44 protein-coding genes and 4 pseudogenes (1 of these 48 running past the window's edge) are annotated in these 57671 nt (G+C 69.9%); 17 read left to right on the top strand and 31 right to left on the bottom strand.

The window, feature by feature from the left end; all coding sequences use genetic code 11:
* Window positions 1–117: 117 nt before the first annotated feature.
* The 5 genes from AB0D53_RS20130 to AB0D53_RS20150 all read right to left on the bottom strand — a co-directional run bounded on the left by AB0D53_RS20130 (window position 118) and on the right by AB0D53_RS20150 (window position 6242).
* A complete protein-coding gene (locus tag AB0D53_RS20130) occupies window positions 118–1131 on the bottom strand; it encodes a LacI family DNA-binding transcriptional regulator (protein ID WP_362448276.1) in 1014 nt (337 codons plus the stop codon).
* A 49-nt stretch (window positions 1132–1180) separates the two neighbouring features.
* Entirely contained in the window at window positions 1181–2794 is a 1614-nt protein-coding gene (locus AB0D53_RS20135; protein ID WP_362448279.1) for a glycoside hydrolase family 13 protein, read from the bottom strand.
* 107 nt (window positions 2795–2901) lie between these two features.
* On the bottom strand, window positions 2902–3882 hold the full coding sequence (locus AB0D53_RS20140) for a carbohydrate ABC transporter permease (RefSeq protein WP_362448282.1): 981 nt from the start codon (window positions 3880–3882) through the stop codon (window positions 2902–2904).
* Between the two features lie 4 nt (window positions 3883–3886).
* On the bottom strand, window positions 3887–4810 hold the full coding sequence (locus tag AB0D53_RS20145; RefSeq protein WP_362448769.1) for a sugar ABC transporter permease: 924 nt from the start codon (window positions 4808–4810) through the stop codon (window positions 3887–3889).
* A gap of 100 nt (window positions 4811–4910) precedes the next feature.
* Entirely contained in the window at window positions 4911–6242 is a 1332-nt protein-coding gene (locus AB0D53_RS20150; RefSeq protein ID WP_362448285.1) for an extracellular solute-binding protein, read from the bottom strand.
* A gap of 323 nt (window positions 6243–6565) precedes the next feature.
* Between AB0D53_RS20150 and AB0D53_RS20155 the strand changes: the two genes are divergently transcribed.
* The gene (locus AB0D53_RS20155; RefSeq protein ID WP_362448289.1) at window positions 6566–8800 is read left to right on the top strand and encodes a discoidin domain-containing protein; all 2235 of its coding nucleotides are present in this window, start codon (window positions 6566–6568) and stop codon (window positions 8798–8800) included.
* Window positions 8801–8837: 37 nt separating this feature from the next.
* Window positions 8838–11825, top strand: coding sequence for a CARDB domain-containing protein (locus tag AB0D53_RS20160; protein WP_362448292.1), 2988 nt, complete (start codon window positions 8838–8840; stop codon window positions 11823–11825).
* A 155-nt stretch (window positions 11826–11980) separates the two neighbouring features.
* Here the strand turns inward: AB0D53_RS20160 and AB0D53_RS20165 are convergent, their stop codons facing one another.
* Both AB0D53_RS20165 and AB0D53_RS20170 read right to left on the bottom strand, forming a co-directional pair.
* Entirely contained in the window at window positions 11981–12601 is a 621-nt protein-coding gene (locus AB0D53_RS20165; protein ID WP_362448295.1) for a class I SAM-dependent methyltransferase, read from the bottom strand.
* Between the two features lie 293 nt (window positions 12602–12894).
* Window positions 12895–13551 carry a helix-turn-helix domain-containing protein gene (locus AB0D53_RS20170; protein ID WP_362448298.1) on the bottom strand — a complete coding sequence of 219 codons (657 nt, stop codon included), beginning with the start codon at window positions 13549–13551 and terminating at the stop codon, window positions 12895–12897.
* A gap of 100 nt (window positions 13552–13651) precedes the next feature.
* On the opposite strand from AB0D53_RS20170, the gene AB0D53_RS20175 reads away from it, so the two are divergent.
* From AB0D53_RS20175 to AB0D53_RS20190, 4 genes are all read left to right on the top strand, one after another.
* The gene (locus tag AB0D53_RS20175) at window positions 13652–14677 is read left to right on the top strand and encodes a hypothetical protein (protein ID WP_362448301.1); all 1026 of its coding nucleotides are present in this window, start codon (window positions 13652–13654) and stop codon (window positions 14675–14677) included.
* A 341-nt stretch (window positions 14678–15018) separates the two neighbouring features.
* Window positions 15019–15483, top strand: a complete 465-nt coding sequence (locus AB0D53_RS20180; protein ID WP_362448304.1) for a nuclear transport factor 2 family protein — start codon at window positions 15019–15021, stop codon at window positions 15481–15483.
* A 110-nt stretch (window positions 15484–15593) separates the two neighbouring features.
* Window positions 15594–17636, top strand: a complete 2043-nt coding sequence (locus AB0D53_RS20185) for a hydantoinase/oxoprolinase family protein (protein WP_362448307.1) — start codon at window positions 15594–15596, stop codon at window positions 17634–17636.
* A complete protein-coding gene (locus tag AB0D53_RS20190) occupies window positions 17633–19330 on the top strand; it encodes a hydantoinase B/oxoprolinase family protein (protein WP_362448310.1) in 1698 nt (565 codons plus the stop codon). The genes AB0D53_RS20185 and AB0D53_RS20190 overlap by 4 nt, the downstream gene beginning before the upstream one ends.
* Window positions 19331–19440: 110 nt before the next feature.
* On the opposite strand, the gene AB0D53_RS20195 is transcribed toward AB0D53_RS20190, so the two are convergent.
* From AB0D53_RS20195 to AB0D53_RS20220, 6 genes are all read right to left on the bottom strand, one after another.
* Window positions 19441–21009 (bottom strand): helix-turn-helix domain-containing protein, encoded by a 1569-nt coding sequence (locus AB0D53_RS20195; RefSeq protein WP_362448313.1) that lies wholly within the window; start codon window positions 21007–21009, stop codon window positions 19441–19443.
* Window positions 21003–22133 carry a DUF917 domain-containing protein gene (locus AB0D53_RS20200; protein ID WP_362448316.1) on the bottom strand — a complete coding sequence of 377 codons (1131 nt, stop codon included), beginning with the start codon at window positions 22131–22133 and terminating at the stop codon, window positions 21003–21005. The genes AB0D53_RS20195 and AB0D53_RS20200 overlap by 7 nt, the downstream gene beginning before the upstream one ends.
* The gene (locus AB0D53_RS20205; RefSeq protein WP_362448319.1) at window positions 22130–23566 is read right to left on the bottom strand and encodes a hypothetical protein; all 1437 of its coding nucleotides are present in this window, start codon (window positions 23564–23566) and stop codon (window positions 22130–22132) included. Before AB0D53_RS20205 ends, AB0D53_RS20200 begins: the two co-directional genes overlap by 4 nt.
* Window positions 23553–24917: an MFS transporter gene (locus AB0D53_RS20210; protein WP_362448322.1), complete on the bottom strand. Its 1365-nt coding sequence runs from the start codon at window positions 24915–24917 to the stop codon at window positions 23553–23555. Before AB0D53_RS20210 ends, AB0D53_RS20205 begins: the two co-directional genes overlap by 14 nt.
* A 661-nt stretch (window positions 24918–25578) precedes the next feature.
* The gene (locus AB0D53_RS20215; protein ID WP_362448325.1) at window positions 25579–26403 is read right to left on the bottom strand and encodes a lipase family protein; all 825 of its coding nucleotides are present in this window, start codon (window positions 26401–26403) and stop codon (window positions 25579–25581) included.
* Between the two features lie 606 nt (window positions 26404–27009).
* A complete protein-coding gene (locus AB0D53_RS20220; RefSeq protein WP_362448328.1) occupies window positions 27010–28209 on the bottom strand; it encodes a glutamate--cysteine ligase in 1200 nt (399 codons plus the stop codon).
* A gap of 191 nt (window positions 28210–28400) precedes the next feature.
* Here AB0D53_RS20220 and argF point away from each other — a divergent pair, with 191 nt between their 5' ends.
* Window positions 28401–29393: an ornithine carbamoyltransferase gene (gene argF / locus AB0D53_RS20225; RefSeq protein ID WP_362448331.1), complete on the top strand. Its 993-nt coding sequence runs from the start codon at window positions 28401–28403 to the stop codon at window positions 29391–29393.
* 335 nt (window positions 29394–29728) lie between these two features.
* Here the strand turns inward: argF and AB0D53_RS20230 are convergent, their stop codons facing one another.
* Window positions 29729–31162, bottom strand: a complete 1434-nt coding sequence (locus AB0D53_RS20230) for a bifunctional folylpolyglutamate synthase/dihydrofolate synthase (protein WP_362448334.1) — start codon at window positions 31160–31162, stop codon at window positions 29729–29731.
* A gap of 1149 nt (window positions 31163–32311) precedes the next feature.
* Between AB0D53_RS20230 and AB0D53_RS20235 the strand changes: the two genes are divergently transcribed.
* From AB0D53_RS20235 to AB0D53_RS20260, 6 genes are all read left to right on the top strand, one after another.
* A complete protein-coding gene (locus AB0D53_RS20235) occupies window positions 32312–33301 on the top strand; it encodes a polyphosphate kinase 2 family protein (RefSeq protein ID WP_362448337.1) in 990 nt (329 codons plus the stop codon).
* A gap of 75 nt (window positions 33302–33376) precedes the next feature.
* Entirely contained in the window at window positions 33377–36097 is a 2721-nt protein-coding gene (locus AB0D53_RS20240) for an HAD-IC family P-type ATPase (protein ID WP_362448340.1), read from the top strand.
* Between the two features lie 557 nt (window positions 36098–36654).
* A complete protein-coding gene (locus AB0D53_RS20245; protein WP_362448343.1) occupies window positions 36655–38019 on the top strand; it encodes a diacylglycerol kinase family protein in 1365 nt (454 codons plus the stop codon).
* On the top strand, window positions 38006–38611 hold the full coding sequence (locus tag AB0D53_RS20250; protein WP_362448346.1) for a phosphatase PAP2 family protein: 606 nt from the start codon (window positions 38006–38008) through the stop codon (window positions 38609–38611). The genes AB0D53_RS20245 and AB0D53_RS20250 overlap by 14 nt, the downstream gene beginning before the upstream one ends.
* A gap of 76 nt (window positions 38612–38687) precedes the next feature.
* Window positions 38688–38885 (top strand): hypothetical protein, encoded by a 198-nt coding sequence (locus tag AB0D53_RS20255; RefSeq protein ID WP_362448349.1) that lies wholly within the window; start codon window positions 38688–38690, stop codon window positions 38883–38885.
* Window positions 38886–39227: 342 nt separating this feature from the next.
* Window positions 39228–40967, top strand: coding sequence for a bifunctional metallophosphatase/5'-nucleotidase (locus tag AB0D53_RS20260; RefSeq protein ID WP_362448352.1), 1740 nt, complete (start codon window positions 39228–39230; stop codon window positions 40965–40967).
* A 193-nt stretch (window positions 40968–41160) separates the two neighbouring features.
* Here AB0D53_RS20260 and AB0D53_RS20265 read toward each other — a convergent pair whose 3' ends face one another.
* The 11 genes and pseudogenes from AB0D53_RS20265 to AB0D53_RS20315 all read right to left on the bottom strand — a co-directional run.
* On the bottom strand, window positions 41161–42123 hold the full coding sequence (locus AB0D53_RS20265; RefSeq protein ID WP_362448355.1) for a terpene synthase family protein: 963 nt from the start codon (window positions 42121–42123) through the stop codon (window positions 41161–41163).
* Window positions 42120–43499: a cytochrome P450 gene (locus AB0D53_RS20270; protein WP_362448358.1), complete on the bottom strand. Its 1380-nt coding sequence runs from the start codon at window positions 43497–43499 to the stop codon at window positions 42120–42122. The genes AB0D53_RS20265 and AB0D53_RS20270 overlap by 4 nt, the downstream gene beginning before the upstream one ends.
* A complete protein-coding gene (locus AB0D53_RS20275; protein WP_362448361.1) occupies window positions 43496–45094 on the bottom strand; it encodes a prenyltransferase/squalene oxidase repeat-containing protein in 1599 nt (532 codons plus the stop codon). Before AB0D53_RS20275 ends, AB0D53_RS20270 begins: the two co-directional genes overlap by 4 nt.
* A gap of 47 nt (window positions 45095–45141) precedes the next feature.
* Complete coding sequence (locus tag AB0D53_RS20280) at window positions 45142–46287, bottom strand: polyprenyl synthetase family protein (RefSeq protein ID WP_362448364.1); 1146 nt, start codon at window positions 46285–46287, stop codon at window positions 45142–45144.
* A 144-nt stretch (window positions 46288–46431) separates the two neighbouring features.
* Entirely contained in the window at window positions 46432–47679 is a 1248-nt protein-coding gene (locus tag AB0D53_RS20285; RefSeq protein ID WP_362448367.1) for a cytochrome P450, read from the bottom strand.
* Entirely contained in the window at window positions 47676–48227 is a 552-nt protein-coding gene (locus AB0D53_RS20290) for an ATP/GTP-binding protein (RefSeq protein ID WP_362448772.1), read from the bottom strand. The genes AB0D53_RS20285 and AB0D53_RS20290 overlap by 4 nt, the downstream gene beginning before the upstream one ends.
* Before the next feature lie 40 nt (window positions 48228–48267).
* Window positions 48268–48651 carry a DUF742 domain-containing protein gene (locus tag AB0D53_RS20295; protein ID WP_329815333.1) on the bottom strand — a complete coding sequence of 128 codons (384 nt, stop codon included), beginning with the start codon at window positions 48649–48651 and terminating at the stop codon, window positions 48268–48270.
* Complete coding sequence (locus AB0D53_RS20300) at window positions 48648–49079, bottom strand: roadblock/LC7 domain-containing protein (RefSeq protein WP_362448371.1); 432 nt, start codon at window positions 49077–49079, stop codon at window positions 48648–48650. Before AB0D53_RS20300 ends, AB0D53_RS20295 begins: the two co-directional genes overlap by 4 nt.
* An 11-nt stretch (window positions 49080–49090) precedes the next feature.
* Window positions 49091–50497 (bottom strand): sensor histidine kinase, encoded by a 1407-nt coding sequence (locus tag AB0D53_RS20305; RefSeq protein WP_362448374.1) that lies wholly within the window; start codon window positions 50495–50497, stop codon window positions 49091–49093.
* A 1105-nt stretch (window positions 50498–51602) separates the two neighbouring features.
* Window positions 51603–51929 carry a hypothetical protein gene (locus AB0D53_RS20310; RefSeq protein ID WP_362448377.1) on the bottom strand — a complete coding sequence of 109 codons (327 nt, stop codon included), beginning with the start codon at window positions 51927–51929 and terminating at the stop codon, window positions 51603–51605.
* A 26-nt stretch (window positions 51930–51955) separates the two neighbouring features.
* Window positions 51956–52042, bottom strand: a pseudogene (locus AB0D53_RS20315) (alpha/beta hydrolase); the annotation flags it as partial.
* Between the two features lie 476 nt (window positions 52043–52518).
* Here AB0D53_RS20315 and AB0D53_RS20320 point away from each other — a divergent pair.
* A complete protein-coding gene (locus AB0D53_RS20320) occupies window positions 52519–53211 on the top strand; it encodes an SDR family oxidoreductase (protein WP_362448380.1) in 693 nt (230 codons plus the stop codon).
* A 13-nt stretch (window positions 53212–53224) separates the two neighbouring features.
* Here the strand turns inward: AB0D53_RS20320 and AB0D53_RS20325 are convergent, their stop codons facing one another.
* The 3 genes from AB0D53_RS20325 to AB0D53_RS20335 all read right to left on the bottom strand — a co-directional run bounded on the left by AB0D53_RS20325 (window position 53225) and on the right by AB0D53_RS20335 (window position 55516).
* The gene (locus AB0D53_RS20325; protein ID WP_362448383.1) at window positions 53225–54070 is read right to left on the bottom strand and encodes an alpha/beta hydrolase; all 846 of its coding nucleotides are present in this window, start codon (window positions 54068–54070) and stop codon (window positions 53225–53227) included.
* Window positions 54071–54365: 295 nt separating this feature from the next.
* Window positions 54366–54758: a hypothetical protein gene (locus AB0D53_RS20330; RefSeq protein WP_362448386.1), complete on the bottom strand. Its 393-nt coding sequence runs from the start codon at window positions 54756–54758 to the stop codon at window positions 54366–54368.
* A gap of 41 nt (window positions 54759–54799) precedes the next feature.
* The gene (locus AB0D53_RS20335) at window positions 54800–55516 is read right to left on the bottom strand and encodes an SDR family oxidoreductase (protein WP_362448389.1); all 717 of its coding nucleotides are present in this window, start codon (window positions 55514–55516) and stop codon (window positions 54800–54802) included.
* Window positions 55517–55619: 103 nt separating this feature from the next.
* Between AB0D53_RS20335 and AB0D53_RS20340 the strand changes: the two are divergent.
* Window positions 55620–55766: pseudogene (locus tag AB0D53_RS20340) on the top strand (muconolactone Delta-isomerase family protein); the annotation flags it as partial.
* 503 nt (window positions 55767–56269) lie between these two features.
* Here the strand turns inward: AB0D53_RS20340 and AB0D53_RS20345 are convergent.
* Both AB0D53_RS20345 and AB0D53_RS20350 read right to left on the bottom strand, forming a co-directional pair.
* Window positions 56270–56545 carry a hypothetical protein gene (locus AB0D53_RS20345; protein ID WP_362448775.1) on the bottom strand — a complete coding sequence of 92 codons (276 nt, stop codon included), beginning with the start codon at window positions 56543–56545 and terminating at the stop codon, window positions 56270–56272.
* Between the two features lie 153 nt (window positions 56546–56698).
* Entirely contained in the window at window positions 56699–57013 is a 315-nt protein-coding gene (locus tag AB0D53_RS20350; protein WP_362448392.1) for a DUF3703 domain-containing protein, read from the bottom strand.
* A gap of 48 nt (window positions 57014–57061) precedes the next feature.
* Here AB0D53_RS20350 and AB0D53_RS20355 point away from each other — a divergent pair.
* Window positions 57062–57329 (top strand): annotated as a pseudogene (locus tag AB0D53_RS20355) (transcriptional regulator); the annotation flags it as partial.
* Window positions 57316–57490, top strand: a pseudogene (locus AB0D53_RS20360) (cation transporter); the annotation flags it as partial. The pseudogenes AB0D53_RS20355 and AB0D53_RS20360, both read left to right, overlap by 14 nt.
* Window positions 57491–57597: 107 nt before the next feature.
* On the opposite strand, the gene AB0D53_RS20365 reads toward AB0D53_RS20360, so the two are convergent.
* Window positions 57598–57671 carry the final stretch of a hypothetical protein gene (locus AB0D53_RS20365; RefSeq protein WP_362448395.1) on the bottom strand. The gene runs 505 nt beyond the window's last position, so 74 of the gene's 579 nt are visible here — the last part of the coding sequence; its start codon lies beyond the right edge, outside the window; it ends in the stop codon at window positions 57598–57600.

A 57671-nucleotide genomic window follows, 5' to 3' on the forward strand; every position in this document is an offset into this window, starting at 1 on the left:
TTTTTTTTTCCTCCGCCCCCCCCACCACCACACCACCTCGCCTGCCCCCGGGGGGGGGGGGGCCCCCCCCCCCCCCCCCCCACCGCTGTGTGCCCGAGCGAGACGCTCCCAGCCGCGTCAGCTGCCCGCCGGCTGCGCGGTCGAGCCGCGCACGACGAGTTCCGGTTCGAAGAGGAGCTCGCCCGGGTGGTTCTGGACGCCGCCCTGGATCTGGGCGCACAGCAGGTCGACTGCCGCGCGCCCCATCGCTTCGATGGGCTGCCGTACCGTCGACAGGGGCGGATCCGTGCAGTTCATGAACAAGGAGTCGTCGAAGCCCACGACCGACAGGTCGCGGGGGACATCGAGCCCGCGCCGGCGCGCAGCCCGGATCACACCGAGGGCGAGCGGGTCGCTGCCGCACACGATGCCGGTGACCCCGCGCTCCAGCAGACGCGTGCCGGCTGCCTGGCCGCCCTCCAGCGAGAAGATCGATCGCTCGACGAACTCGTCGGTCAGGTCCGTGCCCGCAGCTCGCGCCACCGCCCGGGCCGCGTCCAGCTTGCGGCGCGACGGCGCGTGGTCGCGCGGACCGAGCACGAGACCGATGCGCCGGTGTCCGAGCGAGGCGAGATGGCGCCACGCCTGCTCGACGGCGACGATGTCGTCGCACGCGACGCACGGGAAGTCCAGGCCTTCAGCCATCGCATTGATGAGGACGACCGGGATCTTCCGTTCGGCCAGCAGCCGGTAGTGGCCGTGTGGTGCGTCTCCCTGCGCGAAGAATCCGCCTGCGAAGACCACCCCGGAGACCTGCTGCTGGAGCAGGAGGTCCACGTAGTCCGCCTCGGCGGCGCCGCCCTTGGTCTGTGTGCACAGCACGGGCGTGAGCCCGCGCTGTGCCAGTGCACCCCCGATCACCTCCGCGAACGCGGGGAAGATCGGGTTCTGCAGCTCGGGTATGACGAGGCCGACGAGCCGGGCGCGCTCGCCGCGCAGCTGCGTCGGCCGCTCGTACCCGAGGACGTCCAGCGCGGTGAGGACGGACTGCCGTGTTGCCTCGGAGACGCCGGGCCTCCCGTTGAGGACACGGCTGACGGTCGCCTCGCTGACCCCCACCTTCTTGGCAACTTGAGCAAGTCGTCGTGTCATGAACGCAAGAATAGCGCAAATATTGTACGTAATTTGCGTCCGGTCATGCCTATGTCTGCAACCACGCCGCGGTGTCGCCCGGCAGCCGCCCCTGCCCGTCGAGCGGCCCGCTGGCCAGGATCAGCCGTTCGTGGCGCGGGAGATCCGTGGGCCGGTCGGCGAGGTTCACCACGCAGACCAGACCATTCGTGCGCGCGAAGGCCAGCACCCCGTCCGGCGACGGCAGCCAGGTCATCGGGCCGTCGCCGAAGCCCGCAGTGATCCGGCGCAGCAGCAGCGCCGTGCGGTAGAGGGTGAGCATCGAATCCGGGTCGTTCTCCTGGCGGTCGACGGCGTACCGCGCCCAGTCGGCGGGCTGCGGCAGCCAGGGCTCACCGCGCGAGCCGAAGCCGTACGCGGGGTCGTTCGCGGCCCACGGCAGCGGTACCCGGCACCCGTCGCGGCCGGGGTCGGTGCCGCCGGAGCGGAAGTGCATCGGGTCCTGGACGCGGTCCAGCGGTATCTCCGCCTCGGGCAGACCGAGTTCCTCGCCCTGGTAGAGGTAGGCCGAGCCGGGCAGGGCGAGGGTGAGCAGGGCGGCAGCGCGGGCCCGCCGGGTGCCGAGGGCGAGGTCGGTGGGGGTGCCGTAGGTCTTGGCCGCGAAGTCGAAACCGGTGTCGGCGCGGCCGTATCGGGTGACCGTGCGGGTCACGTCGTGGTTGCACAGTACCCAGGTGGCCGGGGCGCCCACCGGGGCGTGCTCGGCAAGGGTGTCGTCGATGGTGCGGCGCAGCCGGCCGGCGTCCCAGGGGCAGGCCAGGAAGTTGAAGTTGAAAGCGGTATGCAGCTCGTCGGGGCGCAGATAGCGGGCGAAGCGCTCGGCGTCGGGGAGCCACACCTCACCGACGAACACACCGCCGTACTCGTCGGCGATCGCACGCCAGGAGCGGTAGATGTCGTGGAGCTCGTCCTGGTCGATGTACGGGTGCGGATCGATGCCCTCGGCGAAGTCGGGCAGGTCCGGATGTTTGGCGAGCAGCGCCGCGGAGTCGATGCGCACCCCGGCCACGCCGCGCTCGAACCAGAACCGCAGGACCTCCTCGTGCTCACGGTGGACGGCGGGGTGGGCCCAGTTGAGGTCGGGCTGCTCCGGGGTGAACAGGTGGAGGTACCACTCGCCGTCCGGGACCCGGGTCCAGGTGACCCCGGCGAACTGTGACGGCCAGGTGTTCGGCGGGACTTCGCCGTGCTCGCCGAGGCCGGGCCGGAAGTGGAAGAGCTCCCGCTCGGGGCTGCCGGGTCCGGCCGCCAGCGCGGCCTGGAACCAGGCGTGCCGGTCGGAGACATGGTTCGGGACGATGTCGACGATGGTCCGGATGCCGAGGTCGGCGGCCTCCGAGATCAGCTTCTCGGCTTCCTCGATGGCGCCGAAGGCCGGATCGATGGTGCGGTAGTCGGCCACGTCATAGCCGCCGTCCACCAGCGGGGAGAGGTACCAGGGGGTGAACCACACGGCGTCGACGCCGAGTTCGGCGAGGTACGGCAGACGGGCGCGGATGCCCGCCAGGTCCCCGGCACCGTCTCCGTCCCCGTCCGCGAAGCTACGGGGGTACACCTGGTAGATGACGGCGTCGCGCCACCAGTCGTCGGTACGGAACGAGGGAGACGAGGGAACAGCTGCCACGGGGCGGTCCTTTCGGGCAGGTGGGACTCCGCCGCCGGACAGCGCGGGGGCATGGAAAGGCGGACCGGTGACGGAGTGCTTCGTGGTGATGGCGGGTGCGGGCTCGGTCAGCCCTTGAGACTTCCGGCGGTCAGGCCCGCCATGATGCTGCGCTGGAAGAAGAAGAACACGATGATCATCGGGACGCTCGCGATCACGAGCCCGGCCATGATCTGGTTCTGCGTCACCGCTCCCGCGGTCTGGGACAGGCCCACGCTGATGGTCATCTTCCCGCTGTCGGGAAGGACGAGCAGCGGCCAGACGAAGTCCTTGAAGACCGCGACGACGGTGAAGATGGAAACCACCCCGAGGATGGGCCGGGAGATCGGCAGGATGACCGACACGAGGACGCGCCACGGCGGTACGCCGTCGATCTCCGCTGCTTCCAGGAGTTCGTTCGGGATCGAGTCGAAGAAGCGCTTCAGCAGGAAGACGTTGAAGCCGTTGGCGGCCACCGGGAACCAGATCGCCCAGGGCGAGTTGAGCAGATGCCAGCCGAAGATCGGCACGTCGGTCACGGTGATGTACGCCGGGATCATCACGACGATCGGCGGGATCATCAGCGTGGCCAACATCCCCGCCAGGATCACGTTGCCGAACATCGGCCGCAGCTTGGACAGCGCGTAGGCGGCCGAGACATCCACCGCGAGCGCGAACAGCCAGGCGCCTACGGCGTAGAACAGTGTGTTCTTCAGCAGCGTCCCGATGTCGAAGAGCTCCCAGGCGTCGGCGAAAACGGAGAAGTCGGGCGATTCGGGGAAGAGGCCGGGCGGCATCCGGGCGATTTCCTCGCCCGTCTTCATCGCCCCGGTGACCATCCAGTACAAGGGGAAGACGAATGCCAGGGTGAACACGACCACGACGGTCGTGAGCAGCCCCCAGTAGATCTTCCGGCCCCAGCGGGACTTCAGCTCCAGTGGTGAGACGATGGTCCGGGCATGTCCGTCGGCCCAGGAGCCCCGGCGCTTCTCCGGCTTCTCGCGTCGCAGGTCCGGTACCGGCTTCGGGGTCTTCGTCGCCTTCTCGGGGCGGGCGGTGGCGTTCAGCATGGGACTACTTCTCCTCTCGGGTCAGACGGAGCTGAACCGCGGCGACCGCCAGCAGGACGATCATGAGCATCAGGCCGAGCGCGCTGCCGGCCCCGTAGTTGCCGCCATAGACGAAGGCGTACTGGTACATGAGGTAGACGACGGTGACCGTCGCGTTCTCCGGGCCGCCGCCGGTGAGCATGTACGGCTCGATGAACACCTGCATGGTGGCGACGAGTTGCAGCATCAGCATCAGCAACAGGATCAGCCGCGTCTGCGGGATCGTGACATGCCGGATCCGTTTGAGGACGCCGGCGCCGTCGAGCTCCGCGGCCTCGTAGAGGTCACCAGGGATGTTCTGCAGCGCTGCCAGGTAGATCAGCACGCCGGAACCGAGGTTCATCCAGGTGGAAACGATCACCAGGGAGATCAGTGCGGTGCTGGTGGAGTCCAGCCACGACAGGGCCGGCAGCCCCACGAAGTCCAGGGCCTGGTTGAACAGGCCCGGCCCCGGATCGTAGAACCAGCGGAACAGCAGCACCGAAACGATCGGCGGCAGCATCACGGGCAGATAGACCACGAACCGCAGGTACGCACGTGCGTGTCGCAGCTCGTTCAGGACGATCGCGACGGCGAACGGCACCACGTAGCCGCACACCAGGGCCAGCAACGTGAACACGAGGGTGTTGCGCCATGCCTGGCCGAACGCCGGATCGTCCACGACCGTGCGGAAGTTCTCCAGGCCCACCCACGACGGTTCGTCGACGAGATTGGTCTGCTGGAAGCTCAGCAGGACTTCCCGGATGATCGGCCACCACGCGAACATCGCGAAGCAGAACAGCGCGGCGCACAGGAATCCGTACGCCGTCAGGTTCCGCCGTGTCGCTCGGCGCCGCTTCGACGGTGGCCTGCCGTGCCGCGGCGCCAGTCGTTGCTGCTTCGGCTCCATGGTGAGTGTTTCCATCGTGATCTCCCGTTCCCGGCCCGGGGCGTTGACGCGGGGCCGACGCGGGGTGCCGTGACGTCGCGGCACCCCGGGTCCGTTACCGTCAGCTCCTGGCCAGAATCGAGTTCGCCTTGGACTCGGCATCCGCGAGCAACTTGTCGACGTCGGCGTTCTCCCGGGTCAGCACCGCGGACATGGCCACGTCCAGCACCGCGTACAGTTCCTGGGCCTTGACCGGCTCCAGCCTGGGCGCGATGCTCACGGCCCCGGTGACGTAGGGCTCGTAGTTCGCGACCGGGAGGACGGCGTTCGCCTTGCGCTGCTCGGCGAGGGCCTTGCCGGTCGCGGAATCGCCCATGTAGTCGTTGTTGGGCACACCGACGGCCTCGCCATTGGCCTTGCCGCGGGCGAAATCGAAGCGGCCCTTGCCCGGGGTGTTGAACTCGAAGTCGATCCACTGCAGCGCCGCCTTGGTCTGTGCCGCGCTCGCCTTCGGGTTGACCATGTAGGCCTCACCGCCGGTCAGTGACGCCTTGCCGTCGGGTATGCCGGTGATGCCGTAGTACTCGGCCTTGCCCTGGAACTTCTGGATCACGTCGGACACGACGTCCGGCGCGCCGAGCATCATGCCCGTCTTGCCCGCCGCCATCTGCTGCATCAGCGACTCCCAGCCGATCAGCACCTTGCTGCCCGTGCTGTGGTCCTCCCAGCGCATGTCGTGCAGGGTCTGCAGCACGGCCTTGCCCTCGGCACTGTTGAACGCGGCCTTGCCGTCCCGGACCATCTCTCCGCCGCGGCTGAACAGGGCCTGCGCGAAGTGCCAGCCGCCGGTGTTGCCACCGCCGTACTCGCCGTACCCGACGTAGCCGTCGCCCAGACCGGCGATCTTCTTCGCGGCGGAGCGGACCTCGTCCCAGGTCCGGGGCGGGGAGTCGGGGTCGAGACCGGCCTCGGCGAACAGGGCGCGGTTGTAGACGAGGCCGACGGTGTAGCTGACGTTGGGGATGCCGTAGACCTTGCCGTCCTCGGTAACCATGTCCCGGACGTCCTGCTTGACGTCCTGGTAGTTCTTCACCAGGCCGGTCGAGCTCGTGATGTCCTTCGCCTGCTTCTTGGCGATCACGTCGGCGTAGTTGGTCACCGGCACCACGAAGACCGTCTCCATCTGCCCACCGGCCAGCTTCGCGGCGAAGGTCTTGGGGTCGAAGCAGGGCTGCTGATCGGTGCTCCTGACCTTCACGCCCGGGTGCGCCTTCTCGAACGTGGCGATGTCGTCGTTCCAGGCCTTGCGCAGCTTCGGCGCGGTCTTCGCCGGCTGGCACGCCACGGTGATCGTGGTGTCGCCTCCGGCATCGGAGCCCGCGTCACTGCCGCAGGCCGTAGCGGTGAATGCGAGACCTGTCGTCAGAAGGATCGCGAGGTTACGGGGCTTCATTACGGCTCCTCTGGGGTGACGCCCAAGCGCAGCTCTGATGGGTGCCGTCACGATAGGGCGACGGACAGATGTGCGCAATATTCCGATGCGAATTTGCAAGATTGCGACTGTTGAACGACAGTTCGGCGATGGGGAAATGCCGAGATCCTCCTGATTCCAGAGCAAAGTCTTGCGCTGGATCGCGGGTTGGTCGGTTGCTGCGCAAGGTTGTCAATTATTTGCAATACATGCTCGACATCTTGTGCTCATATGGCGGCAATGCTTGAGTGAGCGCCGCTCCTGCCACCCCCGACCCGACCCCCCATCAGGAAGGTGCACCGGAGATGCATGTGAATGTCATGTACGCGCCAGGTCATACCCCGGGGCGCGGAACAGTGCGCCGCTCGTCCGTCCTCGCGGTAGCGGTCGCGCTCGTGGGCAGCGCGCTGGGCGCCACCGGCCCGGCCTTCGCCCAGCGCGAACCCGCGCCCAGGGCGGCCGTCGTCGGTGCCACGCTCCCCTTCACCTCGGCCGAGGCGGAATCCGCTCCTACCACGGGCCAGAAGATCGGCCCCGATTACGCCCAGGGCACCCTCGCCTCCGAGGCTTCGGGCCGGCAGGCCGTCCGCCTGAACGCGGGCCAGAGTGTCGAGTTCACCCTGACCACGGCGGCCAATGCCGTGAATGTCTCCTACAACGTGCCCGACGGTCAGTCCGGTTCGCTCGCCGTCTACGTCAACGGCACGAAGCTCGCCGCGTCCCTGGCGCTCACCTCCAAGTACAGCTACGTCGACACCCCCTGGATCGCCGGCGCCAAGACGCACCACTTCTTCGACAACGCCCGTCTGCTGCTCGGCCGTGATCTGCGGGCCGGTGACAAGGTGAGACTGGAAGCCGCCTCGTCCCAGGTCACCGTCGACGTCGCCGACTTCGAGCAGGTCGGGGCCTTTGCCACCGCCCCGTCCGGCGCCATCTCCGTCGTCGACAAAGGCGCCGACCCCACCGGAGTGCAGGACTCCACGCAGGCATTCCGCGACGCCATCGCCGCCGCGAAGTCGAGCGCCGGCACGGTGTGGATCCCGCCGGGCGAATTCAAGCTGGGCTCCGAGCTGAGCGGCGTGGAGAACGTGACGATCCAGGGCGCGGGCAGCTGGTACTCGGTGGTGCGCTCCTCGCGGTTCATCAACCAGACGAACTCAGCGGGCAAGGTGCACCTCAAGGACTTCGCGGTCATCGGCGAGGTCACCGAACGCGTCGACAGCAACCCGGACAACTTCGTCAACGGCTCGCTGGGCCCCGAATCCAGCGTCTCGGGGATGTGGATCCAGCACCTCAAGGTCGGCCTGTGGCTGACCGGAAACAACGACAACCTCGTCGTCGAGGACAACCGCATTCTCGACACCACCGCCGACGGCCTCAACCTCAACGGCACCGCCAAGGGCGTCACCGTACGCAACAACTTCCTGCGCAACCAGGGCGATGACTCGCTCGCCATGTGGTCGCTCAACACCACCAACAGCAACGACACCTTCGAGAACAACACGATCTCGCAGCCCAACCTGGCCAACGGCATCGCGATCTACGGCGGCCGCGACATCACCGTCAAGGACAACCTGGTCCAGGACACCAACGCGCTGGGCAGCGGCATCGCCATCTCCAACCAGAAGTTCCTCGATCCCTTCCTGCCCCTCGCCGGCACCATCACGGTCTCCGGGAACACACTGGTGCGCACCGGCGCCATGAACCCCAACTGGGGCCACCCGATGGGTGCGCTTCGTGTGGACGCGTACGACAGCGCCATCGAGGCGAATGTCCGGATCACCGGTTCCACCATCAGGGACAGTCCTTACAGCGCCTACGAGTTCGTCTCCGGCGGCGGCACCGGCAAGGCCGTCGAGAACGTCACCGTCGACGGCTCGACCGTCGAAAGGACCGGTACGGTCGTCGTCCAGGCCGAGACACCCGGCGCCGTCACGATGGCGAATGTCACGGCCACCGGCGTCGGCGCGGCCGGCGTCTACAACTGCCCCTACCCGGCAGGTTCCGGCACCTTCGCGGTCACCGACGGCGGTGGCAACTCCGGCTGGGACAGCACCTGGGGCGACTGCTCCACCTGGCCCCAGCCGGGCGGCGGCAACCCGGATCCCGACCCGGACCGCAACCTCGCCAGGGGCCGGACCGCCACCGCGACCGGCTCCACCGACGTGTACACCCCCGGCAAGGCGGTCGACGGGGACGAGAGCACGTACTGGGAATCCGCCAACAATGCCTTCCCCCAGTCGATCACCGTGGACCTGGGCTCGGCACAGACCGTCCGGCGCGTCGTCCTGAAGCTGCCGCCGCCCGCCGCATGGGAGGCCAGGACCCAGACCCTGTCGCTCCAGGGCAGCACCGACGGCTCCACCTTCGGCACACTCGCCACCTCGAAGGACTACCGATTCGACCCGGCGACCGGCAACACGGTGACCATCGGCCTGCCCGCGTCGGCCGCCGCCACGCGCTACCTGCGGGTCCACGTGACCGCGAACACGGGCTGGCCCGCAGCCCAGCTCAGCGAGCTGGAGGCGTACCTGAACTGAGCCGACCGTCCCCCACCCCCACACCGAGAGGACCACAGTGAGACTCGGACAACGGAGCCTGCGGCACCTCGCCGTCTGGCTGGGCGCCGCGCTGACCACCTTCGGGCTGGTGCCCGTCGCCGCCCAGGCGGCACCGGCAACGGCCGAAGCGGCCGCCAACCTGGCATTGAACAAACCGGTCGAGGCGTCCTCGACAACGCAGAACTACGTGGCGGCGAACGCCAACGACGGCAACACCAGCACCTACTGGGAGTCGAGCACCACCCCGGCGACGCTCACCGTCGAGCTCGGCGCCGACGCCGACCTCGACTCCGTCGTACTCAAGCTCAACCCCGACCCGGCCTGGGCGCAGCGCACACAGAGCATCGAAGTGCTCGGGCGTGCACAGGCGGCCGACGGCTTCAGCACGGTGAATGCACGTACCGACTACACCTTCGCTCCGGGCGGCAACCAGAACATCGTGACGATCCCGGTGTCCGGTCGCTACGCCGACATCCAGCTGAAGATCCACTCCAACAGCTCCGGGTACGGCGCCCAGATAGCCGAGTTCCAGGTCAACGGCACCGCCGCCCCCAACCCCGACCTGACCGTATCCGCCCTGGCATGGGAGCCCGCGCAGCCCAGCGAGCGCGACGCCGTCACTGTCCACACCACGGTGCGCAACACCGGGTCGGCGGCCTCGGCCGCCACCACCGTCGACGTCAGCGTGGGCGGCTCGGTCTCGGGCAGCGCCGAGGTGGGCGCGCTGGACGCCGGAGCATCGGCCACGGTCCCGGTCTCCATCGGCAAACGGGCGCAGGGAAGCTACACCGTGTCCGCGGTGGTGGACCCGCGCGACACCGTCGTCGAGCTGGACGACGACAACAACAGCCGCACCGCCGACAGCAAGCTGACGGTCGGCCAGAGCCCCGGCCCCGACCTGGAGGTCACCGGCATCACCTCGAACCCGCCGAGCCCCGCGGTCGGCTCCGCCGTCACGTTCTCGGTGCAGGTCCACAATCGTGGCACCAGCGCGGTCGCCGCCGGCTCGGTGACCCGCCTGACCGTGGGCGGCACGACACTGAACGGCACCACGCCCGCCCTCGACGCGGGGGAGAGCGCCACCGTTGCCATCGGCGGCAGCTGGTCCGCCACCAGCGGCGGCGCCACGCTCACCGCTACCGCCGACGCCACCGGCGCCGTCGACGAGACGAACGAGGACAACAACGTCTTCGCGCGGTCCATCGTGGTCGGCCGGGGCGCGGCGCTGCCGTACGTCGAGTACGAGGCGGAGGACGGGAGGTACGACGGCACGCTCCTGGAGAGCGATGCGGAGCGCACCTTCGGACACACCGACTTCGCCACCGAGTCCTCGGGCCGTAAGTCGGTGCGTCTCGACTCGACCGGCCAGTACGTGGAGTTCACCTCGACGAGTGCGGCCAACTCGATCGTCGTGCGCAACTCCATCCCCGACGCGCCGGGCGGCGGAGGCCAGGAGAAGACACTGAGCCTGTACGCCGACGGGAAGTTCGTGCAGAAGCTGACGCTGTCCTCCAAGCACAGCTGGCTGTACGGGAACACGGACCAGCCCGAGGGCCTGACCAACACCCCCGGCGGGGACGCGCGGCGGCTGTTCGACGAGTCGCACGCACTGCTCGCGCAGACCTATCCGCAGGGCACCACGTTCCGGCTGCAGCGCGACGCCGGTGACGACGCCGCGTACTACATGGTCGACCTGATGGACCTGGAGCAGGTGGCCCCGGCGGCGAGCAAGCCCGCCGACTGCACCTCGATCACCGAGTACGGCGCGGTCCCCGGCGACGGGATCGACGACGCGGACGCGATCCAGCGGGCCGTGACCGCCGATCAGAACGGCGACATCGACTGCGTGTGGATCCCGGCCGGGCAGTGGCGCCAGGAGAAGAAGATCCTCACCGACGACCCGCAGGACCGGGGCGAGTACAACCAGGTCGGCATCCGTGACGTGACCGTCCGCGGCGCCGGCATGTGGCACTCCCAGCTGTACTCCCTCATCCCGCCGCAGAACGCCGGCGGCATCAACCACCCGCACGAGGGCAACTTCGGCTTCGACATCGACGACAACACCAAGATCTCCGACATCGCCATCTTCGGCTCGGGTACCATCCGCGGCGGCGACGGCAACGCGGAGGGCGGCGTCGGTCTCAACGGCCGCTTCGGCAAGAACACCAAGATCACCAACGTGTGGATCGAGCACGCCAACGTCGCCGCCTGGGTCGGCCGCGACTACAGCAACATCCCCGAGCTGTGGGGACCGGGCGACGGCCTGGAGTTCAGCGGCATGCGCATGCGTAACACCTACGCCGACGGCGTCAACTTCACCAACGGCACCCGCAACTCCACCGTCTTCAACTCCTCGTTCCGTAACACCGGCGACGACGCGATGGCGGTGTGGGCCAACAAATACGTCAAGGACCAGTCCGCCGACATCGGCCACGACAACGTGTTCCGCAACAACACGGTGCAGCTGCCCTGGCGAGCCAACGGCATCGCCGTGTACGGAGGTTACGGAAACAAGATCGAGAACAACCTGGTCTACGACACCATGAACTACCCGGGCATCATGCTCGCGACCGACCACGACCCGCTGCCCTTCTCCGGGCAGACCCTGATCGCGAACAACGGGCTCTACCGCACCGGCGGGGCGTTCTGGAACGAGGACCAGGAGTTCGGCGCGATCACCCTGTTCGCGCAGGGTCCTGACATCCCGGGCGTCACGATCCGCGACACCGACATCCAGGACTCGACCTACGACGGCATCCAGTTCAAGACGGGCGGCGGCGCCATCCCGGACGTGAAGATCAGCAATGTGACGATCTCCAAGTCCAACAACGGCTCCGGCATCCTCGCGATGGGCGGCGCACGCGGCAGCGCGACGCTCAGCAACGTGAAGATCACCGACTCGCGCGATGGGGACGTGCTGGTCGAGCCCGGCTCGCAGTTCGTGATCAACAGCGCGGCCGCGCAGGCGGATCCCGCCGTATCGGGCACCCGGCAAGGGCTGTGACCGACCGGCACCCGGCACCGGCGGCGGCCCGTTCGCTGCCGGTGCCGGGTGCCACGACGCTCGGCGTGGAGCCCCCACTCCCGCGCGGCGGGGGCTCCACATGATCCGGGGGACCAGGCCGGGCGAGACGGATGCGGCGACGGCCGGGGAGGGCATCAGCGGCGTCGGGCCCAGAACAGGGCGTGCCCGCTCTCACCTTCGGGCACGAATTCCTCCTGCTCGACCGTCAGCCCTGCCTGAGTGATCCAGCTCCGGTTGGTGGCGGCGTCCGCATGACTCCACCACATGGCGGCCCCGCCGCCCAGCCAGTCCTCATCAACACCCGTCCAGGCCCGATGACCGGTGGTGCCCAGGAACCAACCGCCGGGTCGCAGCCATCCGGCGACCTTCCGCAGCAACGGAAGCTGTTCGCCGAGCGGGATATGGATCAGAGCGTAGAAGGAGACGACCGCGTCGAAGGAGGCCGGCGCGAAGTCCACGGCCGTGGCATCGGCGCGGATGAAATCGGCCTGCGGTACGAGCTCCCGGGCCCTGCGGATCTGCACTTCACTGATGTCGACGCCAGTGACGCGGTGACCTGCGGCCGTCAACGTGCGAGCGACGGGAACCCCGCTTCCACACCCGAGATCCAGCACCGTGCCTCCGGCCGGGACGCGAGCAGAGAGTTCGCTCATCCACGGCTGGTACTTCGTCTCGGCGCCGTACGCCTGGTCATAGCGGAGGGAGAGTGCGTCGTAACCCCGCCGGACCAGTTCTTTGGGATCCTCGATGTTCACGCCGGTGCACGGTAGCCGCTCACGACGAGTGGCTGCGAACGATTTTCCCCAGCCCCCAGCAGGGTGGCGAGACCGCCGTCCCGCGCGAAGTCGCCGGCCCCGGACAGGACATGACGCCGGGCGTGGTCGGTTGCGGTTTCGGGTGGCGTGGCGGCCGGGGTGCTGATGGTTGATCGAGAACACGGGTGGGTGGGTTCCGGGGGCGTGGGACGGGAGCCGACGGGCTGACCTGTGATGGTGCATCCGCATTCCGGGCCACTGTTCGTCCAGCGGATGCCCCGGGCGGGTCGACTTCACGGCCGGGTGCGTTGCTCGGCGGCGTCGAGCGCGGGCGCGAGCGGGGACAGCGCCGCGCGCAGCTGGTCGGGCAGTGAGCCGGAGGGTACGACCAGTACTCCGGCACCGAGGCTCCCGGCGGCCTCTGCGCTGCCGGCCGGCCGGAGCCAGCCCTCCAGTGCGATGCGCACCGCCGCGGCCACGCTCGCCGCGAGAACGCGGGCGGTGTGCGCTCCGGCGTCACCCATGCGTTCGGCGATCACCGCTGTGAGAGGGGGCTCGATGCCGGCGGTGGAATCGAGGAACGCGTCCCGCAGCGCGGTCCGGGTGGTGATCAGCAGCAGCGCCTCGTGTTCGCGCTCACCGGTGCTCGTGTACTGCTCGACCACTGCTTCGGTGACAGCGTCGGCCAGGCGCACTCCGGCGGGCCGGGCCGCGACCGCCGCCGCGATGCGCGCCTCCCGGTCCGCGGTGACGGCGGAGACGATCGCCTGTTCGCGACTGGCGAAGTAGTTGTTGTAGGTGCGTGGCGAGACCCCGGCGGCCTCGGCGATGTCCTCGACCCGTACCTGGTCCGGTCCGCGCTCCACGGCCAGGCGCAGGGCCGCCGTGCGGAGCGCCTCGCGTGTGGCCTGCTTCTTCCGCTCTCGCAGTCCTGATGGTGGTGTCGTCACGGCGTCAGCGTTCCATACATGGCTGCGTGCACGCAAACTTGCGTGCGCGCACTTTTCTTGTCAGTCTCGACCCGCCGATACCGACAGAGAGGACGTCAGCATGCGAGCAAGAGGAATGACCTACGACACCGGATTCGTCGTGCACGGCCACATATCCCGCGATCGGCTCGACCCTGCGGTGGTCCGGCGGGAACTCGCCATCATCCGCGACGACCTGCACTGCAATGCCGTCCAGATCATCGGCGGCGACCCGGACCGACTGGAGCTGGCCGCCGGTGCCGCCGCCGAACTCGGCCTGGAGGTCTGGTTCTCGCCCTATCCGCTGGAGCTGGACCCGGAGCAGATCCTCACGCTCTTCCGCGACTGCGCCGAGCGAGCGGAACGGATTCGGCAGCAGGGAGCCGCGGTCGTGTTCGTCGCAGGGGTCGAACTGAGCGTGATGAACCGCGGGTTCCTGCCCGGAGGGAGCCCTGAGGAGCGGGTCGAGCAGCTGATGGGCCGACCCGAGCGGCGTGCCGAGGCGATGCGTGGACTCGGCGCGCGCATCAACGCATTCCTCCGCGACGCCGCGGCCGCGGTCCGCGAGCGCTTCCAGGGCAAACTCACCTACGCGGCCATCCAGTTCGAGCAGGTCGACTGGAATCCCTTCGACATGGTGACGTTCGAGCTGATCCGCTCCGCCGAGGTCGCCGACCGGTTCCGGGACGCGGTACGCACCCTGGCCCAGGGTCCGAAGCCGCTCGCCATCACGGGGTTCGGCACCGCGGCCTACCGCGGCGCGGGAGACCGCGGTGGGCGGGTGCTGGAAGTGGTCGAGCACGACCCGGGGACCAAGGCCCCGGTACGGTTGAACGGCATGTACGACCGTGACGAGGCCGGCCAGGCCGCGTACCTGAGCGAGCTGCTGGAGATCTTCGACACCGAGGGCGTGGACAGCGCGTTCGTGTTCCTGTTCGCTTTGCCCGGCTACCCGCACCGCCCGGACGGCGACCCCCGGGACGACTTGGACCGGGCCGGCCTGGGCATCGTCAAACTCCTCGAAGGGCGCCGGGGGCAGACCTATCCCGACATGGAATGGGAACCCAAGGCCGCCTTTGCGGCAGTGGCGCAGCGGTACCGGAGGTGACAGACCCCGTACACGGTCACCACGACCCGGGGCGCGGCCGGTGCCCACCACCTGTCCCTGAAGTCCGGGTCCCGGCCCGGCTCCCGACGTGACGATCCGGGCCGGCGCCCGGCCGGAGCGACCTTCGTCCCGTGCACTCCGAACGCACTCATCAACACCATGCAGGCGACGGCGAACGGGCCACATGGACCCGGTCGTCCCGGAGGCGGAGCAGGGAGCGGAGATCCTGGCCGAGGCCCTCCGCCGGACGGAATGAGCGACGGGGGTGCGGGCGGCGGCCCGGCCGGCGGCTGTGTAGCTTGGCCGCCGTCGCACCCCCGAATCCGCTCAGGAGCACCACCATGACCGAGAACCCCCCGCCTCTCCCGTCCACCGCCCGGCCGGGTGCGTCGGCGGCCGACGCCGAAGCGGTATGGGCCGTCCTCACCGCGATGTACGCGGCGTACGACGCGGGCGACCGTGCAGGGATCGACCGGGCACTCGATCCCGGAGCGACCGTCTGGGACTCCGCCGCCGACCCGCTCCTGCTCGGCAAGGCAGACCTCGACCGGATCCGCGACGCCCGCCCGGCGGCCGGTGAGGGGCCGCAGGAGACCGGCCTCACCGCGTACGACCGCACCATCGACGTCTTCGGCGACATCGCCGTCCTGCGCTTCTGGCTCCGGGTGGACTTCGCCCCCGCGCCGGACGGCGCCCCGCACCGTCCCGAACTCATCCGGAACACCGTGATCCTGCACCGGGCCGGAACGTCCTGGCGGATCGTCCACCTCCACGAGGACGTGCGGCAGCCGGGCCCCGTCGGCTGACCCCGGGCGCTGCGCACGGCCGGACCCCGTGCACCGTGCGCAGCGCACAGCCGGTCGCCGTGCCTTGCCGATAGCGTCACGCCATTCCCCTGAGAATGCCGGGAGGCGACATGACTTACCGGGTGGCCATGGACATCGGTGGCACATTCACCGATGTCGTCGCGTACGACGAGACGCGCGGCACCTTCGAAGCGGCGAAGACCCCCACCACGCCGGGAGACCTCGCCGAGGGCGTCTTCTCCTCGCTGGGCCGGGCGGTCGACGACCCCGCCGACATCTCCTTCTTCGTCCACGGCACCACCCAGGGCCTCAACGCCCTGCTGGAACGCAAGGGCGCCCGTGTCCTGCTGCTCGCTTCGGCCGGGCTGCGCGACGTCTACCAGATCGCCCGCGGCAACCGGGACCGCATGTTCGACCTGCACTACCGTAAGCCCGTGCCGCTCGTGGACCGGTACGCCACCGCCGAGGCGGGCGGCCGCTTCGACTCGCGCGGCACCGAGCTGGCCCCGCTCGACGAGGCCGCCGTACGGGCAACTGCCCGCCGCGCCCGCGACGAGGGCTTCGACGCCGTCGCCGTCGCGCTGCTGTTCTCCTACGTGAACCCCGCCCACGAACTGCGGGCCGGCGAGATCCTCGCCGGGGAGCTCGGCGATGACGTGATGATCGTGCTCTCCCACCAGGTGGCCCGTGAATGGCGCGAATACGAGCGCACCTCGTCCGCCGTCCTGGAGGCGTACACCGGCCCGGTCGTGCGCCGCTACCTCGGCCGGATCGAGGACCGCTTCGCCGCGCATGGGCTGACCGTTCCCGTCCAGGTCATGCAGTCCTCGGGCGGGGTCGTCAACGCCTCCTTCGCCCGTCGCCACCCCCTCCAGACCCTGCTGTCCGGGCCGGTCGGCGGCACCATGGGCGGAGTCGCGGCCACCGCGCTGCTCGGCCGGCCCAACGCCATCTGCGTCGACATGGGCGGCACCTCGTTCGACGTGTCACTCGTGCTCGGCGGCCGCCCCGACATCTCCAACGAGGGCGCCGCCGACGGCTTCCCGGTCCTGATGCCGCTCGTCGACCTGCACACCATCGGAGCGGGCGGCGGCTCGCTCGCCTACGCAGAGGGGGGCGGGCTGCGGGTCGGCCCCGAATCGGCCGGTGCCGTACCCGGGCCCGCCTGCTACGGACGCGGCGGCACCCGGGCCACCGTCACCGACGCCAATGCCGTCCTCGGCCGTGTCGACCCCGACTGGTTCGCCGGCGGGCACATGACCCTCGACACCGAGGCGGCCCACGGGGCCGTCGCGGAACTCGCCGGAACCCTCGGCCTCGACCCCGTCGAACTGGCCGGTGGCATCTGCGACGTCGCCAACGCCAAGATGGCCCAGGCGATCCGGACTCTCACTGTCGAACACGGCCTGGAACCACGCGAGTTCGTACTGCTCGCCTTCGGTGGAGCAGGTCCCATGCATGCCGTCGAGATCGCCCGCGAGCTGGGTATCGAGGAGGTCGTCGTACCGCGCTTCCCCGGCGCGTTCTCCGCCTGGGGCATGCTCGGCACCGAAGTCCGCCGCGACCTCACGCTCCAGTTCTTCACCCCTGGCGCCGGCCTCGACGGCACGGCGATGGCCGAAGCCCTCGCCGGCCTGGCGGCCGAGAGCGCCGAAGCCCTGGCCGAGCAGGGCGTACCGGTCGAGCGGCACCGTATCGAGCACGCCGTCGACATGCGGTACGAGGGCCAGGACTACACCCTGACCGTGCCGCTCGCCGGTCCCGCCGAGCCCGCCGCCGACGGCTTCCTCGCATCGGTCGCCGCGCGCTTCGCCCAGCTCCATGAGCGCCGATACGGCCATGCGACACCCGAGGCCCCCGTCGAGTTCGTCACCCTGCGCACCACCGCGCTCGGCGGGCTCCCCGAATTCGCCGCCGTCCCGTACGCGGCCGCGCCCGGCGAAGCGCCCGAAGCCCCCGTCAAACCGGTCGTCTTCGGGGGCGCCGCGCACGACACCGCCGTACTGCGCCGCGAACACCTCGCCCCCGGGCAGTACATCCCCGGTCCCGCCGTCATCGTCGAGGCCACCGCCACCACCGTCGTCCCACCGGACGCCACCGTCACCGTGGACGACAACGGATTCCTCGTCATCAAGCTCGGAGGCGTCTCATGACCACCGGCACCAACGCCAAGGACGGCTCGGACACGGCCGCCATCGACCCGATCACCACGGAGATCATCCGCTGCGCGCTGCTCCAGGCCGCCGAGGACATGAACACCACTCTGATCCGGTCCTCCTACACCCCGACCATCTACGAGGCCAAGGACTGCGCCGTCGCGCTCCTGGACCGTGACCACCATGTCCTGGGCCAGTCCTCCGGCCTGCCGATCTTCCTCGGCAACCTGGAGGAGTGCACGCGCGCCACGGAGCGGATGTACGGCGCCGACGTCTGGCGGCCCGGCGACGTATGGGTGCTGAACGACTCGTACATCGGTGGCACGCATCTCAACGACGTCACCGTCTACGGCCCGATCTTCGTGGAGGAGGAACTGGTCGGCTTCGCGGCCTCCCGGGCGCACTGGATCGACATGGGCTCCAAGGACCCGGGAGGCTCCATGGACTCCACGTCGATCCATCAGGAGGGCCTGCGCATGGGCCCGTTGAAGATCTACGAGAACGGCGAACCCTGCGTACTCATCCACGATCTGATCGCCCGTCAGGTCAGGTTCCCGCACCCCACCCTCGGCGACATGCGCGCTCAGGTGGCCTGCGCCCGGACCGGAGCCCGCAGGCTCGCGGAGATCGTCGGACGATGGGGCCTCAAGACCGTGCTCGCCGCCCGCGACGCGATCTTCGCCCAGACCGAGCGGCTGGAGCGCCGGGAGATCGCCGCGATCCCCGATGGTGTGTACGAGGCCACGGGGCATCTCGACGACGACGGCATCGACCTCGGCACACCCCTGCACGTCACCGTCCGGGTCACCGTCGACGGCGACCGCATGACGATGGACGTCACCGACTGCGCCGACCAGGCCACCGGGCCCGTCAACTGCGGTGCGGCACAGACCGTCGCGGCCTGCCGGGTCGGCTACAAACTGCTCGTCAGCGGTGAAGTCCCGCTCAACGGAGGGTCGTTCAAGCCGCTCGACGTACTGACCCGGCCCGGCAGCATGCTCGCCGCCGTCGAACCGGCCGCCTGCCAGTACTACTACTCTCACCTCGGCCTCGTCATCGACCTGGTCGTCAAGGCGCTCGCCCCGGCCGTCCCGGACCGTGCCGCCGCGGCCAGCTACGGCGACTCGATGATCGTCCAGTTCACCGGAACCGACCCGCGCAGCGGAAAGCTCTTCGTCTCGCAGGAGGCGACGGTCGGCGGCTGGGGCGCCTGGGAGGCCTCCGACGGCGAGTCCTGCCTGATCAACAACGTCAACGGCTCGCTGCGCGACATGCCCGTGGAGGTGCTGGAGACCCTTTTCCCGGTACGCGTCGAGGAGTACGCGATCCGCCCCGACTCCGCGGGCGCCGGCCGTACCCGCGGCGGCAACGGAGTGGTGCGCCAGTACCGGTTCGCCGCCGACCAGCAGCTCTCACTCTGGTGGGAGCGGTCGGTCACCCCCGCCTGGGGTGTCTTCGGGGGCACCGCGGGGGCGGCGCCGCGGGTGACTCTCAACCCGGGCCGCGACGACCGGCGTTCACTGCTGAAGGCCAACGCGCTGCGTGTGCGCGAGGGCGATGTGCTGCGCTGCGAGAGCGGTGGCGGCGGCGGCTTCGGCCCGGCGGGGGAGCGGGCGGCCGAAGCAGTCGCCGAGGACGTCCGCCAGGGCCTGCTGACGGCCGGACACGCGGAAGCCGTGTACGGCGCCTGACGGACCGGCCGGGACGGTGGCGGAAGAACCCGGCGGGTTCTTCCGCCACCGCCGCGTCCCGGCTCCCCGTGTTCAGGCCGACGGCGGACGGAGCCGCGAAGGAACGGCCCTCAGGACACCGCGCCCCTGTCGCGCAGCAGGACCCGGCACGCCAGGTGCAGTGCCAGCCGCTGAGACGCGTCATCGGGATCGAAGCCCAGCGCGCGGATACGCTCCAGCCGGGCGGCCACCGTGTTGCGGTGCACGCCGAGCACCTCGGCTGCCGCCGTCGGCGCCGCACCCGCGTCGAGCACGACCGCCAGCGTACGCAGCAGGGTGCCGTCCCGGTCCGCTGCGAGCAGTGGGGCGAGCACCACCTCCGCAGGACCGCGCAGCATCTCGGAAGGCACGGCGGACAGAAGTTGCGCCGCGCCCATCCGGTCCCCACGCACCACGCTCCCCGATTCCCCGGCGGCCGCCACCCCGGCTGCCGCGCACGCGTCGCTCAGGACCGTGCCGAGCGCGGACAACGAGGCCCCCGTGCCCGCCACCCCGCCGGCGACCGGCACGTACGGGGCCGCCGCGGTGAGTACGTCGGTCAGCTGCCGGGTCGCCGCCTCCAGCGGATCCACCCCGTCCGCGGGGGCGACCGATTGCCAGGCCACCCAGCAACGCCCGTACGCGACCAGCGGTCCGCCCGGCCCCACCGCACTCCAGACCGCGCGCAGCGCGGGGCCGGGATCGGGGCCGTCCCAGCCCGCGACGGGACGCAGCGCGTAGCCGATGAGCGGACCCCGGGCGGGCCAGCCCAGCGCGGCCGCCTCGGCCTGCTCGTTCTCGCCGGGCCCCGCCCCCGTGGCGTCCTGGCCGGGTCCGTCACCGTCCACGGCTCCTGCGTCCGCCTCCAGCAGCCGGCGCAGGAGCAACGCAGAGCGGTGGCCGGTCCGTTCGTCGTCCAGACGCCGCACCGCGCACCAGGCCGTCAGCGGAGCGACCGCGAGGCGGAGCACGTCGCGCACCGTCTCCCCCCAGCCCACGACCCGCGAGCCCGACCGGGCGACCAGCGCGCCCAGCGAGCCGCCGGCACCGTCCGGGACCTCCACCCGGACGGTGAGCGCACCACCCTGCGCCGAGAGCGCGGTCCGCCGGCCCGCCAGCAGTTCACCCGTCGGCCCGGTCAGCGCGACGGCCGTGGACGGCAGCACCGCGTGCAGGGCGGACAGCACCCGCCCGGCGTGCGGACCCGTGTCCGCGAGCGCACGGGCCGCCTGGGCCACCAGCGCGGTGCGCCCGGCGTCGGGGCGTGCGACCGCAGAGGCGATCCGGACCGCGGCGTCCAGCGCGTCCTCGTCGATGATCAGCAACGGCACCCCGAGACGGTCGGCGAGCGCGCCCACGGAACCGGTCCGGACCGCTGCCTCGGTGACCACGACACAGGCTGCGGCGTGCTCCCACGCCTTGCGCAGCGCCATCTCCACGGTCCAGCCCGCGGCTGCGACCCGCCCGGTCAGCACGACCGCGGTATGGGGTTCGAGGGTGTCGAGCACCGATGTCCGGTCCACGATGCGCACCGAACGGACCTCCGCGTCCCGCCCGCTCGCCCCCGACATCCGGACCCCGGCGAGCCGCCCCTGCTGGACGAGCTCCGCGACGGTGAGCGGGCCCTCGCGGACAGGACGGGCGGCGGGGCGGTTCACCATGACTCCTCCTCCGCGCCGGGGGCACCCAGCACGCCGGTACGCGCCAGCCGGCGGCCTTCGGGCGTGTGCCAGGCGGGCGCGGCGGGGATGACCACCACCTCTACCTCCACGCCCGGCACCGCCCGTTCCACATCCAGCACCCGCCGGTCGGCGGAGGCCGACAGGATCAGGATCTGGTCCGGGGCGGCGGCGACCGGCGCCCCGTCCGCCAGCGCCAGCAGAACCTCGTTGTGCGCCTCCAGCCGGAAGTGGCGGCCGATCCCCTCGGTCTCGGCGACCAGCACACTCGTCGGACTGGACGGAAGAGCCGGCCACGGCGGGGCGAAACCGGGCCCGGTGAGGTCGTACGTGTCCGGCGGCTCGTAGCCGTACGGATCGTCCTGGGCGCCCACCGGGTGCTCCACCGCCGTGATCCGGCCCCGGCACAGCCGCCGCGGCGACCACGGTGCGAACAGATCGCGGGGCCGGGCCGTGCCCGCGCGGATCGCCCGGCCGACCGTGCCCGGCACCACCGAACCGGCCAGCACCTCGCCCGGCATCGCGTAGCAGACGGCCACCGCCCAGCCGCCGGCCGCGGGCACCAGCGGCCGCACCAGGTCCTCCACCCGCCCGCCCGCCGACTCGACCACGACCAGATCGCCCGACGGGGTCGCCAGCGCAAGAGGCGCCGCGGCCACCCCGGCCAGCGTGAACGTGGACTGCTCCAGCAGCGGCAGCACCCGTCCGCAGCCGTCACCGTCGACCAGTGGCAGCCCGCAGTCGGCTGCCGCGGCCACCGACAGCAGGGCGTTCTCACCGGCTGTGTTCAGCGCGACGACCGCATCGGCGCGGGTACCCAGCAGCCGTTCCAGGGCGCGCACCGCCCGCACCGTCTCCATCCCCGTCGGCAGCTGCTCGGCGAGCGCCGCCGACGAGCCGACCAGCGTCACGGTCACGCAGAGCCGCAACCCGCTCAGCTCGTCGGGGGCCAGCAGCCGCACCGGCCCGTGTGCGGCGACCGACGCCCGCGCCCAGTCCAGCGCCACCCGGAAGGCCGATTCCGCCGCGCCCGCCGCCAGTACCAGCGACCCGGCCGCCAGCCGCTCCAGCACGGCGGCGTCCACCTGGGCCGGTGCGCCGGTCACGACGTCGCTCCCGCCGGTGTGCCCACGGCCCGGACCCTGATCCGGTGCACCCCGCCCGGGAGATACGAGACGGGTGTGTGGACGGTCCGTGCGATCCGGGCCGCGTCCGGCGCCGCACCCGCCGACACGACCCGCGCCAGCGCCTGGTCGCGGGCCAGGACGATGGCCCGGTCCAGTTCCGCGCGGCCCGGCGCGACCACCACCTGCTCCAGTTCCACCCGGGTGTCCGCGCGTGCCACGCCGTACGCGGCTGCCCGGATACCGTCCGGCGTGCCCCCGAAGAGCGGGGCCGCGCCGCCCGCGTACAGCACCGTGCTGCCCGGCGAGCGCTCCAGCACACCGGCCACCAGCGCTTCCACCCGCTGCCGTGCGTCGGCCGGCGGTTCCTCGCCACCGAACGGCAGGGAGTCCAGGCGGGGCCTGCCCACATCCATCCAGAGTCCGCCGGGCCCAGGGCCCGCGTCCCCGGCCTCCAGCTCGCCGTCCGCGACGGCCGAGCAGCGGATCGAGGAGCTGGCCGCGTCCACGACCACGGCCCGCTCGGCGCCCGCCAGCAACGCGGCCCCGCGCAGCGCGCAGGCAGTGGCGGAGACGGTGGCGATCACCGGATAGCGGCGGACGTACTCGGCGGAGACCAGACCGGCGTCGTCCCGGGCGAGGAAGAGCGGAGCCGTGATGCCACGCGCGCGCAGCGTTCGCCCGGCGGTGTCGGTGAGGTGCTCGGCCCAGGTGCCGAGCGCGGCATTGGCGGCAGCGGCGTTCTCCCGCTCGCGCAGGCCGGGGGAGCCTATCTCGTACGAGAGGGTGATGTGCGCACCGGGCAGCAGCCGGGCGATCACGGAGGCCGCGGTCAGTTCGGGCTCCGGCCGGGCGGGCGACCCGGCCGCGCAGACGGCGAACGCGGTGATCGACGCCGCGGCGGCCTCCCGGGCGAACGCCTCGACGCCGGCCCGGTCCAGCGGTGCCAGCTGTCGGCCGGTGAGCGACGAACCGCCCGCGACCACCCGCGTCAGCCCGCCCGGATGCGGCGACGGGCCGAGCGCGGGATGGCCGGCGGGCGAGATGCGGAGTACGGCGACGGGGGAGGGTGTGTTCGGCGTGCGGTCGAGATCGGTCGTGAGACAGACGACGTCGGCACGGTCGTACGGTGCGTCCCCGAGGCTGTCCAGCGCGTCGAGGACATCGCGCAGCGAGCGGTCGAGGGAGGGCGATGACGCGACCACGGCATGCACCGGAGGAGCGTCGCCGGGGCGTACGAGAACGGCGACCGTCGTCGTGCGCCCCACGTCCACACCTAGTCTCACCTGCGTCATCCTGCCATCACGTCCTGGGTACCGCGCCGTGGAGAGCGCCTGCCGGGCCGGTACGGGGCGGTCGGCCGGGCAGGCGGTGCCGATGCGGACGCCGCGCGCCGGGCCGCTATTCCAGGTCACGCCCCTCGGTCTCCGGCAGCGGGGCGGCGAAGAGCAGCGCCACCACCAGGAAGGCCGTGATGAACAGGATCGTCGTGGAGAACCCGGTCGCCTGAGCCAGGAGAAGACCGACCACCGAGGGCGCGAGGGAGGTCGCCACCAGCTGGGCGGCGGTGGCCCAGGAGTACCCCGTACCACGCAGTGCGGTCGGGAAGAACTCGCCGTTCCAGGTGTTCCAGACACCCCAGGCGCCGAGGCTGAAGAAGGCGAGGGCGAAGTTCGCGATGTACAACTCGGTCAGGGAACTGGAGTAGGCGAAGAAGATTCCGCTGATCGCGGCGAGTGCCACGTACGGCAGGAAGACCTTCTTGCGGCCGAAGCGTCCGGTCAGCAGCGACGCCGACACATAGCCGGGGATCATGAACAGCGCGCTCAGAGCGACGAAGCCGAGACTCGCCGACATGCTCAGGCCCTTGTCCTGGAGCAGCGTCGGCAGCCAGGTCTGCAGGCCCCAATAGCCCCAGTTGAAGGTGAAGTTCACGACGAGCATCAGCACCGTGATCCGCAGCAGCCTGCCACGCAGCAGCTCCACCGGGCGTCCGGCCCGCTCGGGGGCGACCACGGCGAAGCGGGTGCCGTCCGGGACGTCGACGCCCAGCCTGCGCAGTACGGCAGCGGCGTCGTCGTGACGGTTCTGCGCGGCCAGCCAGTACGGGGACTCCGGAACCCAGGCGCGGATCGCGAAGACCCAGAGCCCGGCCAGGGCGGAGGCGATGGCCACCACATGCCAGCCGAGGCTTGCCAGCAACTGCGTCACGCCGACCGCGGCCAGCACCCCGATCGGCCAGCCGATCGACAGATAGACCGCGGCCCGGCCACGCATCCGGGACGGCAGCAGCTCCAGGAAGTACGGGAAGGTGACCGTGTAGATACCGGCCAGCGCCAGACCCGACAACACCCGGGTGACCAGCAGGACCGTGAAGTTCGGGGAGAACGCCGAGGCCAGCGCGATGACCCCGTAGGCGGACAGGCTCCACAGACAGACCGCGCGCCGGCCGATCCGGTCCGAGACCGGACCCCAGACCAGCGCGCCGGGGATCATGCCGAGTGCGACGGCGGACAGCACCCAGCCGATCCGGCCGGTGTCGATGGAGAACGCGTCGCCGAGATCGCCGGAGACATAGACGAGGGCGAGCTGCTCCCACGACTCGATGACGAAGGCCATGAACAGGGCCAGCGCCGCCAGGACGTGGGCGCGCCCGAACGGCATGGCCTCGAAGCAGGCGCCGATGGGCCGCAGGCCGGCGGTTTCGCCCGGCCCCGTCTCCAGGGGTTCTCCGGTTCCACCGGAACGTGCGGTTGTTGCGCTCACCGGCTGTCCTCCAGGCTTTCGTACCGACCGACTCACCCCTCGGCGGGTGGGGATGGCGGCACAGTAGACAGGCCCGGGAGCGGGAACCTGTGCGCAGCGCACAGGGGAGTGGAGGGCCGCTGTGCTGTGTGCCCCGGTGGCCTGCGGAGGAGGCCGCACCGGCGGAGAACTGCCACGGTACCCCGGCGTCGGCGCGCAGCGGCCGGGGCGGGGGCCGGGATGCCGGTGTGGATGTGGGCGACCCCGTCGGCGGCGTCGTACGGACCGGCCTCCGCGACGATGACGGCGGGCGGCGTCACGGTCACCGCCGGCGCGACGGTGTCGACGATCCGGTGGCACATGGGCGACGGCACCACCGTCACCTGTACCGGCCCCGGCACATCGTCACCCGCACCGGCCCCCGTACACCGCCGACCGCGGCAAGGCGCCCTCCCCGGACTGGGGCCACCGCTGCGAGCAGGCCTCTGCCGGTCTTCCGGACGACCGCTACAAGGGCGCCGCGACCACGACGTGGACCGCTCCCGCCCCGGCTCCCGGTGACGGGAACCAGTCCCACGCGCAGCATCTCAGTGAGCCCGGGAACGGGCCTGGGGAGGGGGCTGCCGCAGTCGCCGGGGGTGGGCCCGTACCCGGATCGTCCGGTGACCGATGTGTCGAGTCGTCAGGGGATGTTCGTTTCGAGCGCGGTCAGGTAGCTGGCCATGAAATGGTCGCGGATGCCGTCGCCGGCCGGTGCGAAGAGGTCCGCGGTCAGTCCTGTGACCCGGTCGCCCAGGCCGGTCAGGAGCGAGGGGCCGCTGTCGTGCAGGCGCCCGGCGGAGTCGATCCAGCGCAGTGCCTTGGTATGGGTGAATGCGGGCTCGGGCGGGAGCTGGGGGACGATGTCGTTGTTGTTGACGAACCGGAACACCCGGTCCCTGAGGCCCTGATTGAACGCGTTGGCGAGCAGACGGTCGCAGGTGCGGGGCTGGCCGTAGGTGTAGACGCCGTCGGCAGCCAGCTTCGGGTGCTCCAGTGCCATGCGGGCGCCGGCCAGCATGGCCAGCGCCCCGCCGAGGCTGTGACCGGTGAAGTACACCGCCTGTCCGTTCGTGCGCAGTTCGGCGACGGCGTCCCGGACGCCGGGGAAGACGGAGTCGAGGGCTTCGGCGAAGCCGTGGTGCACGTAACCGGTGCCGGCCGGGCCCGGCCAGGGCGGGGTGGACGCGTCGGTGAGCCAGTCCTTGATCTGCGCCGGTTCCGTTCCCCGGAACGCGGTGACGATCATGCCGTCACCGGCCATCGTGTACGCCTGGGTGTCCTGCAGCGGGAACGGTGCGGTGAACACGGTCTCGTGATGCCGCACCGCGCCGAAGCCCCATGCGCCTGCCTGATTCTCGATCACCGTCCGGTCCTTGTAGGCCAGGTCGCACGCGCGGGCCAGCCAGTAGGCCCGCTCCACGCTGTATCCAGCAGACTGCTGGTCGAACACCACCGGCACAGCCATCGCGATCCTCGTCTCTCTGCACGTTCCCGGACCGGCCGCCGCACCGGACGGCGGCCGGCGGCGCGGGGCCGCACCGCGGGAATGGCCACCTGCCTGTCGTAGACCGTCCCGGCCTCGGCCGCGGTGAGCGACACCCTCCCGTCACCCGGGCGGCCCCGGGCCGACACGCAGGCGGACAGAAGAACATCTGGGCGGCCGACAGGCGCCTCGGAGGCAGCTCGTCGGGCGCATGCCGTCAGCTCACCTGAACAGCTCGTATCTGCGTCAGCGACTCATGAAGTCCTGCATCGTCAAGTAGGCCGCCTCGGCGCGGGCACACGCGGCAGTCGTCGACCACCGGCCGCTGGGCGGACAAGCGTCCATAATCGTCCGCGAATGTTCGCAAACGTCCGCAGGTCCGGCTCGTATCGGGTCAGCAGCCGCAGCATCCCGGTCGTGTACGCCTCCCGGGCCGGGGCGGAGACGGGTCCATGTCTGCAGGCCGAGGCAGCAAGAACAGGAGGAACGTAGCGGCAGCCTGTGGCCGGCGCGGACTTCCTCGGCCAGGTGGGGGTAGTGGCTTTGGAAACTCGGTTCTTCGGCCCGCACTTCGTGGTCCGAGCCCCACTACTTGGCCGCGTGCCGGGCGATCCAGGACCGGTCCGTCCGGATACGGGCCTTCTTCGTGGCCGCATGCTTGGCGGGGCGGATGGTGTGCTCGGCCAGGTGGGTCACGACATCCTGCAGTTTCGCGCGGTGGCGGTGGGCTGCCCGCTGCCGGCCGGCACCGCCTCCTTCCGCCGCTGTTCGTCGCAAGACGGCCACGACCGAACGCAGTTCACCGTGCTCCGCCAGCGCGGGACCGGCGTAGGCCAGCAGTTCCCGGGCCATCTGACGGGTGGAGACCAGCAGCCCGTTGCAAGGACTGAGGCCGTGACCGGGCCAACCGTCCCGAGCGGAACGCCAATAGGCGGCGCGCATCAAGGCCTCGCTCACCGGCGGCCCCGGATCGCCGCGCCGAACCCGCTCCAGGGCCTGCACCACCATCGCCCGCACCAGCACCGCAAGTGCCGCGGCCTCCTCGACATCGGCGGTGACGTCCATGGCGCGGATCTCCACAGTGGGCAGATGAGCGCACGGGCGCACATCCCAGTACAAGGTGCGCTCGCCGAGCGTGGCACCGGACTTCTGGAGGGCCTCGGTCAGGGTGACGAAGTGCTGGAAGGAGGAGAAGTAAGGAGGCGGGCCGGCGACCGGCCATCGGCTGGCTGCCAGGGTGCGCCAGCTGGCGTATCCGCTGTCCCGCTCGTCCCAGAAGGGAGAGTTGGCAGCCATGGCCACCAGAGTGGGCAGCCAGGGACGCAGATGGTTGCTGACGTAGACGGCCTCTTCGCGGTCGGGCACCTGGACATGCACGTGCAAGGCACACGACGCGAAGGAGTCGTTCAGTGCCCGGAACTCCTCGATCCCGTCCCGATAGCGAGGGTCGGCGCGCAGCGGCACCGGAGTACGGGCCCCGAGCAGCGGTGTTCCCGACGCGACCACCCCGAGTCCCTCGGCGGCCGCCGCCGCGGCGATGCACCTCCGGGCACGGTCCAGGTGCCACGTCAGCTGCGCAAGGCTCCGGCACGGTGGTGTTCTGACCTCCACCTGGTACTCCGACAGCTCCCCGGCCACCAGGTCCCCCAGCAACGCCACCGCACGTGCCACCACCCGCTCGCCGGCCGCCGCGGCAGCTCCGGTTTCCGGATCGACCAGGAAGAACTCCTCCTCCACTCCGAGCGGCGGCTGCTGCGTGCCGGTCTGCTCCATCTGTGCCCACCTCATCCGCGTCTCCCCTTTGGAGCACCGCTCTCGCCGGGGCCCTGCTGCCGTTAGCCAGCGTGGTCCGCAGGCGCCGCGGCGGCCAGCCCCGCCGCCCGAACGGGTGCCCCGCCGCGCGGCCCCACCCGGCCGCAACCAGGATGGGCTCCGGCGCCCGCTGTCTCGACCCGCAGCTGAGAGCAGGAGGCTGGACCATGACAACCCCACAGGCAGCGGAACGCCCCTTCGAAGACGACCGGCCCTCTGACCACAGCGGCCGCCGCCCCGGCCGGCTGCTGCGCGTGAGCGATCTGACCCCCCAGGAGCTCTCCGGCGTGCTCGCTCTGGCCGCGGAGATGAAGGCGGACCCGCTGGGCTGGCAGCACAGCTGCCGCGGGGCCGCGCTGGGCTGCATCTTCGAAAAGCCGTCCACGCGAACGCGCGTGTCGCTGACGGTGGCGGCGTACCGGCTGGGGATGACCACCGTCCCGCTCGACACACGGGAAATGCAGCTGGGGCACGGCGAGACCTGGGCCGACACCGCCCGTGTCCTCTCCACCTACCTGGACGCCATCACCCTGCGCACCTTTGAGCACCGCACGGTGCAGGAGCTGGCCGATACCGCAACCGTCCCGGTGGTCAACGCCCTGTCCAACGACCACCACCCCTGCCAGTCGCTGGCCGACCTGCTTGCACTGACCGAACACTTCGGCCGCACGCAGGGACTACGGGCCGCCTTCGTCGGCGACGCCCGGAGCAACACCTGTACCTCCTTCCTGGAGGCGTGCGCGGCGGCCGGAATGCACCTGACCATCGCCAGCCCGCCCGGCTACGAGATGGCCCCCGACGTACTCGCCGGTGCTCGCCGCACCATGGAGCACACCGGCGGGTCCGTGACGTTCACCCCCGAGCCGCACGATGCGGTCCGCGACACCGATGCGGTCTACGCCGAGGTGTGGGTGCCGATGGACCGGCCTGACGAAGAGGAAGACCGCCGACGCCGGTTCGCCGACTACCGCGTCGACACGGCACTTCTCGATCGGGCCGGACCGGACGCCGTTGCCCTGCACTGCCTGCCCGCCAACCGCGGCGAGGAGATCACCTCCGAAGTGCTGGACGGACCGCACTCACTGGCATGGCGCCAGGCCGCGAACAGGCTGCCCACCGCCCAATCCGTCCTGCACACCCTCCTCAACACCAGCCGATGACCCACAGGTACGCACCCCTGAACTCGGAGCGGCAGAGGAGAAAGACGGTGCGCAGGACAATCCTTGCGCCGGCCCTCGCGGGGGCCTTGGCCGTGGGCAGCTTCGCAGCCCCAGTGGCCCTCGTCAGCAGCGCTTCAGCGGTATCCGAATGCGGAACCAAGGCCAGTGACCACAGCGGCAAGATCTACCGGCCGACCGAATCCGAGGAGTTCTACGCACTCGTGCTGTCCTCAGCTTCGCTGATACCTGACGGACAAGGTGACACACAGAAGCCGGCACCTGTCGGCTGAGCCCCCGGGGCCGGTTCTCCGGATCCGGCCCCGGGCCCAGAGGCATCACGAGGGTGGCAGGGCGAGCGCTGTGCGGGTTTCGCCGATGAGGCGCAGCGAGCCGAAGACGACGATCAGGCCGCCGGGCCCGACGAGTTCGGCGGCCCGGCGCAGCGCCGATGAGGTGTCCTCGGCTGTCAGGCACGGTCCTTGGCGGTCGGGGGAGAGGCGGTTGTGCAAGGTGGTGGGGTCCGCGGCCTGGTGCGAGTCGGTGCGGGTGAGGACCAGAGGCCAGTCGGAGGGCAGCGGGGCGAGCATGCCGGAGACGTCCTTGTCGTCCATCGCGGCGAAGACCAGCGCGGGCGGGCCCGAGTGGCCGTCGGCACGCGCATGGCGAAGGATCTCCGGTGCGACGGTCGCGACACCTTGCGGATTGGTGGCGCCTTCGAGCAGGACCCGGCCCGTCCAATTGTCCAGCCGGGCATGGGGGATGAGTTCAAGGCGGCCGGGCCAGCGTGTGGCCGCCAGTTGTGCGCGCAGCCGTTCGCCGTCCGGCTCGCGAATGTGGCCGCGTTCGGCCATCGCGTCCACTGCGGCGATGGCGACCGCCAGGTTGTGGTGCTGGTGTGCGCCGGGCAGAGGGCAGGGCAGATCGCGGTGCACGGCGCGGGGAGTGGTGACGTCCACCAGCGTCGCCGGGCCGCGGTTGCCGTCGCGGCCGGCGGCACGGGCGGTGTAGTGGATCTCGTGGTCCACGCGCCACACGGACAGTCCTGTCCGCTTCTTGAGGACCTGCTCCGTGCTGGTGGCCGCTTCGGGGGCCAGCCGCCCGAGAACCACATGGTCCCCGTCCTGCGCGGCTTCGATCTTGGCCTGAGCGATCTGGGTCAGGGAGCTGCCGAGCAGCCGGGTGTGGTCGAGTCCGACGCCGGTGAGGACCTTCACGTCCAGGCCGAGCTCCGCAGCCGCAGCCCTGCTCCCCCCGATGCTTGCCTCGGCCACCGCCAGGCCGACGCCCGCCCGTCGGAAGTGCACGGCCGCGGTGGTGGTGAAGATGCCCTGGGCCAGGACGTGCAGGCCGCGCTGCTCGATGACGCGCCAGACCTCGGCGAATGCCGCGGTGTACTCGGCGCGCGTGACAGGAACTCCATCGATCCGGATCCGCTCCCTGGGCTCCTGCAGGTGCGGGCTGGGCAAACTACCCACCCGTGCGCCGGTCGCGGCCACCGCCGACACCGCGAACGCGCAGGTCGATCCTTTGCCGTTCGTCCCTACCACCAGCATCCCGCGCAGTTCCCGCTCAGGACGGCCCAGCGCCTCCAGCAGTCGGGAGACGTTTGCCTGCCGCACTGGCCGAGGAAGCCCGTGCGGGTTCTCGTGCGCCGTTGTGAGGATGTCGATGCAGCGTTGGTAGTCCATCCGCCAGATCATGCCACCGAGAGCGATCAACCAGAAGCGCTGAGTGAGGAATTCTGCGTCCAGCAGCCCTGCGACGGCCACCGGGTTGACGTAGGGCCTCTGTTTGCAGAACGTCACCTTGCATCGCGGACCGGAGTGAGGCTGCCCGCTCCTTTCCGGCTGCATTGCAGGCGGCCTGACGGGCTGTCGGTAGCTGCGGCAGCACCGGTTCGAGGGCATCGGGGGCAGGTTGAGAGGGGCGTTGCTTCGGTTGCCGCCGGAGTGCCGTTGCACGGAGAGGTGTTGGGCCTTGGGGATATGAGACGACTACGTTCCTGCTCGCCGCGTATCGCCATGGCTGCCCTGCTGTCCTGTGACGGCGAAGCCGTGTTGTTGCGGCACCCGGCGGGCCCGCAGGTGTGATGGCCTGCCGGCTGTCACCGGGCCCGAGGGGTGCACCGTCGCGGCTTCGGTGTGGGAGTGGGTCCGGCGCCGCACCGGTGGCCGGCGCGGTGAGGCTCGGCGAGGGGGTGTCCGCGGACGCGGGGGCAAGGTTGGAACTACCGAGCCGCCGTCAGGTTGAGGGCCCACTCGGTGTCCCGTACCGGCACCGGACCGAATGTGTCCTGCTGACCTGCAACCAGGTGCGCTGCTACGACCTGCCCGTGACCGAGAGGCGACCCCCGCTGGCCTGCCTGACGGGCGATCTTGTTCGGGCGAGCAGACAATGAGCGCGAGGAATGCTGTCGCGTCTGTAATGGAATGTGCGGTTTCTGGTCTGGAGGTCGTGGGGCATGGATGGGCAAGGTGCGGCCATGGAGGTCGGGGAGCGGACTCCTCATGTCCGTGCGAACCTCCTCGTCGGGGGCTTGAGCCGCCGCCCCGGGCCGGGGGAGCATGCCGATCCCGCAGGGCCTCCGGCCGTTCGGTCGCCGGGCTCGCAAGACGAACTGGCGTCCATCCGGAACGTGGTGGCGAGGTCGAGGGATTGTCCCTCGGCCGACGCGGTCACCGTCGAGGCGGCGGTCCGGACTGCCTACGACTCGTTCAGCACTGCTTACGACTCGTTCCACCAGGCGCGGGCCGGAGCCCATGTCCCGATCCCGGTCGAATGCCGGTCCCGGAGGGCGCTCAGTGCCGCCTGCCGCACCGTCCAGGGGCAGACCGTCCACGGGGTGAGGAGCGCGCTGTGACCATTCTGGCCACGGGACGCGCCGTACTCACCCCGGACCAGCGAAGGGCTGATACGTGATGTCTGACGAGCGAGCCGAACGCATCGCGGATTTCATCAGGCCACTACGGGTCGAACCGGGATCGAAAGTTCGCCTGGAGCGGGACTTCGATCCTCGCTACAAGGCCGGTCTGAAGAAGCGGGACGGGATCGAGCTGCTGCAGACCGGGGTATCGCTGCTGGCCGAGTACCAGGAGCGGCTGGCCGCACAGGACACGTACGGAGTACTGCTCTGTCTCCAGGCACTCGACGCCGCAGGCAAGGACGGGACGATCCGCCACGTGATGAGCGGCGTCAATCCCCAGGGGGTACGGGTCAGCAGTTTCAAGGTGCCCTCTGCCGAGGAACTCGACCACGACTACCTGTGGCGCTACGCGCAGCGGCTGCCCACGCGGGGCGAGATCGCGATCTTCAACCGCTCGCACTACGAGGAGGTTCTCGTCGTGCGAGTCCACCCCCAGAACCTTGTCCGGCAGAAGCTGCCGGAGAACGCAGGTGGACGGGACCTGTGGGACCGGCGCTATCGGGAGATCAACCATTGGGAGCGGTACCTCACGGACAACGGGTTCAAGGTGGTGAAGATCTTCCTGAACCTGTCCAAGGAGGAGCAGCGCACCCGCTTCCTGAAGCGGATCGACCAGCCGGAGAAGAACTGGAAGTTCTCTGCGGCCGATGTCCGGGAGCGGCGCCGGTGGGACGACTATCAGCACGCGTTCTCCGAAATGCTGTCGGCCACGAGTACGAAGTGGGCACCGTGGTACGTCGTGCCGGCGGACCGGAAGTGGTTCGCGCGGATCTGCGCCGCAGCGATCCTCGCGCACACCCTGATGGACATCGATCCTCACTTCCCCGATGTGGGGGAAGAAGCGCGGGAGGACCTGCTCGTCACCAAGCGGGACCTGGAGCGGGAAGCCCCTGCCGGGGCACCGGCCGATCCGTACGCCGACCGGCATCCGTCGGCCGCGCGGGCCACCGGGCGGAAGAGCCGGCCGAAGAAGAAGCGCAGCTAGGACCGGGCCAGGACCTGTCGGAGCGGCGTGTGACCGGCCCGGACACATCCGCGGCCACGGATCGGAGGCAGGACGATGAAGGTGCGTTCGAATGCCGTGGGAGAACAGCCTCGGACCCCTGAGGAGGGCTGGTACTCGCGCGCTCCCGAGGAGGTCGTAGCGGCGTTCGGTGTCGATCCGGCGGTCGGTCTCTCCTCAGGGCGGGCCGCGGAGCTCCTGACCGCGCACGGCCCGAACGCGCTGCCCGAGGAGAAGGGGCCTGCGGCCTGGCGTCGGTTCCTCAAGCAGTACCGCAGTTACATGCAGATCGTCCTTGTGGTCGCGGCGGTCGTCTCGCTGCTCATCAAGGAATGGACCACCGGGATCCTGCTGATCGTCCTGACCCTGCTGAACGCGGTCGTGGGCCTGCGTCAGGAGGGCAAGGCCGAGAGCGCGATGAACGCGCTGAAGTCGATGATGAAGACGACGGCGCGGGTGCGCAGGGACGGGACGGAGGCCGAGATCCCCGCCGAGGAACTCGTCGTCGGCGACATCGTGCTCATTTCCGCCGGGGACCAAGTGGCGGCGGACGGACGCATCATCGAGGCCAGTGCCCTGCAGATCGACGAGTCGGCGCTCACCGGTGAGAGCGTCCCCGCCTCCAAGGACGCCGGCATACTCCCGGGCCCCCGGCCGGCACCCGGCGACCGGACGAACATGGCGTTCATGAACACCCCGGTCACCCACGGCAGCGGCGTACTCGTCGTCACCGCGACCGGCGCCGCAACCGAGGTCGGCAAGATCTCCGGGATGCTGTCGGCCACCGAGAAGGAGGTGCCCCCGCTCACCAGGGAACTCGACACCCTGACGCTGTGGATCACGGGGGCGGCGGCCCTGACCATGATCGTGATGTTCGTCCTGGGGCGGCAACGGGATCAGACTTGGGACGCCCTGTTCGTCAGCGCGGTCTCGTTGGCCATCGCGGCTATCCCCGAGGCCCTGCCGACCGTGACTCAGGCGATCCTGTCCGTCGGCAGCCTCAACCTGGCAAGGCGGAACGCCATCGTCAAGGAGCTGCCGTCGGTCGAGACGCTGGCGTTCACGTCGGCGATCAACTCGGACAAGACCGGCACACTGACGATGAACCAGATGACCGCCGTCGAAGTCGTGAGTCCCACCGACCGGTACACCGTCTCGGGCACGGGCTATGGGCTCGACGGGAAGATCCACCATGCCGCGGGTGCCTCCGCCGGCATCGAGGACTCGATCCTGCCGTACGTGGTGGCCAGCGACGCGAAGCTGGTTGACGGCGAGGTGGTGGGCGATCCCACCGAGGGCGCGTTGCTGGTGCTCGCGCACAAGGCCGGGCTGGACATCGATGCCACCAGGGAGGGCCTTCCCCGGATCGCCACGCTGCCGTTCGACCCGGACTACAAGCTGATGGCCACCTTCAATTCAGCGGTCGACGCCTCCGGGCAGCAGGTCGTGCGGTGCTTCGTCAAAGGCGCGGTACCGGCGGTGGTGGCACGGGCCGCCACCGCGCTCGCGGCCGAGAAGACCATCCCATGGGACGCCGAACTGGCAGCGCGCGCCGAGGCGCAGACCCAGCGGATGGGAGCCGAGGGCCGCCGAGTGATGGCCGCAGCCACCCGTGACCTGGACCCGGCCGGCTTCGACCCCGACGGCGACCTGCTCGCGTACGTCACCGAGCTGCGGATGACCAGTCTCGTCGGCATGGTCGATCCGCCCCGTGAGGACGCGAAGGCCGCCGTGGCCGGCGCGCAGGCGGGGCACATCCGGGTCCGCATGGTGACCGGCGACGACGTCACCACCGGTGCAGCGATCGCCCAGCAGCTCGGAATCCCCGGCGAGGCGGTCCTCGGCGCCGATTTCGCTGCCATGAGCGAGGACGAGCAACTCGCCCGCATCGACGGCATCGGTGTGGTGGGGCGCGTCGCGCCGGAGCATAAAGTGCTGCTCGCCGACACGCTCAAGAAGAAGGGCGATGTCGTGGCGATGACCGGGGACGGCGTCAACGACGCGCCCGCCATCAAAGCCGCCGACATCGGAATCGCCATGGGCAGCGGTACGGACGTGGCGAAGAACGCCGGACGCATGATCCTCTCCGACGACAGGTTCGCCACCATCGTCTACGCCGTGGAGCAAGGCCGGAGAATCTACGACAACCTCACCAAGTACATCCGGTTCGTACTCCTTCTGTTGGTCACCTTCGTCCTGACCTTCCTCGGGGCCACGGTCTTCAACATCGCCGCCGGTGAGCCCTTCACCCCGCCGCAGGTGCTGTGGATTCACTTCGTCGTCAACGCCTCGTTCGGATTCGCGCTCGGCTTCGACCGGGAGAGCCCCGGGCTCATGCGACGCAGGCCGCGTCCGCGAGGGGAGTCCGTGCTCACCCGGCCCGTACTGATCACGGTCGGGCTGGCAGGGCTGGTGATGACCGTCATCCTGCTCGGGCTGATCAAGCTCGGCCAGGCCCGCTTCGACAGTGTCGGGACCGGTCAGTCGATCGCGTTCACCGCCTTCGCCCTCTGTCTGATCGTGGCCGCGTTCGAGTGCCGCAGCGAGACGGAGTCGGTGCTGACGACGTCCACCTTCGACAGCAAGCAGATGAACTGGGTGGCACTGGCCCAGTTCGTGCTCGCGGTGCTGGTGACCCAGATGGACGGCTTCCGCCGCATCCTCGGGACAACCCGGATCGACGCACGGCAGTTCGGCTGGGCGCTGCTGGCCGCCGTCGCGCTTCTGCTTCTGTGGGAACTGGGCAAGCTTCTGGCCCGTCGGTCGAGAGACGCCTGATGCGCGGGCACGGGCCGGAGAGGACCGGGAACAGCGGGCAGAGCGGGCCGGTAGGCCTGGTTCGGACACCAGGGAGCGAGTAGCCCGCCAGTAGGTTCCGGGATTCGTCGCCGAAGGCGGGCGGGGGCGCGCTTCGAGACGTGCGAGGTGCCCGACACAGCGGTCAGGCCGCCTCGGCGGGTCACCTGCCTGCGGGGGACATTTCGAGGTAGCCGCGAGGCGGCCGGTGGGCTGCTGTGGATGCGCTGGGAAAGGGAAGGGGTGGACGGGCGACGGAGAATTCCGCCGGGCCGCGTGGCGAGCCGCCATCGACCGGCACGAAGGCGTCCGGGCGGCGACCGTGAGGATGTGCCGACGAAGGCCGGCCTGAGGGCTGGTTGCGCTGTCCGGCGCCGGGCTCCCGGGTGACCGGCGGTCCGGTTCCCAGGCCCGGCCGGGGAAGGACGCCCGTGGGCTCACCCGCCCGGCGCAGCCGGGGTGAGCCACGGCCGGGGAACATGCAGGCTGGCGGGAACGAGTGAGGCCCGGAGGCAGACCACGGTATGAGGTGAGGAGACATGAACAGGGCACGAAGGGCAGCGCCCGGCGAGGGCGCGGCCGCCCGGTTGCTGGCGCGTCTGGCCGTACTGACGGCGATCGGGGCCGTGATCGTGCTGGTGTTCCCGCTGGGCGAGGGAGGGCTGCTGGTCATCGGGGCCGGGCTGCTCGGACTGGCCGCCTGCGCCGTCGGTGTGTGGTGGTTCCTTGCGTACCGCGGTGCGGTGCGGCTGTTCGGTGCTCTCGTCGCGGTCGCCGCTCCGGCCGGCGTTGTCGTGCTCTTCGCACGGTACGGGCTGTGGTTGACGGCGTTGGTCGCGTTTCTGTGCTGGGGGGTGACACTGAGCTGTGCCCGGGCGGCCTTGCGCAGGGCGCGTCCGGAGCGGTCGCGGCGGGGGATTGCCGCGTCCCGGCCGAAGCGGCCGGTGTTGATCATGAACCCCAAGTCCGGGGGCGGGAAGGTGGGTCGTTTCGATCTGGTCGAGCGAGCGGAGGCGCTGGGGGCCCGGGTGATCCTTCTCGACCCTGCCGCTCCCGCCGATGTGGCCGTGCTGGCCCGCGACGCGGTGGCCGACGGCGCGGATCTGCTCGGGGTGGCGGGCGGCGACGGCACTCAGGCGCTGGTCGCGGCGGTCGCCGTCGAGCACGACCTGCCGTTCCTCGTGATCTCCGCCGGTACCCGCAACCACTTCGCCATGGATCTCGGCCTCGACCGTTCCGATCCGGCCCGCTGTCTCGACGCGCTGACCGACGGCGAGGAGTTGCGGGTCGACCTCGGTGACGTCGCGGGCCGGGGCTTCGTCAACACCGTGTCCTTCGGTGTGTACGCGGATGTCGTGCACCGCCCCGAGTACCGGGACGACAAGGCGGGCACGGCATTGAATCTGATGCCGGACCTGCTCGTCGGTGAAGGGGTGCGACGGCTCGACGCGCGCGTCGACGGCGTCGCGCTCTCGTCCCAGCAGGCGCTGCTGGTCAGCAACAACCCGTACGTCTCACCCGACGACGTCAGTGGCGGCGGCCGTCGGCCCCGGCTCGACGGCGGTGTGCTGGGTGTGCTGGGCATCCGGGTGGGAAACGCCGTGCAGGCGGCGGACCTGGCCGTGCGCGGCTCGCAGTCCACGGGGCTGACCGTCATGACCGCGCACACGGTCGAAGTGAATTCCGACACGGACGAGATCCCCGTGGCGGTGGACGGCGAGGCACTGAGCATGCCCACGCCGGTCGTATGTACGTTGCGTCCGGGCACGCTGCGGGTCCTGGTGCCGCGCAACCGGCCGGGCGTGGTCGTACCCGCTCCGCCCATGGACTGGCGACGGCTCGTCGAGCTCGCGATCGGCCGGGCCGGCCGAACCACTGAGGGGCGGCACAGTGTCCGACCGTGAGACCCGCGCGTCCGTCGCTTCGGTCCGCCGTGGCGTGGCGGCCGTGCTGGGCGATCTGGAAGCGATCGACGGGGCCCTGTACGCGGCCGTGGCCGCCACCCCCACGCCCACGCTGGACCATGCGCTGCGGCAGTTGTCGCGTACGGCCGACCATTCGAAGATCTCTCTGTCCGTCGCGGCCGGCCTCGCATTGAGGCCCGGACGTTCCCGCAGGGCCGCGGTGGCCGGAGTCGGCGCGGTCGCCTTGGCATCGACGGCGGCGAATCTGCTCGGCAAGAGCATGGCTCGTCGGCGCCGGCCCGACCGGGAACAGGCCCGGGTGGTCGTGGCCCGGCATGTGCCCATGCCGGGGTCTGCGTCCTTCCCGTCCGGTCATACGGCATCGGCGACCGCGTTCGCCACGGCGGTCGGCGTGGTGCTCCCTCCGGCGGCGGCACCGCTCGGGGCGCTGGCCGTTGCCGTCGGCTACTCCCGCGTCCACACGGGCGTCCACTATCCCGGTGATGTCGTGGCCGGCGCGGTCCTCGGCTTCGCCGCCGCCGTCGTGTCCCTGGCTGCCGGGCGCGCCCGGCTGCCCCGCTGCGCTGTCTGACCGGCCGCGCGAGGAGCGGTGCGTCGGCTTCGACGGGGCCGAGCGCAGTACGGTCGCTCGGCCCGGTTGCCGCAGGATGACCTCGATCGTCCTCGTAGTCCTCGCCAACGCCAAGCTCCGGCCGGACGACGGGGCGTTCGTCATCCCGATGACGGCCGCGACCGTCCTGCTCGGCGTCGTCCCGCACGGCGGCACGCCGGAGTCCGTGGCCCGTCGGTCCACGCGCCGTGACTGGTCCGGCGCGCGGCATGCCCCGGTGGAGTCCGCCGGGTGACCGGCGCGGCGGCACCCGGCCACCGGGTCCGGGCCGCAGGGGAGGCCCGGCTCATGAGTGGGTGCCGTCAGCGGGTTGAGCGGCCCGGCACGGGAACAGCGCGCCGAGCCGTCCGCCGTCATGCCGCTCGCGTCGCTGACGCAGGACCAGGAGCTGGTTCTGCAGCGGGTGGCACCCGGGTCTCACGGGCCTCTCGGCGAAGCCCGCAGCGAGCGCGCGGCGGACATCAGTCACCGCCAGGTCCGTCCGAGTGAGCAGAGTGATCGTTTCTGTGGTGATGTTCCGCGCGGTGCCGGTGTGGCAGGTCACCGGCACCGCGCAGCCACACGTACAACCACCGTCATGATCAACCGTTTCGCGCGGCGCGGAGTGCCCGCGCTCGCCCTCGTTCCCCTGCTCCTGGCCGGACCCGCAGCGCTCCGGCCCGACTCCGCGGAGGCGCACTCCGCGTCGGACTCCCGCACCCCCGTCCAACTCCTCGCCGTCAACGACCTGCACGGCAACCTGCTCCCGGTGGACGGTGCGGCCGGACGCATCACCCACCGAGGCCCGGCGATCCAGGCCGGTGGGCTCGCCCAGATGGCCACGCTCCTCGACGAGGCCCGCGCGGGACGGCCCAACTCCCTCACCGTCGGCGCCGGCGACATGATCGGTGGCAGCCCGCTGCTCTCGGCACTCTTCCACGACGAGCCGACGGTCGACGCCCTCCAGGAACTCGGGCTCAGCACCACCTCTGTCGGCAACCACGAATTCGACGAGGGCCCGGCCGAGCTCCGGCGGATGGTCGACGGTGGCTGCCATCCGAAGGACGGCTGCGCCCCCGACACCCCGTACCAGGGCGCAGACTTCGCCTATCTCGCCGCCAACGTCACCGAACGCGGCAGTACGACCCCGCTGTTGCAGCCGTACACCATCAAGACCCTGCCCAACGGACAACGTATCGGTTTCATCGGTCTGGTCACCAAGGAAGCCCCCGGCTCCATCAACTCCGCCATGATCCGGGACCTCGAGTTCCACGACGAACTGCCGGTGATCGAGCGGTACTCGCAGGAGCTCACCCGGCAGGGCGTGCATGCCCAGGTCGTTCTCGTCCACGAGGGCGAGGCGGTCTCCGGTCAGGCCGGCGCGGGTTGCGACGACGGCGCCCCCGGCGCCGGGCTCGGCGGCCGGATCAAGGACATCGCCCGGCAGACGCTGCCGGCGGTCGACCTGATCATCAGTGGCCACTCCCACTCCTCCTACGAATGCACGGTGAACGACCCGGCCGGTCATCGGCGCCTGGTCACCCAGGCGGACTCCTTCGGCCGCTCCTTCACCGATCTGCGCTTCGACCTCGACGCCGCCGGGGAAGTGGTGCGCAGCACTGTACGGGCAGAGTTCCGCCCCGTACCGGTGGGCACCCCGCAGCAGCCGGCCATGGCCAAGCTCGTCGAGACCTGGCGGGCGCGCTCCGAGGACGTGGCGAACCGGGTCGTCGGCCACATCGCGGCAGACATCCCGGGTCGTGGTTCGCCCCTGCCCGAGACACCGCTGGGCAGCTTCATCACCGATGCGCAGGTCGCCGCAGGCAAGGTCCACGGAGCCGACCTCGCCCTCATGAACCCCGGCAGCATGCGTGCCGACCTCGTCTTCCACGACGGGGGTGCCGTCACGTACGCGGACGCCTACCGTGTCCAGCCCTTCGAAAGCCCGGTGTGGGTCCTGCCGGTGACCGGTGCACAGCTCATCACCGCACTCCGACAGCAGTTCACCGGAGTGAACGCCGACAGCCCGCGCTTTCTCCAGCTCTCCCGGGAACTCGACTACTCCGTCGACATGAGCCGTACCGGCGCCGACCGTCTCCTCGTGGACACCGTTCGGGTCAACGGACAGCCGGTGGACCGGGACGCCACGTACAAGGTGGCCCTGAACGAGTTCCTCGCCAACGGCGGCAACGGCTTCACCGTCTTCGGCGAGATCCCCACGAGAGAAGGGGGCGACGTCACGGAACTGGAGGCGCTGATCGGCCACCTCAAGACCACGACGGCCGACAACCCGGCCCTCCCCCCGGCACCGGGGCGCATCACTTTCGTCACCCATTGACCGCACGGGACCCGGCCCGTGGAACCGGACCACCGAAGACCGGTGGCCCGGTTCCACGGGCCGCATGACAGCCCTTTCCGTCAGACCGTCGCAGCGGCATCCGCGCCGAACCGGCGCAGGACGCTCGGCACTCTCATCGTCCCGCTCACGCGGAGTCTCCCCTTGATCAGGAGATCCGCCTTTGACCGGACACTCACGCGTAGCGGGCGTGCCCTATGTGCCACACGTAGGAGGCTGCGACGGCTTCCATCGCGTGAGCGTGATCCGCGAGTGCGTTCTTGCTGTCGGCGGCGAGTCGAGTGATGTGGATGCGTGCGGTGGAGGCTTGGTCTTCACACATGCGGGAGGCCAGGCGGAACGCCTCTTCGAGGCCGCACTCGCGGTCTCGGATCAGCAGTACCGGCAGGCTCACAGGAGTCGGGCCACCGCGACCCGCCTCCTTCGCATACGAGGCAAGGTCGTTGATCCACCCGGCAAGGTCGGCAACGGCCTTCTCCAGCTCCCGCACCGCTGCCGATGCGCGCTGGCTCTCGGTGAGTTCGTACCCGAGCGCGACTTCCGCGGTCGCCATGACAGTCCGGACGAAGACTGTGTGGGGGCGCATCGCACAATAGTCACTCAGACTGATCCGGTCCGGCCGGTCGAGGTGATGGGCCTCCCAGAGGATTCCGAAGAGATTGTCCCGCAGGTGCGCGGTGAGTCGTAGGTACTGCGTGGGCGTGGCCCGTTCCCGGAGCCGGTGGAGGAGGTCCCGCAGGGCGGCGGTGTAGGCGTCGTCATCGGACGCCGACTCGTCGTCGCCGGCCAGCAGACGGACACAGCGACTGATGCGACGGACCAGACGGGCGGGGTCACGGCCCCCTTCGGACTCGCCGTGCACGTCGTCGAACGCGGTGAGCCAGAGAAAGAGATCGGCGCAGAGGAACAAGCTGTCCCGGTCGGCCGTGGGCAGGACCCGGGCCACCCCTTGGGCCGTGATGTTGCAGAGGACCTTCGCCGAGCCGGGCGAACCGGTCAAGGGGAAGGTCCGGAGCCAGTTGGCGGTCTGCTCCTCGATGGCGTCGGCATACGGGCTGGTGGCGAAGGGGCCGGGGAAGGTGCCCCGGAGGTCGGGCATGGGCAGGGCACGCACGTCCGAGTCGCGGGTGTCGCTCATACGGCTGTCCCCGTGACGGCCCGCTGCCTGGTCTCGGCGACCATACGGGGGTCCGACGGGTGCACGGTGAGCAGTCCGACCGGCTCCACGGTGGCGCCGGGAACGGGCCGCAGCCGCCAGCGGGACGCGATGAACGCCGTGATGACGGTCCCCTCCGTCCAGGCGAACGCGTCGCCGATGCACATGCGTTTTCCCGACCCGAAGGGGATGAAGGCGCCCCTCGGCGGCTGGGGGCGTTCCGGCAGCCAGCGGTCGGGGTCGAAGCGCAGGGGGTCGGGGTACAGGGCCGGGTCGCGGTGCAGTGCGTAGGGACTCCACAACACTTGCTCCCCCGCAGGCAGGCAGACCTGTCCGAGGCGCACGGGCTCGGTGGCCTGTCGGGTCACCAGCCAGCCGGCGTGGTGCAGGCGCAGGGTTTCACTGACCAGTCTGCGGGTGAAGGCGAGCCGGGGGACGTGCTCGGCGGTGATCGGGCCCTCTCCTACCACGGAGTCGACCTCCTCGTGCAGCCTGCGCTCCAGCTCGGGGTCGCGGCCCAGCTCGTGGAACAGCCAGGCCAGCATGACTCCGGTCGTCTCGGAGCCTGCGGCCAGCAGCCCGATGATCTCCGACAGGATCTCGTTGTCGGGCAGTGGTGCACCGGTTTCGTCCCGGGCCTCCAGGAGCAGCGTCACGAGGTCGTCGTGGGCGTCGGGGTCCGCCCGGCGTTCCGCGATGATGTCCGCCACTTCGCTGCGCAGCAGGCTGCGGGCTGCCTTGAGCTTCCGGTTGCTGCGGGTGGGCAGCCGTTCCAGAGAGGACACGGGCACCATGGTGCGCCAGATGGCGGCTGTGAAGACCGTGTCGACGGCGTCGAGGATCGCGCGCGCCCGCTCCTGCTCCGCGCGGAAGGAGCACAGCACTGACATGGCCACGTCCTGGGCCAAGAGCCCCATCTCGGTCTTCAGGTCGAGCAGTTCCCCCTCACGCCAGCCCGTGATGGAAGGCTCCACTGTTTCCCGCATCGTGTCGACGTACCCGCTGACCTGTTCGCGGTGGAAGGCGGGCTGGAGCAGACGGCGCCGCCGCAAGTGGGGCGCGCCCTCCGCGACGGGCAGGGCCGACTGACCGAAGAGCTTGAGCTTCTCGCCCAGCAACCCTTTGGAAAAGGAGCCGGACTTGCTGGTGAGCATCTCGTGGATCAGTTCATGCGAATTGACCACGGTCACCTTCTTGGGGCCGACCGACATACGGACGATCGGCCCGTATGTGCGGAGGCGTTCGACGAACTCCAGGCGGTCTTTGATCAGGGGGACAACGTGTCCGATGAGCGGCAGCCGCCCCGGAGCGGTCGGCGGAACGTCCATGTCGGCAGTCACATCTATGTCGGCAGTCACGCCTCCGTCCTTTCCACATCCGCTTCCGTACATGCGGCTGTGGGACGTGCCCGCAGCAGCTCCCGCGCAGCGAGCACCTCCGCTTCGATCACTGCGGTGGGCGCATACAGGGTTTTGTCATGCCACAGGGCGGGGTGCCGGTGGCCGGGGTGCGAAGCGGTGCGCAGATACGTTTCGGCAAGATCCAGGGCCCGGTTGTGCTGTGGCAGCGGTGTGAGGGTGGCGGCGCTCAGCAGGATTTTGACGGCGTATGCGGTTTCTTCGACGGTGCTGCCCCACACGCCCCAGGAGCCGTCGGCATGCTGAGTGTCAGTGGTCCACGCGGCAGCGCTCTGGACGGCCCTGGACGCGTGGGGGCCGCCGTACTGTGCGAGCGCGGTGACGCTTCGCGCGGTGGCGTAGTAGGGGGAGGCGTGCCATTTGTCGGTCCAGTGCCCTTCTGGTTGCTGCTGGCCGGTCAGCCAGTCGCACAGCTTCGCCGCCAGGGGGCCGTAGGTGTGCTCTGCCGTCGGGCGGCGCCGCAGGTGGCTCACGAGGGCCTGGAGGGCGTGGGCGTTCGCGGTGACCGATCCGGTGTCCTCACCGATGTAGCAGTCGTAGTGGCTGCCGTTGTGGAACAGGTCCAGGGGCGCCGGGTCGTACGGCAGGCCGACGAGCGAGGCAACCAGCACCGCCATGGCGGTGTCGTCGGCATCGGTCATGAGGCCGGGCGCGCCGCGCACGCCCTGGGGGTCGTAGATCTCCTCGGCCCACCCGCGGACAGTGGGAAGCGCGGCAGCGGGCAGGTGGGCGCGCGCCAGCGCGGCGGCGACCCACAGCCGTTCGACCACGCGGAGGGGCGCGGCCTCGGGGAAGAGGCCGCCATAGCGCTGGGCCACTGCGGTGAGGTCGGCGACGGCCTGGGCGGTAGTGGCAGGTGACCGTGCTGCCCGTGCCGCGGTGGCGGCCGGCGAGCTGCCCAGCAGGCCTTCGACGTCAGGGACGAGAGCCGGCGGTACGTAGCTCGCTATGCCCTCGAACGTGTGGTGAAACTTGACGGGCAGGCTGCCCGTCGGCTCGTACCGCTCGACCACACGAGCAGGTGCCGATTCGTGGAAGCCGCCCGGTACCGGCAGCCGGGGGCCACAGACACCTGGCATGTCCTCGCCGGTGGTCGGAGACCCCAACTTCTCGTTGATCCTGGCTACCAGGCTGGGTACGAGTATTTCCGCTGCTGCCGTGTCCGGCCACCGGCACACCGGTGGCAGCGATCGCAACGCGTCGAGGCCCCGGTTCACCGAGGCCGTGAGCCGGCCGGTGACCTCTGCGGACGTCGTGCCCCTTCGCAGGACCGCCAGCGCGGCCTCCACCCCGCTGAGTGTCGGCAGGAGCCGGTAGGGCAGCGGCCCCTCCCCCCAACTGCCTTCAGGCGCCTGCTGTTCCAGCAGGTATGTGATCCGCCGTGGCTCCCCGGGCAGCCACGGTGCCGCAGAGAGAACGCGGGACGTCTCGTACAGGGATGGGCTGACGCTTCCCCATCCGTCCTGGTCGGTGCTGGCCACCAGGCTGTTGGCTCGTTCGGCGTAGGACGTTCCGATGGGCGTGCTGATGCTCATGGGGCGACTTCCTCCTCGGAGTTCTGATGACGGTGCGAGGCGATCCCTTATGTCTGTCTGGCCGTTGCGTCCAGGGCGAGCCGGCGCAGGGAGGCTGTCGCACTTCCCGGGAAGGGAGCGTTGTCCAGGGCGGCGAGGGCGGCGGCCCGTCGTGCGCTGATCATCTCCTCCACGGTCTGCCGTGCGCCGGTGGAATCCAGGATCGTGCGGACGGCGGCGGCATGTTCCTCGTCGAGGTCGCTTCGGCCGACGAGCTCGCGCAGTGTTTTCAGTTCGCCCGTGGAGGCTCGCCGGACCGCGAGCGCCATCAGGACGGTGGCCTTGCCTTCGCGCAGGTCGTCCAGTATCGGTTTGCCTGTCTTGGCGGGGTCACCGAAGACCCCGAGCAGATCGTCCCGCAGCTGAAACGCTTCTCCTAGTGGTATGCCGAAGGCGGTACAAGCATCGAGTACGGGCGGCGTGGCTCCGGCCACCGCCGCCCCTATGTGCAAGGGCCGTTCTATGGTGTATTTAGCTGTCTTGTATCGAATGACATGTAGCGCCGTATCCACGTCGCCGGTAATGCGGCCGGTGGTCTGCAGGTCCAGGAGCTGGCCGTACATGACCTCGCTCCGCATTTCGGCCACCAGCGGCAGCACCTGCGCCAGCCGCCCCGGGCTGAGGTCCGCTGTGCGCAGGAGTTCATCGGACCACACCAGGGCCAGGTCTCCGAGAAGGACGGCCGCGCCCAGACCGTGCGCCTGTGCCCTGCTCCCCGGGCCGCCGCTGTCGGTGTACGCGGTGGCCAGTGCACGGTGGGCGGAGGGCCGGCCGCGGCGGATGTCGCTGTCATCCATCACATCGTCGTGTACCAGGGCGAAGACCTGGAAGAGTTCGAGGCTGGCGGCAGCGCGAACGGCAGCAGTCATGTCGCCTGTCGCTCCGGCCGCTTGCCATCCGTACAGGCACAGCAGGGACCGCAGTCGTTTTCCACCGGTCAGGAGCCCGCGCAGGGCGGTGGTCAGGTGGAGCAGCTCGGTTCCTGGCGCAGCACGTTCCTTGGCGTCCAGGAATCCGGTCAGAGCCGCGCCCACCTTCTGTCGTAGGGAAGAGAGCTCGGGCGGTGCGGTGGGAAGGGTTTGTGTCACCGGCGGTTGATCCTCCTTCGTTCGAGAACCGTCGTTGCGGTTCCGTTCTTGCAGAGGACGGGCCAACGGACCCGCGTCTCCTTTCCTGGGCTGTCGCGGTGGTGCCGGCCGGTTGCCGGACGGGCACCACCGCGACGTGTCGATCGACGGCAGGTGATACGGCCTCTACGCCTCGGTCCTGCCTGACATCGGGGCCGGCGGCGTTTCCCGCTAGGGGTGGGAGGGGCTCCGGCTCCAGGGGGTGGCCCCGTCGGCGTCGGGGGTCAGCGGGGTGAACCGCGCCGGTAGCGCGGTGAGCGTCCGGTGGACGGCCCCAGGACGGTAGGTCAGCTTGTCGGCGGGAACGCCCAGTTCGATGTCCGGCAGGTAGGTCAGCAGCCTCTCGATCGCGGCGGTGGCGATCAGTGTGGCGACGTCACGGGCGGGACAGGTATGGGGCCCGGCGGCGAAGGCCAGGTGCGCCTTGTTCCCGGAGCGGTAGCCGTCCGCCGGGATGCCTGAGTGGGGGCAGGTGTTGGCGGCGGCGTACGACACCATGACAGGCGACCCTGCGGGGATGCGAGCGCCGTGGAAGGTCACGTCCTTCTTGGGGAAGTGGACGCTGTAGTTGGCCAGTGGCGCGTCGTGCCACAGCGCATCATCGATGGCGTGCTGGATGGGCAGGCTCCCGGTGGTCAGGGTGCCGAAATAGCGGTCGTCGCTGAGCATACGGACGAGCGTGTTGGCAATGAGGTTGCACAGCGGCTCGTTCCCGGCCCCGAGGGTGATGAGGATCTGGTTGACGGCTTCCTCCTGGCTCAGCCCATTGGGATGATCGATGAACCAGGAAGTCAGATCGTGGCCGCGCCGTTTCGCCTTGGTCCCGTAGAGGTTTTCGAGGTAGGCGCCGAACGCCTGCCCGCCCATTGCCTGCTTCTCCGGATCGCTGTCCATCATTGCCGCGAGCGCCCACACAAGCCGCGGGCCCTCCTCGTCCGGCATGCCGAACAGAGCATTGAAGACCATCAGGGGCAGTTGCTGCGCGTACTGACGGACGAGGTCGACCGTCCCGGTATCAGCGAATTCCTGAAGCAGCGTGTCGGCGAAGCGGAATGTCAGGACGCGCAGATCATTGGGATCCAGGAGGCCGAAGCTGTCCGTGATGACACGTCGCAGGTGCGCGTGTGCCTCGCCGTCGGCGAAGAACAGACTCGGACGCCATTCGACCAGGGGCCGGATCGGGCTGTCCTCCGGCACCTGCGGCAGCCAGCCCCGGGTGTCCTTGGTCCACGTATCGGCGTCCTGGAGGAGGTCGAGGGCTGCCCGGTAGTCGGTGACCAGGTGGACCACGACACCGGGGGCCACCTCGGCCACGCCGACCGGCCCCTGCCTGCGCAGCAGTTCATAGCTGCGCTGCGGGTTCGCTGCGTGCTCGGCCCCGTGCAGGGACACGGGGGCTTCGGTTGGTGCGAGTGTCACGAGGCTTCGACTCCGGCAACGGATATGGAATGGGCGGTCAGTTGGGCGAGGGCGTGCAGGCCGCTGTTCTTCTCTCGTGCGTCACAGGTGACCAGTGGAGTCTCCGGGGCGAGGTCGAGCTTCGAACGGATGAGCGACAGATCGTACTTGGGTGAGTCAGGGAAGACATTGACAGCGACGGCGTACGGCAAACCGCGTTCCTCGATGAGTTCCATCACCTCCCAGGAGTCCTTGAGTCGCCGGGTGTCGACCAGGACGAGGGCACCGAGTGCTCCGAACGCGATGCCTTCCCACAGCGGAAGGAAGCGGCGCTGCCCCGGAGTTCCGTACAGGTACAGGACGATCTTGTCGCCCGGCAGCGTCAGACGGCCGAAGTCGATGGCGACCGTGGTGGTGGTCTTGTCGCGCAGGACATCGTGACTGAGGTCATCGGTGGCGACCGCCGCGTTCGTCATGACCTCGTCGGTGTGCAGGGTAGGAATCTGCGACAGCGACTTGACTACGGTCGTCTTGCCGATACCGAGCGGGCCGGCAACGAGGATCTTGATCCTTCGGTGTTCCCCCTCAGGCAGGTAGACGGGAGGCGAGCTAGGCGGCAAGGAGAGCGTGGAGTCCACTCAGAACCTCTTCCAGGACTTCTTTCGACGGTCGGCCATCGTTCGACGCCCGGAGGGCGTCGGGAATCGGGACGGTGGCTTTTAACTGACCGTCACTGACAAGTTGTTCGGCGAGCACCAGAGTCACGCTCACCGGCAGACCGAGATAGCCGGCCAGTTCGACGACACTGAGAGATCCGTCGGTGAGCAGCTCGATCACGCGCTGATGCACCGCTGTGTGGTACCTGGCGAGGGGCAGACCGCTGGCACGCAGAGCAGCCAGCGAATCGAGCGTGCCCGAGAGGCCGACGCCGGGGCTGGTACCGGTCGCAAGGTAGGCCGGCAGCAGCCGTCGCTGTTCCTGGCCGCGGCTCATGACGCCCCGTCGTTGGTACGGGCCGGAACGGACATTATCTGTTCCCCGAGTTTCATTGCCTGGCGGGCCATGGTGGCCGCGACCACCCCCATGGGCATGTTCTCGTCCCCCGCCGCCGCGATCAGGGTGTTGGTTCCTTCACCGACCGGCATGACCATGTAGGTGCCCCGGTCGTTGTGTGAGGTGACGGTGGTGAGTGGAGTGCTCGGAGGGGCTCCCAGAACGGCGTTGGTGGCGGCGCGAGAGGCGGAGTGCAGCGCGGCGGTCATCGCACCGATGCCGTCTGCCTCGTCCTTGGTGAGGTTCTCGGAGGTGGCCTGGACCATCCCGTCGAGGGTCATGGTCAAGGCGTGCCGGACACCACGGATTTCGGTGATGGGCTTCAGGACCCAGGCGGACGGACCGGTCATTTCGTGGGTTTCAGGCATGGTCACAGTGTTTACTCCGAATCGCTGACGGACCGGCCGTTGGTGAGGCCACTTTGGAAATCGCTCCAGATGGCACCGGTGTTTTCCGGGTCCAAGGGGCGGGGAGCCGCTGCTGCTGCGGCGTCACCGGTGGCTGTCGCAGAGAAACGGCGGCGGCGCTGCGGCAGCTCCGCCGCGGCGGTCGGTGCGGGCGGGTTCTCGGGCGGGTTCGTGGGCGAGCCGGCAGCGGTGGGCCGCTTGTGGGCCTGCGGCGCCACGGCGGGTTGGGGAGCCATGACCGACGGAGGTGTGGCGTTCTCGTCGATCGACGTCAGCAGGTTCTCGGGAACGGACACCACAGCGCGCACCCCGCCATAGGGAGAGGAAGTGTCGATGGAGACGTGGAGGCCGTAGTCGGCGACGAGCCGGCCGATGGCGGCGAAGCCCATGGACGGCGGGTCGCCGAGCTCGAGGAGCATCACTTCCTGCTGTTCACCCGATATCAGACCTCGGCCGCGGGCGAGCGCCTCCGAGGTCATGCCCTTGCCTGCGTCGTCGATCGTGATGCACACACTGCCGTTGCCGGTCTGGACCAAGCCGACGTCCACCATGAGGTCGTCGCGGGAATGCTCCAGGGCGTTGGCCATCAGCTCGGCGCAGACCACAGCAACCGGCTCGGCCGCGCGCCCGACCACACCAATGTTGGAAAGGCCCAGCCGAGACACGATGTTGATGCGGTCGAAGCCGCGCAGTCGGGAGGAGGCGCCACTGACGACCTCGCTCACGTAGGTGTCCTTGCGGACGTGACCGGGCCAGCCTCCGCACACGATGGCGGATCTCTGCGTGAGGCGCAGGTTCTGCTCATTGAGGTGATCGGACTCAAGCAGGCTCTGCGTCAGACGGGGCGGCGCGCTGAACTCGTGTTGCAGACCCACGATATTGGTCTGCAACCGGTAGGAGAGGGCCTGGGACTCCTGAGTTGCACCACGCAGGGCAGCGCGAGCAGCGGCGTCGATGCGGCGCCGTTCCTTGAGGACGATGTCGGACACAGCCGCGGGCAGGGCGTCGAGGAGCCGTGCGGCCTCGGACCCCGCGAGGTTCTTGTGCAGCAGCCCGGGGACCGGGTGATGAGAGCTGATCAGGTGCAGTGCGAGAGCGGGAAGCCGATCCGAGACGAGGTGACGCACTTCGTCGAGAAGCTCCGCCTCGCGGGTCTTGAGCTCCTCCGTCCGGGACTCCGCGGCCTGCCTGTTGTGTGCCTCGGTCCGTGCCCGGCCTTCGGCAACCTGCGCACGGGAGTTGGCGGCCTGCGCCTCTGCGGACGAGTCTCTGCCCCGCCGTACGTGCTGGCGGCGCGAGCGTGCCAGGAGCAGCGCCCACACTGCTAGGAGGAGGGACAAGACGCCGAGGGCAAGGGCGATTTTTGAGGACAAGGTCACGGAGTGTGGTCCTAGGGGTCGGTCGAGCCTCCGAAGAACAGCACAGCGGTTCACGCCCCTGCAGGGGCGGTGAGTGCGGCCTCCGGAGAGCTGGTGTACAGGAGAACAATGTGGCAATTGGTGAATAGTGCGGGGTTCGTTCGTGCAGGGCGGAGAAGTTCCGCCGCGGACACGCGACTGCGAGGCTCAGGCGGAGCCTGGTGTATCGCCCGGGCCGGCCAAAGCCCAAGCGGCGCCGTCCCACGGGCGGCGTCGGCCGTCCGGTCGGCCCTCGCACGACTCCCGGCCGGGGAAACGGCTGCCGGGCGGAGCCCGCTGAACGCGAACGAACAGGTTCATCAGAGCTCCGTCGAGGACTGCGAACGTCGGCTACATCGAGTGCTTCCCGCCATCGCACGCAGTCGACTCGCGGCTTTGCCAATTCCTAAAGCTCGTTTAGCTTACTGGAGTTGATCTGCTCACGCGTCCATGGTGTGACCGCGCGGCCACGAACAGGACGATCTCTGCTCGCCGGGATCCGGCTGCCGACACGGCGTAGGAAATGGCGCGTTCAGGCAGCTCGACGTATCGCCCCGTACCGGATGATCGTCCGCGGCGGGGCCAATGGAGGCGACACCGGCCGGGAAGCCTTGCTTCCGCTTGTCGCCCTTGTTCTCCTCCCGGCTTCTTCTGTCCTGGCGAACCAGAGCGATCCGGTTCGCCCGGTGATCCCGACCGACTCTTGCGGTGCCCCGGCAGCACGTCCTTCGGTCATCCGACCGGGCCTCTGCTTTCCGGACCCATCCGCTGAACTTGGACCGAAGTTTCCCGTCGAATGTGAGCGGGCCTGGGGAGTCCTTGCAGGAAACCAGGGAGGGGACGGTGATGGGGGGTGGGGTTCCCGGGTCGGGACGCGAGCAGATCCGCGTGGTGCCCGGAGATTCCGGGCTGTTGCTCGCGCCCGGGGTGCCGCCGCGGCTCGTCGGCATCGCGGGCGCAGGGCCCGGATGCTCGCTGCGCGAGGGTACCGAGCGGTTCGGCCGCGCGCTCATCGACGCCGTCCAGCACCGGGTCCGCACGGGTGACTGCCTGACGTGGCCGGGATTCCGGATTGCTCCGAGGTGGATCAGTGGGGCCGGGCCGTGCCTGGTGCCGGCAGCGCCACCTGGGGGAGGCGGGGATCGGGGGCGGAGGGGGTGATGTCGGCGGTTTCCACCAGTCGTCGGAGCGCTGCGTCGTGCAGGCGCCGCTCGATGTCCGCGGAGGCGCGGCCGCCCGCGAGGCTGGTCCGCTCGCGCAGGTCCTTGGTGCGGTCGTACAGCTCGGGCTGTTCGTAGAGCCGCCACGCGTAGGTCCAGTCCTTGTCCCGTACCGCGACCGCCTTGCCGACCAGTTCGGGCTGTTCGTGATGGAGGGCTTCCTTCAGGCCGTGGGGGAAGCCGGGGCGTTCCATCTGCGATTCCTCGCTCCACCGTGAAGCCAGCAGTGGCTGAACACGATCGGCCGCCCGGAGCCCCGGTCCTCGTAGAAGATCTCGGTGCCGTCCTGTGCGGTGATGAAAGGCATGGCGCGATTCCTCGCGATCGCATCGGCATCGGACATGCCGGTCGGCGGCGAGCCGGGACTTCCCGGGCCTTTCAGTGCGGAGTGCGGACTGTCTCCAGCAGCCGGGGCAGGACTCGCCCCGGCGGGCAGCCGGCTGCAACGTTCCGCAGCACAAACGGCGCCGCTCGAGGGTGCCGGCCGTGGTCGCTGCGTGGACGAGGCCCCGAACACTGGCCCCGACGGGGGCCGCGCCGACCATGGCGTCCGTGCCGGGTCCGTCTTCCAGCTTTGCGCAGCCGACACGCTCCTGCATCATCTGATCCATCCTGAGCTGCGAAGAACCTGTTCACATGCACAACCACGGCATCCGTTGCAGGCTGGCAGGGACAGAGACGTACTCCGCGGGTGTGCTGACGCGTACGCCGGCATCGCCCGGCCTGCATCGCCCGGCCCGGGGGTGTCCACGAGATGGCAGGCACCGGCAGGAAGGATGTGCGATGGAGATCAGGGGATCGGTCGCCCTGGTGACAGGAGCCAATCGTGGCATCGGCCGCGCATTCGCGCGTGCGCTGATCGACCACGGAGCAGCCAAGGTCTACGCCGCCGTCCGCGATCCGGCCGCCGTGAGCGATGAAGACTTGACTCCGATGCGTTTGGACGTCACCAGGCCGGAGGAGATTGCCGCGGCAGCGGCCGCCGCAGGGGACACCACCATTGTGGTCAACAACGCAGGCGTCGGAGGATTCAGCACCAAGCTGCTGACAGGCTCCTTCGACGGCGCACGCCTGGCGATGGACGTCAACTTCTTCGGCACCTGGGCCGTCTCCCGCGCTTTCGCTCCCGTCCTTGCCCGCAATGGTGGCGGTGCCCTGGTGAACATGCTGTCGGCCGCCTCCTGGGCCTCGCGGCCGGACTATCCGGGATATGCCGCCTCCAAGGCCGCCCAGTGGTCATTGACGGGTGCCCTGCGAGACGGTCTGCGCGAACAGGGGACGCTCGTGATCGGCGTCCATGCCAGTTTCGTGGAGACGGAACTCAGCTCCTTTACGGACGCACCGAAGGCCGACGCGGCCGATGTCGCTGAGCAGACCATGGAAGCCCTGGCGAATGACCGTGTGGAGGTCCTCACCGACGAGCGGACCAGGCAGGTCAAACACGCTCTTTCGCAACCGCCGGGGAGCGATGCTTGACGGCTGCGTCGAGTCAGGAGCCTCCCGCAGCCGCGGTGGCACCCTGGACGATGAGGTCGGCCACGGCGTCGGGGCGGGCGATGAGGGACACGTGACAGGAGTCGATCTCCTTCGTGTGGGAGTGGGCCCGTTCGGCCTCGAAGCGCTCCTGCTCGGGGCTGATGGTCATGTCCTGCCGTCCCACCAGGGCCCAGGACGGAATCTCCTTCCAGGCCGCGACCTTGGCCGTCTCGGAGAACGCGGTCGTGGCTGCCGGGCGCTGGGTGACACCCAACAGTTCCGCCTGGCTCTCCGGCAGGCAGTTGGCGAAGACCTGGTGGATCTTGTCCCGCTTGAGGTACAGGTCGGTGCCGCTGGCGTCGGCCGTCCGATACGGCACGGATTTCGTGGCGGTGCCCAGGGCGGTGGGGAAGCGGGCGGACAGCGACATACCGCTCTCACCGACGTCGGGCATCTGTGCGTTGATGTAGATCAGGGATTTGACCTGGGGGTTCCTCGCTGCGGCAGTACTGATGACGGCACCGCCGTAGGAGTGGCCGGCCAGTACGATCGGGCCTTTGACCGTCTTCAGGACGGAGGCGATGTATGCGGAATCGCTGTACAGGCCGCGCAGCGGGTTGGCCGGGGCCATCACGGTGTAACCGCGGCGCTGCAGCCGCTCGATCACCCCGTTCCAACTGGAGCTGTCGGCGAAGGCGCCGTGGACCAGGACTACGGTCGGCTTGGTGGTGTTCGCACCGTCGTCCGCTGCCACCGGGATCGTGGTCAGCGCGGACAGGGTGGCGACTGCGCACCCTGCCGTCGCCACGCGCAGCGCTCGGCTTCGGAGCAGTGAGCCACGTATCGCGGGTACTGTCATGCCGACCTCACTCTCGATAGGGGTCTGCGTCATCTCAGCGTTCACGCGGTAGACCGGATGGGCCAGGCATTGACGTCCGAACGGGTGACTTCGGCGCTGCACCGGAGTGACATCCCGCATCAGCTGTGATCGCTCCCGCCGGGGAGCCGGAGACGGAGCGCCGGCCGAGCATGGTTGTGGCAGCGGACGGACGAGGAGGGGCGGGCCGTGTCCTCGTCGCGGACCTCGAAGCCGTCGGCACGTTTCCTTGTCGAGTGCGGCATCAGTGGGGCCCGGGTGCCATTTCGAGGCCCGCTCAATCGCTTGTGGGCTCGTGGTCGAGGCGGGAGACCTGGTAGTGGGCGATGGCCCAGCCACGGTCCGTCTGCTGCAACAGGACGCTGAGGTGGACGGGGCGCGTGGGGCGGTCGGGGAAGGAGAATTCGACGCTCAGGTAGCCGAGGATCAGGCCCTCGGCCGGGCGCCGGGTTTCGAGTATGCGATAGTCGGCGGCCATGCCGAGGGGTTGTGCGCCGTAGTAGGCGGCGATGCCGGGGCGGCCGACGCTGTAGGGGCGCAGGCCCTGGAAGATGGCGTCCTCGGTGAAGTGGGCGGCGACCTGGTCGGGCTGGTGCTTGTCGACAGCGTCCTTCCAGCCGTTGAGGACCCCGAGCAGAATCGTCTCGTCGTCCTTGGTGACGTTGTTCATGGCGGTTCTCCCGAAGTCAGGAGTGATCTGGTGGTCGGGGGTCAGTGGCCGGCGCTCATGCCGCCGTCGACGTGGAGGATCTCTCCGGTCACGAACGGTGCGTTCTCCAGATAGAGGACGGCGTCGACGATGTCGCCGATCTCGCCCATGCGGCCGACGGGGTGCAGGCCGGCGAGGAAGGAGTGGCTCTCCTCGGCGTGCATCGGCGTACGGATGGTGCCCGGGGAGACGGCATTGGCGCGGATACCGCGGGTGGCGTATTCGATGGCGAGGGACTTGGTGGCGGACTGCAGGCCGCCCTTGGTCAGCGAAGCGAGCACGGACGGGACCCTGGCGTCCGCGTTGTCGACCAGGCTGGTGGTGATGGTGACGATGTGCCCGCCGCCCTGGGCGAGCATCTGGCCGACGGCGAGCTGGGTGAGGCGGAAGAAGCCGGTCAGGTTCACGCCGGTCAGCGCGGCGTAGTCCGCAGGGGTGTAATCGGTGAACGGCTTGGCGACGAAGAGGCCGGCGTTGTTGACGAGCGTGTCGATCCGGCCGAAACGTTCGATGGCGCCGGAGACGATGCGTTCGGCGGTGGCAGGGTCTGCGATGTCACCCGCGACGGTCATCACGCCCCCGTCGTGGGCGGGGGCGATGGCGCGCGAGGTGGCGACGACGGCGTGGCCGAGCCTGCGGTACGCGTCGACCAGACCGGCGCCGATGCCCTGCGAGGCTCCGGTGATCACGGCGACCTTCTGCTGCTCCTGCATGCCCATGGCATACCTCCGAGGGGGCGGCCGAGCACACGTGCGCACTCGGCGCGGATGGGGGTCTCTCGACCTCGGCACGGGCCGCCGGTCGACTCCTCGACGGCAGGCAGAACAGCGAAGCATCGGCGTCTGGTGCGCCGCCGACGAGGCCGAACTCCGCGAGAAGGTCCTCGGAAGCCTCCCGCTGCACCCGTGGATGACTCTCACCGTGACCGCGCTGGAATCCCATCCGAACGACCCCGGCCACCCGTCGTGAAAGTCGTTCACCTTCCGGTGGAGGAAAGGAAGCGTGCCTACAGGGGCAGCGTCGACTCGGCCGGTCAAGTCCGGGTGCAGCCCCGTACGCGTGGCTACCCGCAGAGGTCGATTTCGACGACACACGGTGCGCGGGCGCCGGAAGGCGTCCTGGACGAGCTCTGGAACGTTGCCAGTGCCAAGCTCGGCGGCCACGGTTAAAAGGAGGCGCAGGTCAGGCAGAGTTCCTCGCCCATCACAGAAACCATCTGGGGTTCTACAGGCGGGCCGCTGCAGCAGGCCACGCCGTGGTCACAGCCGTACGGGCTTGAGATGTGGTCACATGCCGCTCACCACCATTCGTTGAGGACTGCGGCCAGCACGGTTGCCTCGTAGCGAACGGCGAGCTTGTGGTGCCTCACTGCTACGGCCCGGTAGCGCTTGAGGCGGTTGATTCCGCACTCGACCGCGCGACGCTCGCGGTAGTCGGTCTTGCCGAACTTGTGTGGCGACGGCGGTTCGCACTCACTGGTGCTCCCGCAGTAGAGCCAGTCGCCGTTTGTACTCGTCCTCGTCGATCTCCCCGCGGGCGAACCGCTCGGCGAGCAGGTCCTCGGCTCGTCTGCTTGGCCGCCCCCACTCAGCCGACGGGGGCGGCGGCCCTGCCTGGTGGCTGCGGCGGGTGGTGGCGAGGTAATGGAGGAGTGCGATGAGACCGGCGATGACCAGGCCCCAGAACAGCACCATGATCGCGGTCATGATGAGCCAGCCACCCCAGCTCCAGCCGCCGTCGTACCACATCACGCCGGTCACCTTCCTCGGCCATCAGGCGCCTGTATGCCTTTCCAGTGTGCGTCAGCGCGGGCCTCGTCGCAGAGGACGCGGAATCCCTGCCCAGCGCGTGAACGGGCCCGTCCGTCAGGGAAGCGATGCCTTGTGAGGATGGCTATGGCGTCAGGGGATACCGGCTGCCCGCAGTTGCGCCGCCAGGTCGGCGGGGATCGGCATGGGGGTGGTCAGCCCGACGGGGACGGCGGCCGGTGTTGCCGCTCGGTCGCTCCCGGCTGCCGAGCCGGGAGCGGCCACCGCCAGGCGCACGAGCTGGCCGAGGGCTTCACGGAGGTCTCCCTCGCGTACGGCGAGGGGGAGCACGACCGAGTGGGTGCGGGTACGGGTGCGGTGGCCGGGCCAGGGCTGGGACAGGATGAGCGCGCGCTCGGCGCACTGGCAGCGGGCACGGGGCTGCGGCAGCGTGCGGCAAGGCTCCATGGTTCAGGATTTTCTGAATTCAACTATCTGTGTGTCGTGGTGTCCACGCTGAGTCTCTCCATCGATCGCGATGCCCTGATCCGCTTCGGCCGGGCGCTGGCCGACCTGATCCGTTGCCGCATCTTGCTCGCCCTGCGTGATGCCCCGCCTCCTCCGCCGACATCCTCAGGATCTCCGCACCCGGCTGTCGAACCGCCCGGCCTGCCTGCGCGACTGCGGGTTGGTCGTCATCGCTTCCGACGGCCGCCGCACCCGGTACGAGCTTGCGGACGAGCGCCTTGGCCACGCGCTCGACAACCTGCGTAAGCGTCTCCTTTTCCGCGCTCGCCGCGTGATGTCCCCGCCGATGCTGTCCGTGCCCTGGCCGGGACCGGCGAGGGCGCGGACGCCCTCGTCATCGCCGCCCTGTCGCTGGCGATCACGCCGTTCCTGGCCGCCGCCCAGCGCCGAGCCGGACGTGAACTCGGCGCGCGCTCGCCGGAGTCCACCTTGTCGCGCTCGTCCGCTCCTGCGCCAGGTTCGAGAACGGCGTCCTCATCGAACGCATGGAGTGCACCGCAGTGTGATCGGATTCGTGGCTGGGCTCACCGATCGCTCAGCAAGGTGACGAAGCGACCGAGGGTCTCGTCCCCAGCGCGACTGTCGGCGAGTTCCGTGC

It is taken from the genome of Streptomyces sp. NPDC048295 (genome assembly GCF_040652135.1).
Classification (GTDB): domain Bacteria; phylum Actinomycetota; class Actinomycetes; order Streptomycetales; family Streptomycetaceae; genus Streptomyces.

What these genes read in the sequence shown, in the direction of transcription:
- AB0D53_RS20130 (WP_362448276.1), bottom strand. Translation starts at nt 1,131, where the DNA reads ATGACACGACGACTTGCTCAAGTTGCCAAGAAGGTGGGGGTCAGCGAG.
- AB0D53_RS20140 (WP_362448282.1), bottom strand. Translation starts at nt 3,882, where the DNA reads ATGCTGAACGCCACCGCCCGCCCCGAGAAGGCGACGAAGACCCCGAAG.
- AB0D53_RS20145 (WP_362448769.1), bottom strand. Translation starts at nt 4,810, where the DNA reads ATGGAGCCGAAGCAGCAACGACTGGCGCCGCGGCACGGCAGGCCACCG.
- AB0D53_RS20150 (WP_362448285.1), bottom strand. Translation starts at nt 6,242, where the DNA reads ATGAAGCCCCGTAACCTCGCGATCCTTCTGACGACAGGTCTCGCATTC.
- AB0D53_RS20155 (WP_362448289.1), top strand. Translation starts at nt 6,566, where the DNA reads ATGCATGTGAATGTCATGTACGCGCCAGGTCATACCCCGGGGCGCGGA.
- AB0D53_RS20175 (WP_362448301.1), top strand. Translation starts at nt 13,652, where the DNA reads ATGCGAGCAAGAGGAATGACCTACGACACCGGATTCGTCGTGCACGGC.
- AB0D53_RS20180 (WP_362448304.1), top strand. Translation starts at nt 15,019, where the DNA reads ATGACCGAGAACCCCCCGCCTCTCCCGTCCACCGCCCGGCCGGGTGCG.
- AB0D53_RS20185 (WP_362448307.1), top strand. Translation starts at nt 15,594, where the DNA reads ATGACTTACCGGGTGGCCATGGACATCGGTGGCACATTCACCGATGTC.
- AB0D53_RS20190 (WP_362448310.1), top strand. Translation starts at nt 17,633, where the DNA reads ATGACCACCGGCACCAACGCCAAGGACGGCTCGGACACGGCCGCCATC.
- AB0D53_RS20195 (WP_362448313.1), bottom strand. Translation starts at nt 21,009, where the DNA reads ATGGTGAACCGCCCCGCCGCCCGTCCTGTCCGCGAGGGCCCGCTCACC.
- AB0D53_RS20215 (WP_362448325.1), bottom strand. Translation starts at nt 26,403, where the DNA reads ATGGCTGTGCCGGTGGTGTTCGACCAGCAGTCTGCTGGATACAGCGTG.
- AB0D53_RS20220 (WP_362448328.1), bottom strand. Translation starts at nt 28,209, where the DNA reads ATGAGGTGGGCACAGATGGAGCAGACCGGCACGCAGCAGCCGCCGCTC.
- argF (WP_362448331.1), top strand. Translation starts at nt 28,401, where the DNA reads ATGACAACCCCACAGGCAGCGGAACGCCCCTTCGAAGACGACCGGCCC.
- AB0D53_RS20235 (WP_362448337.1), top strand. Translation starts at nt 32,312, where the DNA reads ATGTCTGACGAGCGAGCCGAACGCATCGCGGATTTCATCAGGCCACTA.
- AB0D53_RS20240 (WP_362448340.1), top strand. Translation starts at nt 33,377, where the DNA reads ATGAAGGTGCGTTCGAATGCCGTGGGAGAACAGCCTCGGACCCCTGAG.
- AB0D53_RS20245 (WP_362448343.1), top strand. Translation starts at nt 36,655, where the DNA reads ATGAACAGGGCACGAAGGGCAGCGCCCGGCGAGGGCGCGGCCGCCCGG.
- AB0D53_RS20255 (WP_362448349.1), top strand. Translation starts at nt 38,688, where the DNA reads ATGACCTCGATCGTCCTCGTAGTCCTCGCCAACGCCAAGCTCCGGCCG.
- AB0D53_RS20260 (WP_362448352.1), top strand. Translation starts at nt 39,228, where the DNA reads ATGATCAACCGTTTCGCGCGGCGCGGAGTGCCCGCGCTCGCCCTCGTT.
- AB0D53_RS20265 (WP_362448355.1), bottom strand. Translation starts at nt 42,123, where the DNA reads ATGAGCGACACCCGCGACTCGGACGTGCGTGCCCTGCCCATGCCCGAC.
- AB0D53_RS20275 (WP_362448361.1), bottom strand. Translation starts at nt 45,094, where the DNA reads ATGAGCATCAGCACGCCCATCGGAACGTCCTACGCCGAACGAGCCAAC.
- AB0D53_RS20295 (WP_329815333.1), bottom strand. Translation starts at nt 48,651, where the DNA reads ATGAGCCGCGGCCAGGAACAGCGACGGCTGCTGCCGGCCTACCTTGCG.
- AB0D53_RS20300 (WP_362448371.1), bottom strand. Translation starts at nt 49,079, where the DNA reads ATGCCTGAAACCCACGAAATGACCGGTCCGTCCGCCTGGGTCCTGAAG.
- AB0D53_RS20310 (WP_362448377.1), bottom strand. Translation starts at nt 51,929, where the DNA reads ATGGAACGCCCCGGCTTCCCCCACGGCCTGAAGGAAGCCCTCCATCAC.
- AB0D53_RS20320 (WP_362448380.1), top strand. Translation starts at nt 52,519, where the DNA reads ATGGAGATCAGGGGATCGGTCGCCCTGGTGACAGGAGCCAATCGTGGC.
- AB0D53_RS20325 (WP_362448383.1), bottom strand. Translation starts at nt 54,070, where the DNA reads ATGACAGTACCCGCGATACGTGGCTCACTGCTCCGAAGCCGAGCGCTG.
- AB0D53_RS20330 (WP_362448386.1), bottom strand. Translation starts at nt 54,758, where the DNA reads ATGAACAACGTCACCAAGGACGACGAGACGATTCTGCTCGGGGTCCTC.
- AB0D53_RS20335 (WP_362448389.1), bottom strand. Translation starts at nt 55,516, where the DNA reads ATGGGCATGCAGGAGCAGCAGAAGGTCGCCGTGATCACCGGAGCCTCG.
- AB0D53_RS20345 (WP_362448775.1), bottom strand. Translation starts at nt 56,545, where the DNA reads ATGTGGTACGACGGCGGCTGGAGCTGGGGTGGCTGGCTCATCATGACC.
- AB0D53_RS20350 (WP_362448392.1), bottom strand. Translation starts at nt 57,013, where the DNA reads ATGGAGCCTTGCCGCACGCTGCCGCAGCCCCGTGCCCGCTGCCAGTGC.